This is a genomic window from Streptomyces hirsutus, from assembly GCF_001418415.1.
Taxonomy (GTDB): domain Bacteria; phylum Actinomycetota; class Actinomycetes; order Streptomycetales; family Streptomycetaceae; genus Streptomyces; species Streptomyces hirsutus.
Genome location: NZ_LIQT01000093.1, coordinates 1 through 43,878 on the forward strand (window position 1 = coordinate 1; position 43,878 = coordinate 43,878).

Here is a 43,878-nt window from a genome sequence, read left to right on the forward strand (position 1 = left end):
GCCGTCCACCTCGCGGGCCTCGAGCGGTGGCCGCGTTCCACGCGGTGAAGGCCCGCCGTCCGCACCGTGAGCGGGCGGCCCTCCCGGGCGGCCCTGCCGGACGGCTCGGATCGACACGGGGTGTTTCCCGGCGCCTGCCGGGGCAGTGTTGGGGCATTCCCCCTGCGAGGGGGCTGCGGACGCTCCCCCCTGCACGCCGTAAGGTTGGGGCGTACGCGAGGGCACGTCGGAAGGAGGCACTGGGTGATCGAGCTCGAGGGGGTTCCCGAGCTGATCGACCCGGTCATGGTGGCCGCGTTCGAGGGCTGGAACGATGCCGGTGACGCCGCCTCCACCGCGGTCGCGCATCTGGACAGGGAATGGAAGGGCGAGGTGTTCGCGGCGCTGGACGCCGAGGACTACTACGACTTCCAGGTCAACCGGCCCACGGTGTTCATGGACGGCGGCGTGCGGAAGATCACGTGGCCGACGACGCGGTTGTCGGTGGTCCGGGTCGGTGGCGACAAGCCGCGCGATCTGGTGCTGGTCCGCGGGATCGAACCGTCCATGCGCTGGCGCTCGTTCTGCAACGAGCTGCTGGGCTTCGCCCATGAACTCGGGGTGGAGCTGGTGGTCGTCCTGGGCGCTCTGCTGGGTGATACTCCGCACACCCGTCCGGTCCCGATCAGCGGGACCACGTCCGATCCGGACCTGGCCCGCCGCATGGACCTGGAGGAGACCAAGTACGAGGGTCCCACGGGGATCGTCGGCATTCTCCAGGAGGCGTGCACGCACGCGGGCGTCCCGGCGGTGTCGCTGTGGGCGGCGGTCCCGCACTACGTGTCGCAGCCGCCCAACCCGAAGGCGACGCTGGCCCTCCTGAACCGGCTGGAGGACCTGATCGACGTGCGCATCCCGCTGGGCGAACTGTCCGAGGACGCGCGCGCCTGGCAGGTGGGCGTGGACCAACTGGCCGCGGAGGACAGCGAGGTCGCGGAGTACGTCCAGTCGCTGGAGGAGGCCCGGGACACGGCCGAGCTGCCGGAGGCGTCGGGCGAGGCGATCGCCCGCGAGTTCGAGCGCTATCTGCGGCGCCGTGACGGTTCGTCCGGCCCGCCGCAGCCCGGTGGCCACGCCACGGCCGACGGCGGGGACGGCCCGTCGTTCCGGCGGGACGCCCCGGGCAGTCGGCCCCGCCCGCCGAAACCGACGAAACCGGACACGGACGGCGAGGACTCCTCGGAGGACTGACCGCGGACGGACGCGAAGGACCGAACGCGGCGGGCCGAGGCAGGCGGACCCGGACGAACGCAGTGGGGCGCCCCACTGCGTTCCCTATCGTTTACAACGCCACGCCGAGCAGGGCGTCCACGGCGCGGGAGACGATCCCGGGCGCGCCCATGTCCGTGCCTCCCTGCTGCTCCTGGGCCACGGCCCAGCGGTCGACGGCGGCCAGCGCCGCCGGAGCGTCCAGGTCGTTGGCCAGGGCTTCGCGGATCTCGTCCACCAGAGTCTCGGCGGACGGGCCGTCGGGGCGGGAGACGGCGGCCCGCCAGTGCCCGAGCCGCGTCACGGCGTCCTGGAGGACCTGGTCGGTCCATTCCCAGTCCGCGCGGTAGTGGTGGGCGAGCAGCGCCAGCCGGATCGCCGCCGGGTCCACGCCGTCACGCCGCAGCCGGGACACGAAGACCAGGTTGCCCTTGGACTTGGACATCTTCTCGCCGTGCAGGGCGACCATCCCGGCGTGGACGTACGCCTTGGCCATGGGGAACTCGCCGGTGAGCACCTGGGCGTGCGAGGCGCCCATCTCGTGGTGCGGGAAGACCAGGTCGGAGCCTCCGCCCTGGATGTCGAAGCCCATGCCCAGGTGGTCCAGGGCGATGGCGACGCACTCGATGTGCCAGCCCGGACGGCCCCTGCCGAGCGATCCGCCGTCCCAGCTGGGCTCGCCCTCGCGGGCGGCCGACCAGAGCATCGGATCGAGGGGGTTCTTCTTGCCCGGACGGTCCGGGTCGCCGCCGCGTTCGGCGGACAGCAGCCGCATGGCGGCCGCGTCGAGGTGCGAGACCTGCCCGAAATGCGGGTCGGCCTCGACCGAGAAGTAGGTGTCGCCCTCGAGTTCGTACGCGGCGCCGAGATCGCGCAGCCGTTCGACGAGCGGGACGATGCCGGGTATCGCCTCCACGGCGCCTATGTACTGACGCGGCGGCAGCATCCGCAGGGCCGTCATGTCCTCGCGGAAGAGCTGGGTCTCCTGCTCGGCGAGGGCGGCCCAGTCGACGCCGTCCCGCTCGGCCCGCTCCAGCAGCGGGTCGTCGACGTCGGTGACGTTCTGGACGTAGTGAACCTGCCGCTTGGTGTCGAGCCACACGCGCTGCACGAGGTCGAACGCGTTGTACGTCGCCGCGTGTCCGATGTGGGTGGCGTCGTACGGGGTGATGCCGCAGACGTAGATACGGGCTACGGGGCCGGGGTCGAGTGTGATCGGGCCCCCGGTCGCGGTGTCGTGAATCCTCAGGTCGCGTCCCTGACCGGGCAGGGCGGGGACCTCGGAAGCGGGCCAGGCATGCATGCCCTGAGCGTAACCGGACCATGGTCCAGGACACGAACCGGAGCGGGCCGGACGACCGGGAAGGCACTCTTGCGCATCACCGCCGAACGTGCGGGTGGCGCGCGGGCGAAGGGTGTACGGAGCTGTCCCGCCCGGCCCGGACGCGGGCCGGACGCGGGCCGGAGCACCATGCTCGGGCCGTGCCACCGGGCGTGAGCCGGACCCGCGTGAGCCGGACCCGCGTGAGCCGGACCGGCGTAGGTCAGACCGGCGGCCAGGGGACCGCCGGCCAGTCCCCGCCGGGCTCGGGATGGGTGCCGGAGGCGAGGAGGGAGGTCACACGGGCGCGCGTGGCGTCGATCTCGGCGGGGGTGATCAGCGGGGCCAGCGAGGCGGCCAGCGGGCCGCCCTCGGCGAGTGCCTTCCCGAGGGTCTCGAGGACCTCGCGCGCCTCCCCGGGCAGGGGCTCCCCCGCCCAGCCCCACAGCAGGGTGCGCAGCTTGTCCTCGACGTTGAAGGTGACGCCGTGGTCGATGCCGTAGAGCCGGCCGTCCCGGGTGGGCAGGAGGTGCCCGCCCTTGCGGTCGGCGTTGTTGATCACCGCGTCGAGCACGGCCATCCGCCGCAGCCGCGCGTCATCGGCGTGCACGAGCAGTGCGGTGCGTCCCTCGCCCACCTCGGCGAATCCGATCGCCTTCCAGCCGGGTGCGGGTTCCTCCCGGTCGACCAGGGCGAGGAGTTCCGTGCCCGGGGCGGTCTCGATCCACAGCTGGCACATGCCCTCGCCATGCGGGCCGTCCCGCAGCACGGTGGGCGGCACCAGTCCCCAGCCGGTCGCCTCGGAGACCAGGTACGCCGCGACCTCGCGCCCGGCGAGCGTCCCGTCCGGGAAGTCCCACAGGGGCCGCTCCCCCGCGACGGGCTTGTAGACACAGGCGGCCTCGCGGCCCTCGTGGGCCACGGTGCAGTACAGCACCGCGTTCGACGCCTCACGGATGCGCCCGCGCACGGTCAGCTCGCCCTGGGCGAGCAGCACCGCGGCGGTGGGGTCTGCGGTGGTCACGCTCCGCGTCGGTATCCGTTCTGGCGCGGACACACATGTCCTTCCGGGTCGAGGGGGAGGCTGCACAGCGGACACGGCGGCCGGCCCGCGTTGACGACGTCGAGGGCGCGCTTGGCGAAGGCACGGGCCTGGATGCCGGTGAGCCGGACCCTGAGCATCGGGGGCCCGTTCTCCTCGTCCTGGAGCAGCCGCTCCTCCGCCTCGGCGAGGTCCTCCTCGGATTCGGCGTCCAGTTCGACGAGCGCCTGCGCCTCGACGATCATGCACTCCTCCTCGCCGTCCCAGGCGAGCGCCATGGTGCCGACGCGGAACTCCTCCTCCACCGGGGCGTCCAGCGGAGCGGTGTCGGCGATCTCGGTCGGTGCCACGGCGGGCACGGCGGCGCTGCCGCCACTACGGCGTACGACCTCGTCGAGCAGTTCGTCCATGCGTTCGGCGAGTGCGGCGACCTGGGTCTTCTCCAGGGCCACGCTGGTCACCCGGGAGCCGGCTGAGGCCTGGAGGAAGAACGTACGGCGCCCTGGCAGTCCGACCGTACCGGCCACGAAACGTTCCGGCTGGTCGTAGAGGAACACCTGACGGGACACGTCCTGACTCCATCGAGAGTTGTGGGTACCTGTATCCACGGCGCTGCCGCGTCGGCTTCACCCTACTGCGGCCGACGATCACGGTGCGCCCGCGCCGCCCCCCACCGGGGCGTCGTCGGAGGGCGTCTCGTCGCGCGGTGCCAGGGCGGCGAGGTCACCGGTGTCGCCGAGCCGCACGAGGTAGGGGCGCAGCCGCGTGTACCGGATCGCGGTGACGGAACACGGATCGACGGAAATCCTCTGGAAGAGGTCCAGATGAAGTCCGAGTGCTTCGGCGACGAGGGACTTGATGATGTCCCCGTGCGAACACATGAGATAGACGGCGTCGGCGCCGTGATCGCGCTCCACGCGCGCGTTCCACTCGCGCACCGCTTCGGCGGCGCGTGTCTGCATCGCGCGCATGGACTCCCCGCCGGGGAAGGCGGCGGCCGACGGATGGGCCTGGACGACCTCCATGAGGGGCTCGTCCTTCAGCTCGGCGAGCTTGCGGCCCGTCCAGTCGCCGTAGTGGCACTCCCCGATGCGGTCGTCGGTGTGGGCGGTGAGGCCGGGCCGGGCGTCCAGGAGCGGCCGGATCGTCTCCTGGCAGCGCTGGAGGGGGCTGGCGACGACCTCGGAGAGGGGCAGGGCGGCGAGCCGTCCGGGCAGGGCGGCGGCCTGCGCGGCCCCGCGTTCGTCGAGGGCGACGCCGGGCGTCCAGCCGGCGAGCAGTCCCTCGGTGTTGGCGGTGGATCGTCCGTGCCGGACCAGGAGCAACGTGGGCATGCGGCCCAGGGTAGGCGCACGCGCGGGTGTGCGGCCGGGTGCGTCGCAAGGTGTGCCGTCCGGCGCGCTGCCGGATGTGTTCTCCGGCCGGTGGGGGGAAGGTTCGCTGCGTGATCATCGACTGCGCCGTCTACCGGGAAGGACACCGGACGGAGGGGCCCGACGACTTCTCCGACGCGCTGGAACAGGCACGGGCGTCGGGGGGATTCGTCTGGATCGGGCTGCACGAGCCGACGGCGGACGAGTTCGATCTGGTCTCCCAGGAGTTCGGACTGCACCCGCTGGCGGTCGAGGACGCCCTCAAGGCGCATCAGCGGCCCAAGCTGGAGGTGTACGACGACTCGCTGTTCATGGTCCTCAAGCCGGTCGCCTACGAGCCTCACAGCGACACCGTCTCCACCGGCGAGGTCATGATCTTCCTGGGGGACGCGTTCGTGGTGACCGTCCGGCACGGCGAGGGCTCCCCGCTGAACGCCGTACAGAGCCGTCTGGAGCACGAACCGGAACTGCTGGGCAAGGGGCCGACGTCGGTGGTGTACGCGATCGCCGACGCCGCCGTCGACCACTATCTCGACGTGGCGACCGAGTTGCAGACCGACCTGGAGGAGCTGGAGGCGGAGGTCTTCTCCCCGGACGCCGCCGGTACGCGGCACACCGCGTCCCGGGTCTACACGTTCAAGCGGCAGATCCTGGAGTTCCGCCGGGCGACCGGGCCGCTGACGCAGCCGGTGGCACGGCTCATGGGGGCGGGCGCCTCCGGTGCGGCGGTGCCCTTCGTGTCCGAGAAGGCGCGGCCCTTCTTCCGTGACGTGCACGACCACCTCACGCGCGTGAACGAGTCCGTGGAGAGCCTGGACCGGCTGGTCTCGGACATCCTCTCGGCGCATCTGGCCCAGGTGAGCGTCCGGCAGAACGACGACATGCGGAAGATCTCCGCATGGGCGGCCATGGCGGCGGTCCCCACGATGCTCGCGGGGATCTACGGCATGAACTTCGAGCACATGCCGGAGCTGCGGTGGGAGTGGTCCTATCCGGCGGTGATCCTGGCGATGGCCGTGCTGGAGGTGCTGCTGTACCGGCTGTTCAAGCAGCGCGGCTGGATGTAGCGGGCGGCGGACCGAAGGGGCGGACGTCCGGCCCGGTGCGGCCTGCGGGCCGGTCCCCTCCGGCAGCACGGCCTCTCCGGCTCCATCCGTGGCTCAGGCGAACTCGGGGGCCGTGCTCTCCGGGCCGCCCAGGGCGTTGTGGCGGTCCGGCATCCTCAGCGAGACCATGCGGCGCCAGCCGCCCAGGCGCTCGTAGGCGTACACCGCGTGGATACCGGCCGCCAGGAGGGCCGCCCTGGCCCTGGACCAGCCGAGGATGCGGCCCATCCGGTCCATCACCGCGAGGCTGACGTCCCGGTACACGCGGATCTCGGCGAGCGCGCTCGCGCGCAGGGTGCGTTGGATGGCGCGGCCGTGTCCGGCGTAGGCGAAGCGCAGGAGTTCCTCGTGGCAGTAGGCGAGGTGGTTGTCCTCGTCGGCGGAGATCATCCTGACCGCGCGGCCGAGTTCGGGGTGGTCGGAGAAGTGCTTGCGGAGCAGTTCCATCTGCTCGGAGGCGCGCTGTTCGGTGACCCGGCTGTGGGCGAGGTAGGTGACGATGTCCTCGACGGTGAGCGGCTCGTCGTGCTTGAGCCTGTCGTGCGCCAGACCGATGCCGCCGCGCTCGAGGAGCATCGTGTAGTCGGTCTCGGGCGGGACGGGGACGGGCCGCACACCGCGCTTCTTCATCAGTGCGTTGAAGATGCGACCGTGCTTGTCCTCGTCGGCGCCGTGCCTGGTGATCTTGGGAGCGAGCGCGCGCTGGGACTCGGGGACCAGAGCGGCGATCCGGGCGTTCTCCCAGCCGCCCTGGGCCTCCCCGCCGGCAGCGATGGAACAGAACAGCGCGAAGGACTCGTCGTCGTCGAGGATCTCCTGGAACAGACTCCTGGCCGAAAGCATCATGGGCCCCTCTCCGCGAGGATTCCGCACGTCCGCAGTCCTGCGGTCCGCGGTGGTCCGAAGTGGTCCGCAGAGAAGGAGTCAAATGCGGGGAGGGGCGCACGGCAACAGGGACGGCCGACAACTGCGCCGAACGGAGGACGGGCGAGGGGGCACCGGGGCGTAACCGCGGGAGCCGCCGGGCGTTGTGGTGGGTGACGGCCGTGGCGGGGAAGACCCCCGAGCCCCCGCCACGGCCGTGGAACTCCTCGCGGGCGGCCCCGCGGACGGTCCTATGCGAGACCGGCGCGTTCCAGGGCCTCGGTGCCGGCGCGCAGCGACGCGAGCCGCTCGTCGAGGGTGAAACCGGCCGGGGCGAGGGTGAGGGTGGTGACCCCGGCCGCCGCGTAGGCCTTCATCCCGTCCGCGATGCGGTCCACGGAGCCGAGGAGCGTCGTGGAGTCGATCAGGTCGTGCGGTACGGCCGCGGCGGCGCCCTGCTTGTCGCCGGACAGGTACTTGTCCTGGATCTCGGCGGCCTCCCGCTCGTAGCCCATGCGCCCGGCGAGCTGGTTGTAGAAGTTCTGCTCGCGGCTTCCCATGCCGCCGACGTACAGCGCGGTGTAGGGACGGAAGGTGTCGGCGAGGGCGGTGACGTCCTTGTCGTCCCCGACGGCGAGGGGCACGGTGGGGCAGATGTCGAAGCCGTCGAGGGTCTTGCCCGCCTTCTCCCGGCCCGCCCTCAGGTACGTGACGGCGGTGTCCTCCAAGTGGTCGGCGGAGGGGAAGATCAGCAGGGCGCCGTCGGCGATCTCGCCGGTCTGCTCGAGGTTCTTCGGTCCGATCGCGGCGATGTAGAGGGGGATGTGCTCGCGCTGCGGGTGCACGGTGAGCTTGATGGGCTTGCCGGGGCCGCCGGGGAGGGGCAGCGTCCAGTGCTCGCCGTCGTGGGTGAGGCGCTCGCGCGTCATGGCCTTGCGGATGATCTCGACGTACTCGCGGGTCCGGGCGAGCGGCTTGTCGAACTTGACGCCGTACCAGCCCTCGGAGACCTGCGGGCCGGAGACGCCGAGGCCGAGGCGGAACCGGCCGCCGGAGAGGGAGTCGAGGGTGGCGGCCGTCATCGCGGTCATCGCGGGCTGGCGGGCCGGGATCTGGAAGATGGCCGAGCCCACGTCGATGCGTTCGGTCTGGGCGGCGACCCAGGTGAGCACGGTGGCGGCGTCGGAGCCGTAGGCCTCGGCCGCCCAGCAGACCGCGTACCCGAGGCGGTCGGCCTCCTGCGCCACGGCGAGGTTGTCCGCGTCCATTCCGGCGCCCCAGTAGCCGAGGTTGATCCCGAGCTGCATGGCCGTCTCCCCTTACCCATCAGTAACGTCGTGTGTGCGGAGACCCTATACCGCGAGGGCCCTGCGGGGGTGCGGTGCCGCTCGCGGTCTTCGTGCCGGGCGGGGCCGGGCCGCCCGGTGCCTGGGGAAATACGTTGTCCACAGGTACCCACACCACAAGGTCTGGCCAGTAATCTCGGCGTTCATGGAGCAGAGGCATCTCGGCCGTACCGGCCTGCGCGTGTCCCGGATCGGCCTCGGGACCCTGACCTGGGGTCGGGACACCGACGAGCACGACGCCGCGGACCTCTTGAAGACCTTCTGGGAGGCGGGCGGCAACCTCGTCGACACCGCCGACGTGTACGGCGACGGGGAGGCCGAGTACCTGCTCGGGCAGCTCATGGACGGGCTGGTGCCGCGCCGGGACCTCGTCATCTCGACCAAGGCCGGCAGCGTGCCGGACCCGGACCGCAGGGTCGACGGTTCGCGCGGTCATCTGCTCTCCGCGCTGGACGCCTCGCTCGCACGTCTGGGCACCGACCACGTCGACGTGTGGCACCTCCACTCCTACGATCCCGCCACCCCGCTGGAGGAGACGCTCCAGGCCCTGGACATCGCCGTCGCCAGCGGGCGGGCCCGCTATGCCGGCGTGTCCAACTTCTGCGGCTGGCAGCTGGCCAGGGCGGCGACCTGGCAGCTCGCCGCGCCCGGCTCGCGGGCCCGGCTCGCGAGCACCCAGATGGAGTACTCGCTGCTCCAGCGGGGCGTGGAGCGGGAGGTGCTGCCGGCCGCCGTCGACACGGGGATCGGGCTGCTTCCCTCGTCCCCGCTCGGGCGGGGCGTGCTGACGGGCAAGTACCGGGGCGACGCCATGCCGCCGGACTCGCGGGGCGCCTCCGCGCATCTGGCGCCGTTCGTGGAGCCTTATCTGGACGACACGGCGAGCAGGATCGTGGACGCGGTGACGACGGCGGCGGACGGGCTCGCCGTGACCACGCTCCAGGTGGCTCTCGCGTGGGTGCGGGACCGGCCGGGCGTGACCGCCCCCGTCGTCGGCGCGCGCAACGCGCGGCAGCTCACGGCGGCGTTGTCGGTGGAGGCCCTTAGTCTTCCTGACGAGATCTGCCGGGCGCTCGACGATGTGTCGGCGCCCGTGCACCGCTATCCCGATCACGACTGGAGCACGCTGTGAGCACGGAGCCGCCCGAGGAGACCACGGAGAACGCCGGGCCGGGGACACCGGACGAGGCGGCGGACACCTCGGAGCCCGCGGCGACGCCGGAGGCCTCGCCCGGGGCCGTCCCGGATGCCCCCGCGGAGGCGGAGGGCACGGAGGCGGAGGGCGGGCAGACGGCCGGGGCCGGGCAGGTGTCCGAGGCCGAGGCCGAGTTGCTGGCGCAGCGGGCCGAGCGGGACCGGATCGAGCGGCGGAAGGCGGAGCGGCAGGGGTCGATCGAGGCCGGCGGCAAGCTGAGCGGCACGGCAGCCGATCTGCTCGCCGCCGTACGGGCTGTGGAGAGCGGCGAGAAGCCGGCGACCGCGGTGTTCGAGGAGGCCCGGCCCGCTCCGCTGCGGCCCGCCCCCGAACCGGTGCGGCCGGCGCCGCCGGTGACCGCCGGGCAGACCCCCGCCGACGGCGTGGTCGTGGCCGTGCGTGAGGTGCTCGCCCAGGGCGGCGCGCCCGAAGCGCTCGCCGTGCAGGCTGCCGGTGTGCTGGGCGAGGGGGCCGCACAGGCGTTGCGGGCCGATCCCTGGCAGCTGTTGCGGGTGGCGGGTGTGCGGCCCGAGCAGGCGGACGGTTTCGCACGGGCGCTGCTCGGCGGTGAGGCCGGGCCGGACGACGGGCGGCGGGAGCGGGCGGTCACCGGATGGCTGCTGGAGCAGGCCGCGGCGGCCGGGCACACCGCCCTGGAGATGTCCGCGCTGACCACCGCGCTGGCGCGGCAGGGGGTACCGGATCCCGAGGAGGCCGTGCAGGCCGCGATCTCCGACGGTGACGTCCTGGTCTTCCAGGACCCGCTGCCGGAGACGGGCACCCCGGCACCCCAGCGGGACGACGCCGGGGACGACGCGGACGGGGCCGAGGAGGAACGGCCCGTCAGGGTGCTCGTGGCGCTCGAGCGGTACGCGATGGCCGAGGAGAGCCTCGCCGACGGGCTGGCCCGGCTCGTCAACTCCGTTTTCCAGCAGGACGGTTCGGATGCGGAGTGGGAGCGGGCCGCCGCCTCGGCGGGCGGGTCCTCGGGGGAACTGATCCGCGCGGTCGCCGGTCACGGACTGGTGCTGCACACGGGCGGGGAGGCGTCCCTCGCCGAGCCGGCGGCTCTGCTCCGGGCGGCACGCGGTCTCGGACTGCGCGCCTGGGCCGCCGTCCACACCCCGGTCGGGCGTACCCGGTTCGCGGCCCTGCTGGAGGCCGTCCCGGCCGGGGGCACGGGACCCGGGGAGACGAACGCCGGCGTCACCGCAGCGGGGGACGAGAAGGCCGAGGACCCCGGAGTCGCCACCGTCGCCGGGCTGCTGTCCGGTGCCGAGGGACCGGGGCGGGACGCCGACGGGGCGCTGCTGCTGGACCTGCTCGTCGTGCTGGACGCTCCCCTGCTGGACGTCGAGACGGCCGCGCTGGTCACGGAGTCGCTGCCGGACGGCTCCCGGCTGCTGCTGGCCGGGGACCCGGGCGTGCTGTGGTCCGTCGGTCCGGGGCGGGTGTTCGCCGATCTGCTGGCCGCGCGCGTGTGCCCGCAGATCGCCTCCCGACGGCCGGATCCCGGGCCGTTGGGCGAACTGGTCTCCGGTATCGGGGTCGGTGAGCTGAACCAGGTGGCGGCACCCGGCAGGGAGGTCGTCATCGTGCCGGTGCGGGACCCGGGCGAGGCCGTGCACCGGACGGTGCAGCTCGTGATCGACTCGGTGCCGCGCGCGATCGGGGTACCGGCGGAGGAGACGCAGGTGATCACGCCGGGGCACGGGGGCGCGGTGGGCACGCGGGCACTGAACGCGGCGTTGAAGGAGCGGTTGAATCCGGGGCCGGGGCGCTTCGGCGGGTTCGACCCGGGCGACCGGATCGTCCACTCCCCCGTCCGGGGGCGTACGGCGCCGGGCCGGGTGGTGAAGGCCGGCGCCGACGGGCTGCACCTGTCCTGCGCGGGCGAGGCCGTCGTCGTACCTCAGGAGCGAGTGGAGCAATCGGTACGGCACGGCTGGGCGCTGACGGCACACCAGGCGATGGGGAACCGGTGGCCGGCCGTGGTCGTGGTCCTGCCCGGCGATGCCGTGCAGGCGTTGAGCCGGCCCTGGGTGTACACGGCGTTCAGCAGGGCGGACCGCCATCTGTCCGTGGTGCACGGGGTGGAGCAGGCGCTGCCGCGTGCCGTGGCGGAGGTTCCGGCGAAGCCCCGGACGACCCGGCTGCCGGTACTGCTGGCGCCGCAGGTTCCGGCAGCGGCCGGCTGACTCCGGGCACCACCCGTAACGGTGACGGTGACCGCGGTGGCGGTGGCACCCCCGGTGCCACCGCCGGTGTCGCTCTCGCCGCCACCGTCACCCATGCCGACGGCGCGCCCCCGGGTGTGATCAGCGATCGGTGTCCAGGGCCGGAACCGGCTCGTCCTCGAGGCCGTCGTCGAGGTCGTCCACATCGTCGTCGGGGTCCTCGTCGAAGACGGCGCTGACGTCGAAGCGGCACACGACCTGCGCCGGGTCCACCTCCTCGAACGGGGCCTCCAGCCATTCACCGGGTTCCGCCGGTTCGTCCGATGCCGTCACCCAGAGCGTGGAGTCGCCCTCCTCCAGGCCGAACTCCTTGTGCCGGGAGGCGATCTCGTCCGGTTCGTACTCGCCGAACAGGAGGCCGAGCGCGCCGTGGACGGTGCCCGAGGTGTCGGAGGTGTCGGAGGCGTCGGAGATGTCGTCGTCCGCCGCCTCGATCCGCTGCGCGTGCGCCAGCAGCCGCTGCGGCTCCGCGACGGCGTAGTCGCGGCGGATCAGCACGCTGAGCGCGCTGGGCTCCTCGGGCCCGGTGTAGGGCGGCAGTGCGTCCTCGGCCGCGGGGATCTCGAAGGGGGTCACCTCGTCGTAGCGGTCGTAGAGCAGTTCGTCGTACGACTCGGCGGCCACGGCCAGCTCGTTGAACGCCTCGTAGACGGCCGGGTCGTCCTCCCCCGACCGGCGTTCGACCGCGGCCAGGTGGCGGTCGAGCGCGGTCTTGACCGCCTCGGCGGCGGCGCGTACCTCGGCAGCGGTGGGCTGCGCAGCATCAGACATAGTGCAGACGCTATCCGTACCGGGGCCCAGACCGCACAATAGATGCGATGCCGGAATACGAATTTGTCGACGTGCACGTACCGCGCGGGGTCTCCCGCAAGGAAGCGGCCCGTCTGCTGACGGATCACGCGGAGTACGGTCACTGGGAGCTGGACCGACTGCGTCTGCTGCGCGACGGGAGCCGCAAGGTGCGGCTGCGGCGGCGGATCATCCGCCAGGTGCGCGCGACCTGGTGAGTTCGGACACACCGCCGGCCGGTACTCCTTCACCCACGGAGCGGGCCCGGCTGAGCCGGGCCCGCTCCGCACGACCGGTGGGGGCCGCTGTCGCGGCCGGTGTCACGCGGCGGCTCGTGCCTTGCGGTAGAGGACCACGCCGGCGAGCAGCGCGCCCGCGCCGACCGGCAGGGCGAGACCGACCGGCAGCTCACTGCCGGTCGCGGCGAGCTCCACGTCGCCCTGGGGCCGGGCGGCGGTGTGGGTGACCGGCTGATGACCGGGGGCGGAGCCACCAGGGGTGGCCTCGCCCGGGGTGGACGGCGGGCCCGGCTCGGCCTCGCCCGGTTCGCCCGGCAGGCCGGGCGCCTCCTGCTCGCCGGATCCGCCGCTCGCGCAGTCATTGCCCAGAGCAACGTTGCCGAGACCGATGACGTCGACGCTGTTGCCGCAGACGTTCACCGGAACGTGGACCGGCGCCTCGATGCGGTTGCCGGACGCCACGCCGGGTGAGTCGGTGGTGTGCCCGTCGGCCTGCGCGCCACCGTGACCGCTCGACGGCGAGCCGCCGTGGTGGGCGCAGGAGTTGCCCACGGACGGGTTGAGGACGCCGACGGCGTCGACCGTGTTTCCGCAGACGTTGACCGGCACGTGCACCGGCGCTTGGAGCGAGTTCCCGGAGAGCACTCCGGGCGACCCCTTGGCCACACCCTGTGCGCCGGAGTCGGCGTGCGCGATACCGCCCGCGGCGGCGATCACGCCGGACGCGGCTGCCACGGTCATCAGGCCCTTACGGGTGACCTGTCGCATGTACTGATTCCCTGCCTTCGACCAAGTACCGGGGAGGGTGTCCACGGATTCCTGGGATTCCCCCGACTTCTCGGACTCCACGAAATCCACGGATTCTCTTCCCGGTGTTCGGGACGTACTGGAAAACCGGTCGGCCCCGGAGCGCATGGCGCGCACTCCGGGGCCGACAAGCTCAAACCCTGAAAGGGCGTGCCCTAATGGGCGAGGCACAATGTCACTGGTTGACGCAGGTGTTGCCGAACGCGGGGTTCAGCAGCCCGATCACGGAGACCGTGTTGCCGCAGGCGTTCACCGGGACGTGCACCGGAACCTGAACGGCGTTGCCCGAGGCGACACCCGGGGAGTTCACGGCAGCACCCTGGGCACCGGAATCGGCGGCGGCCATACCCGCACCCGCGAGAACCAGTCCACCGGTGGCGGCAGCGACAGCGACGATCTTCTTGAGCATTATTCCTCCTCGTTGGCAATGCGATCCAAATCCGCGGATCACATCACGGGTAACGAGGAGGGAGTAATGAGGCTACGAGCTTATCGTCGGATTCACTCTTCCCGGTTACCTCCGCACGTCTGCACGAATAGTGACGGACCGTTCAGGACGCGTCCAGGAACCGGTCGAGCACCCGCACACCGAACTTCAGACCGTCCACCGGAACCCGCTCGTCGACCCCGTGGAACATGCCGGCGAAGTCCAGCTCCGGCGGCAGCTTCAGCGGGGCGAAGCCGAAGCAGCGGATACCGAGGTCGTCGAAGGACTTGGCGTCGGTGCCACCGGAGAGCATGTACGGCACCGCCCGTGCGATCGGGTCCTCGGCGCCGAGCGCCAGCTGCATGGCGTCGACGAGCCGGCCGTCGAAACCGGTCTCCAGCGCCTTGTCCGCGTGCACGTCCTCACGCTTCACGCGCGGGCCGAGGATCCGGTCGAGGTCGGCCAGGAACTCCTCCTCGTATCCGGGCAGGAAGCGGCCGTCGACATGGGCGGTGGCCTGGCCCGGGATGACGTTGACCTTGTAGCCGGCGCCGAGCATGGTGGGCGCCGCCGAGTTGCGCAGCGTGGTGCCGATCATGCGGGCGATGCCGCCGAGCTTGGCGAGGGTCTCGTCCATGTTCTCCGGGTCGAGCTCGGTGCCCAGTGCGTCGGAGAGCTCGTCCAGGAAGGCCCGTACCGTCTTGGTGACCCGTACCGGCCACTGGTGCCGGCCGAGCCGGGCGACCGCCTCGGAGAGTTCGGTGATCGCGTTGTCGTCGTTGGTCATCGAGCCGTGGCCGGCCGTGCCCTCGACGGTGAGCCGCATCCAGTGCATGCCCTTCTCGGCGGTCTCGACGAGGTAGAGGCGCAGCTTCTCGTTCACGGTGAAGGAGAACCCGCCGACCTCGCCGATCGCCTCGGTGACGCCCTCGAACAGCTCGGGGTGCTCGCGGACCAGGTGCTTGGCGCCGTAGGTGCCGCCGGCCTCCTCGTCGGCGAGGAAGGCGAGGACGACGTCGCGCGGGGGCTTGCGCCCACTGCGCAGGCGGTCGCGGACGACCGCCAGTGTCATCGCGTCCATGTTCTTCATGTCGACGGCGCCGCGCCCCCACACGCATCCGTCGGCGATCTCGCCGGAGAAGGGGTGGTGGGTCCAGTCGTCGGCGTTGGCCGGTACGACGTCGGTGTGGCCGTGGATCAGCAGGGCCGGCCGGGAGGGGTCCTCCCCCTCGATACGGGCCACGGTGGAGGCGCGGCCCTTGTGCGACTCGAAGATCTGCGGTTCGAGCCCCACTTCGGCGAGCTTCTCGGCGACGTACTCGGCCGCCTTGCGCTCGCCGGGGCCCGAGTGGTCGCCGTAGTTGCTGGTGTCGATCCGGATCAGGTCGCGGCAGAGGTCCACGACCTCGTCCTCACCGGTGACGCCCTTGGCCGTGTCCGTCGCGCTCACGTGGTTCCTCCCGCTGTCACTGCACGCTGTCCCTGCTCGTGGGTCTCCCCCTCATCCTCTCCCCTGCGCGGCCCCGCCCCAAGGCGGGACCCGGCCCGTCACGCGGCGTTCACGCCGGGACGGAGCACAGCCCGGGCGGGAGCCGGACGGAAGCCGGGACGGGAACACCGCCGGACACGAGCGCAGCCGGGCCGCGCGCCCACCGGAGGTGATCGGCCACCCCGGAAAGCCTGGTAATGTTTACGTCGTCGCCGCGGGGGAAACCCGCGCGTCAGACACCTTGTCCGGGTGGCGGAATGGCAGACGCGCTAGCTTGAGGTGCTAGTGCCCTTTAACGGGCGTGGGGGTTCAAGTCCCCCCTCGGACACCAGTAGGCGAAGGGCCCTTGTCGAGCAAGGGCCCTTCGCCTTTTCCCGGCTCACTGAGGGTTCCTGCTCGGACAGAAATGGTCAGAGCCCAGGCAGGAGCGCTGCGCGAACATCGTGGTCGCGCAGCAGTGTGAGGGCTTCGGAGTCGTCCATGAAGATGTCGTCGGCGCCCGGCGCGAGCGCCTGGTGAAACATGGCGTGGACGACATCGGCGGTCGGTTGCTCCCAGATGGCGGCGGCGCAGTCCGCGGCATCCTCCAGATCGCCCTTGTCGACGGCGTTGCGCCAGTCCTTCAGGAGGAGCGGTGTGACCCGGTACGCACGTCGGCGTCCTCGGATGAGGATGCCGCGGTTGAGACGGAAGACGTTGATCGTTTCCTTGCCCCGGTCCGTGAGGTCCAGGTACTCGCCGGTGGCAAGCGAGAGGTGCAGATGCGCCGCGGGGTCCTCACTGCTCGGGTCGATGAGGAGGGGCGTGCCGTCAACGGCGAGCGGGAAGACATCGCGCTTCAAGTGACTGTTGCACAAGGAGCACGCCAGCAGATGGTTGCTCCAGTCGAAGGTCCGGAGCGGGTTTTCGCGGATGGGCTCGAAGTGATCGATGTCCGTGCCCTGGTTGTCCCCGCAGTACATGCAGCGTTCCAGACCTGGCGCCATCTCCGCCAGAGCGCTGCGCAGAATCGGATGTACGTGTCTCCGCACGGTCGTGTGCTTCCATAACCCACTTTGCCCGCTGCCTCGGGACGGGAGCCTGCCCGATGTCATCCGTGTGCCCGGACATCGCAGTCCGGGTCTGTTGCGGGAGGGACCCCCGAGTGATGCGAATCACGATTCCCCCCGCGGGCGGCCCGAGTGGCGCCGGGACGCGATTTCGTCGACACGGGTCGCCGGGGAGCTGGTCAGCTTGCGCTTCAGTGCCCGGTACTGGGCCTTCTCCTCCTCGCTGGCGCGGCCTCGCACGACGTCCAGCTCCAGGGCGATGAGCTCGTCCCGCTTCTGCTCGGCCTTCTCCGAGTAGGGCGTGTCGAGCCCGAAAAGGTCGGACAGTACAGCGTCGTCCCCGCTGCCGAAGATGATGCGGTCGTAGAGATGCTGAGGCACGACTTCCACAGGGCTGTCCTCGTCCGGGCCGGGGAGTCGGATCAGCCCACCCGGGTCGGCCGCCTGGCAGATGTAGGGGCTGTGCGTGGTGACGATGAACTGGATGTTCGGGAAGTGCGCCTTCAGCCAGCCGCCGATCCGCTTCTGCCAGGAGACGTGCAGGTGGGCGTCGATCTCGTCGATGATGACGACCCCGGTGCTCGGCACGTTCGGGACACCGTCCGTCATGTCGAGAACGAGTTCGCCGTAGGCGTCGTGGAGCTGCTTGAGGATGTCCACAACCAGGGCGGCCACCGTTCGGTAGCCGTCGCTCATCTCCCGCAGCGGGAATCTGTGGCCCCGGTTCATGACCCACAGGCCCTCGGAGTCGACGCCGTTGATGCGGTAGTCGTCGGGAAGCAGGTCGTCGCCGAGGATCGCCAGTGCGGCGGCCTTGAGGTCCCGGGCGCCCTCACGGTCCTCGAAGGCGCGCAGATGCTGCTCGACGAGCCAGCTCACGCCTTCCGCCAGGGAGGCGTCTTCGTGGAAGAGGCTGGTCAGTCGGGCGACCGCGCCCGAGGTGGACATCAGCCGCTGGATGTCGCTGGAGCCGCCGGCCAGTCGGCGGAAGGGGCCGTACCCGGCACAGAACCACCCCACAGGATTGTCGGCCCACGGACCGCGCAACGCGACGGGTCGTTCCTTCTGGTAGCCGATGGCCATCAGCGACGGCTGGCCGGTCCTACTGGACCCCGGCTTGCCGGACAGCGATCCCTCGCTCGACGCGGCCCACCGCAGGCCGGCCCAGACTGGCAGGGCCGACCGCCTCCCCCCGGTGAATTCGTCCTGCCCCGGCTCGTGGACCAGGCACACCTCCGCCTTCGCCACCCGCTCGTCCCGGGAGACCCAGGTCTCGAACCCGGGGACGAGACTCCGGGCGACCGCCGGCCCGCTGACCGCCAGGGCGAGCGCGCGCAGCAGCGTCGTCTTCCCCGAGCCGTTGCGGCCGGCCAGGACCGTCCAGCCGGCGTACGAGCCGTCGGGCCTGGTCAGGTCCAGGTCGACCGTGCGCCCACCGTGGAACGACCTGATGTTCCGTAGGCGCAGATTCTTGAGGTACATGTCTCGTCCGCCCGCATCCCGTTCTGAGGTGAGAGCCGTACAGCGGCCGGCTCCGCGGTGACTCTAACGCGCCACTCCGTCGAATCGCCGCAGGTCAGTGGCTTCCTTCCAGGAAGGGGCTGTGCTTTACCGCCCACGTGACGGCCAACTGTTCGCGGGCCCTGGTGGCTGCGACGAACAGCAGGGAGCGCTCACGCTGCAGGTCACGCTCGTGCTGCAGACGGTCTTCGGACACCGGGGTGACGGCATGGGGCTGGGGCACGTGGTCGGCGCCGACGCCGATGATCGCGACCGCCCGGTATTCCAGTCCCTTGATCCGGTGCATCGTCATCACGTGTACTCCGGAACCGGGCGCCGAGGTCTGCCGCGGCTTCACCTTGACGGCCTTGATCCCCGCACCCCCAACGCCTCCACCGTCGCCTCGACGAGCTTGTTGGTGCGGGCGGTGACGACGATCTCGTCCTCCTTCAGCCCTTCCCCCAGCCAGCCCTCGACCCGTGCGGCCAGGCCGGTGAGCTCGGCAGCCGTGGAGGGGTATTCGACGAACTCCGGTCCGGCTCCCCCGCCCTAATCGACTGCACAGCGCATTCGATGCACTTCGGGATTCGCGCGCAGATCGGATCAAGTCTTACTGCTGTGGGGCGCAGCGAAGCCAGTGAAGTCCGCCCACGTGGTGGGGGTCACCGTGAGCGCCGGGCCGGTGACGGCCTTCGAGTCACGAATGTGGACGGCCTGCCGCGAAGTGGCCACCTCTACACACTGGCCACCCTCCGCACCGCTGTAACTGCTCTTGAACCACCGCAGATCCTGGGCCATGGTCGTGATCCCTCGGGCGTTCATAACTCCCTCAGCAACTTCTCGATGTAGGCCAGAGACTCACACGGGGTGAGGGCCTGCGCACGGATGATCCCATAGCGCGCGGCGAGTGCACGGACCTCTTCGCGATCAGTCACCAGTGTGCTACGTCCTTGCGCTTCTGTGTAGCCGATCTGCTCTCCTCCCTCAAGGGTGAACACCGTGAAGCCGCCGTCCACACCAGCGTTGTCCTCCCGGTCGAGCGGCATCACCTGCACTTCAACATTGCGCTTCTCTCCGACCAGAAGGATCTGCTCCAACTGACCTCTCACTACCGAGGCCCCTCCGAGTCGCCGTAGCAGTACATGCTCTTCCATGACAAAACTGAACAAAGAAGCGGGCCACTTGTCGAGGATCTCCTGGCGAGCCAGACGCGCCGCCATCCGCTCCTCAATCGTCTCTTCCTTCAGGAGCGGCCGGCGCATACGCAAAACCCCTCGCGTGTACTCCTCCGTCTGCAACAGGCCGTTGACCATGTGGGTGTCGTACATCTGCAGCTCGACCGCCTCGGCCTCCAGGCGCGCCGCATCGCGGAAGAATGCCGGGTACCGCGCCCGCGCGACCTCCTCCTTCATCGCCCGCAGGACGCCTCCCGCGTCCAGCACCTCATCCGCCCTGTCGATCAGCTCGGGCTTGGGGATGCGGCGACCGAGCTCGACCGACGTGATCTGGTCCTCCCCGTAACCGAGCCGGGACCCCAACTCCCCTCGCGTCAGCCCGGCCCGCTCCCTCAGCAGCTTCATCTGCCGTCCGAAGCACCGCAGGAAGTTCGTCCCGTCGTCCTGTTCCACCATGCCCGCCGCCTCCGGTAACCCCGTAGCCCACAGTTCTGCCGCGCAGCCGTACACACTGAAGCCGTACACGCAGCGCGAGGCGTCACGCTACGCGCCGTGACGAGGCACTTGTCCCCGGACGCCCGCAAGTTCCCTCGTACCAGCATCCGCCGCCGCGTGTACGCACTCGGAAACCACCTGTACAGACCGGGCACGTACAGGCGTTTCTGCTGGTCAGCGCCGTGCCGTCTTCGGCAGGCTCACGGCCATGGACACCTCTGGTATCACCACCACGCAGGCGGATCAACCCCTCGCCGCCCCGCACGAGTTCGCCATGCAGTTCACCTCCACCCCACGCGGCGCCCGTCTTGCCCGGCGTCTCGTCTCGCACCGGCTCGACCAGTGGGGATACCCGTACGACTCCCCCGTCAACGAGACCCTGACCCTGATCGCGGCCGAGCTCACCGCGAACGCCGTGCGGCACGGTCACGTCCCCGGCCGGGACTTCCACCTCCGGCTGACCGCGGCCCCGGACCTGCTCCGCATCGAGGTGGCGGACACCCGCACCGAGCGGATGCCACCCCTGTCCGTTCACGAGGCGTCCGACGACGCGGAGTCGGGCCGGGGGCTGCTGCTGGTGACCCGACTGGCCACCCGATGGGGCGCCGACCCACGGCCCGTCGCGCCCGGCAAGACCGTCTGGGCGGAGCTCACCCCGGGAACCTTCAGGGCCGCACACCCCTGAGCCTCCATGCCGCGCGGTCTACTGCTGTGACCGGCATTGTTCACCGGGTCGCTGAACTGCGAGCAGTAGTCTCATCAGATGATCGACCACGGATTTTTCGACCGGACCGGACGGCGCGTCACCTTACGGGAGGTGGGCGACGAGAACTGGCGCGCAGTCGCTGACATCGTGCCTCTCGACGAGCAGCGAAGTCATGTCCCCGCCATGGCAGCCCGCTACCTCTTGCTGTCGATGCGTGAGGACAGCTGGAACTCGCTGGCGGTCTACGCCGACGACGTGGTCGTCGGACACGTCATGTGGGGTCTGGACGAGGACGGCTCGCACTGGATCGGGGGAATGCTGATCGATGGCGCCGAGCAGGGCAAGGGCCTCGGCCGCGCCCTTCTGCTGACCATGACGGGCTGGTTGGCGGCGCAGGAGGGTTGCCGGACGATCCGGCTGGCATATCAGCCGGACAACGCCGCTGCCGGACGGCTCTACAAATCGCTGGGTTTCGTGCCTACGGGAGCAGTTGATGGTGACGAGGTCATCGCCGAGTTGACACCAAGCCGGGTCGGTAATCGCTGAGAGATGACGGGGACGGCTCACCGGGCCCGGTCATGCTGCGGCTGAGCGGGGGCGTCCGCCCCAGCGGATGCCCTTCTCACTGCGGATACGAGCACGCTCGCGGCGTTGGGCGGCCAGGACGTCGGGGTGGCGGGCGTTGGCGTTGCGCCAGTGCAGGTAAGCGTGCAGAGCACGGGTCTGAACCGTGTGGTTCGGATGGTGGGAGTTGGCCAGGGTGAACTGCCGCAGCGGTCCGAAGTGGGCCTCGATGGGGTTGGCCCAGGAGGCGTTGGTCGGGGTGAAGCACAGCTCCACCTTGTTTTTCTTCGCCCAGGCGCGGATCTTGGTGCCCTTGTGTGCGGAGAGGTTGTCCATGATCACGTAGATCGGGACGCCGTCCGGACGCGCGGCGCGGATCGACTTCAGCACGGTCAGGGAGTTCACGGCTCCCTTGCGGCGGCGGTTGATGCCCCACAGGGTGTCGTCGCCGACCGAGTAGCAGCTATGGAAGTAGGTCACCCCATGAGTGTGGTGGTACGTCGCCGGGACCCGGTCGGGGCGGCCCCGCCTGGCCCAGCAGGACCCACCGGTGGGGCGGATACCCAGCGGGCCGAACTCGTCGAACGCGAAAACGCGGTCGGGGAAGTGCTCCAGAACGTGCTCGATGCGGTCCAGTTTGGCGTCGCGCTCGGGGTCGGTGGAATCCTTCCAGGTCTTGGTCCGCTGGAAGGTGATACCGCGGCGGGCGAGAAGGCAGCGCAGGGCTTCGCGGCCGATACGGATCACCCGGCCGTGGGCCTTGCGCAGATAGGCGACGAGTTTGCGGAGCGACCAGCGGCTGAAGGGCTGGCCGAGCTTGGCCGGGCGAGTGGTGGCCGTCGCCACGACGAAGTTCTCCTCGTCAGGACTGAGCAGGCGGGGACGGCCTCCCGCCCACTGAGGGTCCAGGCAGGCAAGCCTGATCTCGTTAAACCGGTGGATCACGTCGCGGACCGTGTCCTCGTCGGCTTGGACCAGTTGGGCGATGACCGGCACACGGTTCCCGCCGGCCGAGGCCAACAGCATCATCGCCCGCCGGTAGCGCACCGAGTTGGTGCTGCCTCAGCGCACGATCTGCTGCAGCCGCTGCCCCTCCTGATCGGTCAGCCTGCGGATTCGAACGGGCTCTGCCACCAAGCCTCCACCTGTTGGACGGCCTGTCGGCTCACATCCAACCGGCCCCGCACCCACCAACGCGAACCGCAACCCGGTGAACCATCGCGGTCAGAGCACTACCAGAAGCCGTACCGCCGGTCTTCGTGCTCCGAAAGGATGTCACTCCCTCCTGCCCACTTCACCCCGCAGACATGACACTGCACATGCCATTCGTCACTTGGCTCCAGGAAGATGATTCTTCCCCGCTGTCCTACGCCCGGGCACTCTCGTCCCACGTCCGAGTCAAGGCCCACTCCCAAGGACGAGAGCCCGTAGAGCATCTGCTGCACCAAATCCTCGGACTCCTTCAACTCTTTTGGACCATCTGCCCGATACAGACTCTCGTCGACATCGCCGCGTCTCTGGTGGAGGGTGACCGCGAAGTCGGTTGCCCGACTGTCCGGATCGATCGGACGGGAGAGCACAGTGAAGGTCCACTGCTGTGCCTGCACCGACGAAGCACGGCTGTCCTGGGTCAGGACGAGCGCCTCATGATGCCGAAGGCGTCGGCGCAGGCGCAGGCGCACGGCGATCGTACCGTTCCGAAGAGTGCGCCACGGAGGCTCGTCCTCGGTCTGCCTGTTGTCCCGCAGCAAGGACTGCCGCAGCTCGCCGTAGTCGACAGCGATACGAGACATCACCGACGCGCTCTCCGCGACTTGCGTCTCCGTTTCCGCGGCGTCGCTCAGATCGCAGAAAGTGGTCAACTGCCGACGGACAGCGGGCCCCAGAAAGGGGTCCAATGCTCCCAGCCTCCAAGCTTTCTCCGCTGCCTCCACGGTGAACAGCGCACCACGGTGCAGGTCGCGTCGGCCGACCGGCCGACCTTCCTCCTCATGATGTCCGCAGTCTTCTGCCGCGAGGTCTCCCCCGCGTTCCCCGAGGCCATGAAAATCGACCATTTCCCACCCTCTCGTAATCAATGATCCGGCGACATGGCGATCGTCACTCCGCCATCCGCCTGTCCAAAATCACAGACCGCTCTGTCCCCTCCGAGCCGCCAACGTCCCAACCGCACCAGTCAGTTCCACGTCAGTTCCGCATGAGACACAGAGCCGTTCATGCGGATGAAACCGCCAGTCACCATCCGACGGACCGGCAGGGACAGGACATCCCAAGAGCTCGGCCCCGCACCACCTCGCGGACCGCCGTCAAGACTCGGAACCGACCGGGCAAAATAGCCGCCATGACCACTCGCTCCTGCCCCTGCGGGCTCCCCGAGACCTACGAGGCGTGCTGCGGCCGCTTCCACGCGGGGACGGCCGCCGCGCCGACCGCCGAGCGGCTGATGCGGTCGCGGTACTGCGCCTTCGTCCGGCTGGACGCCGGTTATCTGCTGCGGACCTGGCATCCGCGGACGCGGCCGGAGCGGGTCGACCTCGATCCCGGGATGCGGTGGAGCGGGCTGGAGATCCTGGAGACGGCCGGCGGCTCCGCCTTCCACTCCACCGGGACGGTGACCTTCCGGGCGTCCTACCGAGGCGGCTCGCTGCACGAGCGGAGCCGCTTCGAGCGGGTGGACGGGGCGTGGGTGTACGTCGACGGGGAGTTCCTGAGCTGAGCCCGTCGGCGGGCTCCCACCCGCCGGGCGCATCCAGCCCTCGCTTCGGGCCGCCGCCGACAGAGCGGAACACTGTTCCGCTTAGCAACCAGGACAACGCTCCGTTCGCCGGCGCGGCCGGAGCCGGACGCTTCCGGCTCCGGCCGCCCTGGTCTCCGTCGGCCGGACGAGGCGACGCCCCGACGCGGCCCGGCCGGTCACGGCGCCAGGATATCCAGTTCCTGGAGGGCACCCACGGTGATCTCGCGGGTCAGCTTCTCCGCGCGGGCGGCGTCGCGCTCGCGGACCGCTTCGGCGACCTGGACGTGCAGGGTGACCGCGGCCGGGTCGGGGTCGTCGAACATCACGTCGTGATGGGTGCGGCCGGCCAGGACCTCGGCGACGACGTCGCCGAGGCGGGCGAACATGTCGTTGCCGGACGCGGTGAGGATCACCCGGTGGAAGGCCATGTCGTGGAAGAGGTACCCCTCCAGCCGGTGGCCGCGCGAGTTGGCGACCATGCCGAGGGCGCACTCGGTGAGTTCGGCGCACTGCTCGGCGGTGGCGTTGCGGGCGGCGAGCCCCGCCGCGACCGGTTCGACGGCCGAGCGCAGCACCGTGAGCGAGCGCAGTTGCCGGGGGCGGTCCGCACCGGCCAGTCGCCAGCGGATGACCTGGGGGTCGTACACGTTCCAGTCGCAGGCCGGGCGGACCGTGACGCCCACGCGGCGCCGGGACTCGACCAGGCGCATGGACTCCAGGACGCGCACCACTTCACGCATCACGGAGCGCGACACCTCGAAACGCTGGGCGAGTTCGTCGGTGCGCAGGACGCTCCCGGGCGGGTATGCGCCCGCCGTGATCTCGGGGCCGAGGGTGTCCAGTACGTGGCCGTGCAGTCCCCGGCCCGTGTTGCTCATGCACTCAGAGTACGGGGCGGATCACCGGAACCAAAGGTCAGACTTATTCATCACAAGGTCTTGTTTTTGTCGTACCTTTAGGTTTCAGTTGCCTCGACATCAGGTTGTCGACGACGACAGCAGACAGTGAGGCAGCGATGAACACCCCCCATGTCGTAGTGGTCATGGGCGTCGCGGGCACCGGCAAGACCACCATCGGTCCCCTGCTCGCGGCCCGGTACGGCGTCCCGTACGCCGAGGGCGACGACTTCCACCCGCCGGCCAACATCGCCAAGATGTCGGCGGGCACCCCGCTCGACGACGAGGACCGTTGGCCCTGGCTGGACGCCATCGGCGAGTGGGCGCACGGACGTGCCGGACTCGGCGGGGTGGTCAGCTCCTCGGCGCTGAAGCGGTCGTACCGCGACCGGCTGCGGGCTGCGGCACCCGGCGTGGTCTTCGTCCACCTCACCGGTGACCGCGCGCTCATCGAGGACCGGATGTCGCACCGCGAGGGGCACTTCATGCCCACGGCCCTGCTCGACTCCCAATTCGCCACGCTCCAGCCGCTGGAGCCGGACGAGGCCGGGGTCGCCGTGGAGGTCTCGGGCAGCCCCGAGGAGATCACCGAGCAGGCGGTCGCCGCCCTCGCGAACCTCTCCGGGGCGACCTCGTAGCTGCCGGCCGAAGTCGCCTTCGCCGGTCGGCCCCCTTCCGTCCGAGCCGACTCCGCCTGCCGCTGCCGGACCCCATGAACCCCGGGACGCCCCCATCGCCCCGGTCCTCTCCCTGATTTTCTTCCTCCCCGTACTCACAAGGAATTCACCGTGACCAGTCTCAGTGTCGAGATGCTGGCAGCGGACGTACCCGAGTCCATCACCTCGGCCGGCCACGCACAGCTGGGCATCGCAGTCCTGGCGGGTATCGCCGTCATCGTTCTGCTCATCACCAAATTCAAGCTGCACGCCTTCCTGGCGCTGACCATCGGTTCGCTGGCGCTCGGCGCGTTCGCCGGGGCGCCGCTGGACAAGGTCATCACCAGTTTCAGCACGGGCCTCGGTTCCACCGTCGCCGGTGTCGGCGTGCTCATCGCCCTCGGAGCGATCCTCGGCAAGATGCTCGCCGACTCGGGCGGCGCCGACCAGATCGTCGACACGATCCTCGCCAGGGCCAAGGGCCGCACCATGCCGTGGGCGATGGTGCTGATCGCCTCGGTGATCGGTCTGCCGCTGTTCTTCGAGGTCGGCGTCGTCCTGCTGATCCCGGTCGTGCTGATCGTCGCCAAGCGCGGCAACTACTCGCTGATGCGGATCGGCATCCCGGCGCTCGCCGGTCTGTCCGTGATGCACGGCCTGGTGCCTCCGCACCCCGGCCCGCTGGTCGCGATCGACGCGCTCGACGCCAACCTCGGCGTGACGCTCGCGCTGGGTGTGCTCATCGCCATCCCGACGGTGATCATCGCCGGTCCGGTCTTCTCCAAGTACGCCGCCCGCTGGGTGGACGTCCCCGCCCCGGACCGGATGATCCCGCAGCGCCCCTCCGAGGACCTGGAGAAGCGTCCCGGGTTCGGTCCGACGCTGGCGACCATTCTGCTGCCGGTCGTGCTGATGCTGGGCAGGGCCCTGGTCGAGATCGTCGTCGACAACCCGGAGAACGGCGTTCAGCGCGTGTTCAACGTCATCGGCTCCCCGATGATCGCCCTGCTCGCGTCCGTGCTCCTCGGCATCTTCACGCTGGTCCTGCCCGCCGGATTCAGCAAGGAGCGGATCTCGGGACTGGTCGAGAAGGGACTCGCCCCGATCGCGGGCATCCTGCTCATCGTCGGCGCCGGCGGCGGCTTCAAGCAGACGCTGATCGACTCGGGCGTCGGCCAGATGATCCTCGACATCTCCGCGGACTGGGCGATACCGGCCCTGCTGCTCGGCTGGCTGATCGCGGTGGCGATCCGGCTGGCGACCGGTTCCGCGACCGTGGCGACCATCTCGGCGGCCGGCCTGGTGGCACCGCTGGCGGCCGACCTGTCGACCACGCACGCCGCCCTGCTGGTGCTGGCCATCGGCGCCGGCTCGGTCTTCTTCAGCCATGTCAACGACGCCGGCTTCTGGCTGGTGAAGGAGTACTTCGGACTGAGCGTCGGCCAGACCATCAAGACCTGGTCGGTGATGGAGACGATCATCTCGGTGGTCGCCGGAGCGCTGGTGCTGCTGCTGTCGTTGGTCATTTAGCTGATCACCGAAGCGGGTCACCGAGGCCGGTCACCACAGCCGGTCGTCCGGCTGATCACCTGACCGACCGTCCGATACGGCCGCGACCGCGGCACCGCCCACGCGGTGCCGCGGTCGCGGCCGTTCGCCCTGTGCTCAGGGCCGCCACAGCGGGTGCTCGCGCCGCGCCCAGTCCCGGCCGACGGTTCCGGTGCGCATGCCCCGGCGGGCCTCCGGGTCGGCCAGGGCCATGCCGACATGGCCGGCGAGGACGATGCCGAGGGTGAGCGCCAGCCAGTCGTGGACGAAGGTCGCGCTGGTGCGCCACACCAGCGGGGTGAGGTGGGTGAACCACATCATCAGGCCGGTGCCGAGCATCACCAGCGTGGCACCGGCGATCCAGGCCGTGTAGATCTTCTGTCCGGCGTTGAACTTGCCGGCCGGCCGCCGCGAGGGGCTTTTGTCGCGGCGCAGCGCGGCCCGCAGCCACGTGCGGTCGTGCGGGCCGAAACGGTTCAGGCGGCCCAGGTCGGCACGGAAGGCCCGGGAGAGCAGTCCGGCCAGGGCCGGCCCCGGCAGCGCGAGCCCGGACCACTGGTGGACGGTGACCACCAGGGCGCGGCGCCCGACCGACTGGGCGAGCTGGGGGACGTACAGGCAGGCGGCGGTGAACACGCAGAGGCCCATCAGCACGGCCGTGGTGCGGTGCACCCACCGCACGGTGCGGGTGAAGCGCGGGACGCCGGTGGCACCGGTGGCGGTGGGCGGCAGGTCAGTTCGTGGGCTCATCGTCGCGTCCGTTCGAGCGGCCGACCCAGGCGTCGATGTCGTAGCCGCGCTCCTCCCAGTAGCCGGGTTCGACGTCCTCGGTGACGGTGATGCCGGAGAGCCACTTGGCCGACTTGTAGAAGTACATGGGGGCGACGTAGAGGCGGACCGGGCCACCGTGGGCGTGGCCCAGATCCTCGTCCTGCATGCGCAGGGCGACCAGGACGTCCGCCCGGCGGGCCTGGGCGAGGGTGAGGCTCTCCGAGTAGGCGCCGTCGAAGCAGGTGAAGCGCACCGCCCCGGCCGTGGCGCGCACGCCCGCCGCGTCCAGGAGCCGGGACAGGCGCACCCCCTCGAACGGGGTGCGGGGCACCCGCCAGCCGGTGACGCACTGGACGTCGCGGACCATGCGGGTCTGCGGCAGGGCCCTGAGGTCGGCGAGGGTGTAGGCGCGGGGACGGTCGACCAGGCCGTCGACGGTGAGGCGGTAGGTCCCGGCGCTCTTCCGCGGGACGGACGAGGTGACGGAGTAGTAGCGGAAGCCGCCGCCGTTCGGGAGCAGTCCGGTCAGGCCGGTGGGGTCCTTGTCGGACGCTCCGGCGAGGAAGGACTCCAGGCCGCGCTGGAGTCCGGGGGCGGCGGCCACGCCGAGGGCGCCGAGTCCGAGGGTGCCCAGGAAGACACGGCGGCCGATGGGCCTGCCCCGGCCGTCGGGCGCCGCCTCGTCCGGCTGTTCGCGTGCTTCCGGCCGTTCCCGGCTTTCCGGTCGTTCGGAGTTCACTGTTCCATTCGAGCACCCGCGTCCCGTGGGGACCAGGGTTCGCGGGTGCCCGTCGGACTTCCGTAAGCTTCCCGGCCGCGCGGCGGGCTGCCCCGTCCGCACTCCGGTGCGGGCTACGGCGTGCGCTCGGCTTCCTTGTCCAGTTGGAACGCCTCGTTGCCGAGCCCGATCCGGGCGTGCGTCCCGGGGGCGCGGGAGCGCAGGACCAGGCCCTGGACCAGGCCGGCGACGAGGGCCAGCCCGATGATGCCGGGCAGCAGCAGGCTCAGGACGGAGCCGGGGCCGGCGCCGACGAGCACGTCGAAGTCCTTGACGGTGTAGCCGGCGATCACGGCCAGGGCGAGGCCCGCCAGCGCCGAGGTGACCAGCCGCCAGGCCTGGGCGCCCGCGGCACCGCGGCGGACGAAGAAGACCACGACGGACAGCGAGGCGATCGCCATCAGGACGATCACGCCGAGCGCGCCGATGTTGCCGAACCAGGTGAACAGGTGCAGGACGGGTGCGGTCGGGTCGCCGGCCGGCTTGTCGTCGGTGACCGCGAAGGCGAGGACGAGCACCGCGGCGATGCCCGTCTGGAGCAGCGACCCGGTGCCGGGGGCTCCGCTGGTGCCGGTGGTGCGGCCGAAGGCGGAGGGCAGCAGGCCCTCGCGGCCCATGGCGAAGGCGTACCGGGCGACGACGTTGTGGAAGCTGAGCATGGCGGCGAACATGCCGGTGACGAAGAGGATGTGCAGGACGTCCGTGAAGGTGCCGCCGAGCCGGGACTCGGTGAGGAAGAACAGCAGTCCCGCGCTCTGCTCCTGCGAGGTGGCGACGATGCCCGCGGGACCGGTGGCGACGGTGAGGGCCCAGCTGCTGATCGCGAAGAACACGGCGACGCCCGTGACGGCCAGGAACATCACGCGCGGCACCAGGACGTGCGGCCTGCTGGTCTCCTCGGCGTACACCGGGGCCTGTTCGAAGCCGAGGAAGGCCGCGATGCAGAAGCACAGGGCGGTGCCGACGCCGGCGCCGGTGAGGGTGTCCGGGTTGAAGGCGTGCAGCGACAGCCCTTCCTTGCCCGGGTCGGCGATGGCGGCGATGTCGAAGACGACGACCAGGAGCACCTCGATGACCAGCAGGACGCCGAGCACGCGCGCGTTCACGTCGATCTTCAGCCAGCCCAGCGCGCCGACGGCGGCGAGGGCCACCAGCGACGGTATCCACCAGGCGACCTCGAGGTCGGCGTAGGTGGCGAAGAGTCCCGACACCTCGAAGCCGAAGATGCCGTAGATGCCGACCTGGAGGGCGTTGTAGGCGACCAGCGCGACCATCGCGGCGCCCGCGCCGGCGGTGCCGCCGAGGCCGCGGGAGATGTACGCGTAGAAGGCTCCGGCGTTGTGGACGTGCCGGCTCATCTCGGCGTATCCGAGGCTGAACAGCACCAGCACGACGCCGAGGACGACGAAGAGCAGCGGCTGGCCCACGATGCCCATCACCGCGAATGTGGTGGGCATGACACCCGCGACCACCATGAGGGGAGCGGTCGCGGCGAGCACGGAGAGCAGCAGACCGCCCGTGCCGAGACGGTCGGCACGCAGGGCGCGCTCCTGCCCCTTGAAGGTGCTGATGCCGTCCGCTGCGGATCTGCTCGTGCGCGCACTGCGCGAACTGTCCGTCGTCATCGGGAGAACCGTCCTTGGGTCGGGAGTGGGAGCTGCGCGGTGGGTGGAGCGTGGCGGGTGGAGCGGGCCGGGTTCCGCGGGGTCGCGGGGGTCACCCGGTGCCGAGGGCGGCGATCCGCGCGGTGCGGAAAGCGGTGAGCGGGTCGCGGTCCGGGTACGACCAGGGGACCGGGGTGACCTTGTCGCCGATCCGGTGGAACAGGGCGGCGGCCTCGGCGCCCCGGCCCTCGCAGACCTTGGCGTGGGCGAGGAAGTTCAGGTCGATCAGGCGGCGCGGATGCTCTTCGTGCTCCCACTCCAGCCACCAGTCGAAGGCGGCCTTCATCACCTGCCGGGCACGGCGGCCCGCCCAGTGGCCGGATGCGGCCGGGTCGGCGCGCTCGTGACCGGCGGCGGCGAGGGCGCGGTAGCGCTCGGCGTGCGCGATGACCGGCAGGATCGCCAGGGGCGAGTCCGCGGGCGCCTGCTCCGCGGACCAGTTGGCGAAGTCGTAGACCTCGTGCAGCGGGTCCGGGCCCGCCTCCAACCGGCGTTCGGCGAGCCAGGCGACCACCAGATGGTGGGCGTGGTGGTGGTCCGCGTACCGGGAGCGGATCTGCTCGAAGACGCGGACCGCGTCGCCGTCGGCCCCCTGGGCGCACTCCAGCAGGAGCAGGCCGAGCCAGGGGGTGGGGTCGGCGGGCAGCACGGTGGCGGCCCGGTGGCAGGCCTCGCGCGCGCGGTCGGGCTTGTCCTTGCCGCGCAGGGCGCGCCGCACCTGGGCCAGGGCGAGCAGGACGGCCCCGTCCCCGGAGTCGGGTTCGGCGAGCAGCCAGTCGCGGGCCCAGGCGGCGCAGGTGGACTCCCGGGCGAGCACCGTGATCCGGTGGCCGCGGCGGTCCCAGTCGTCCCCCGTGCGCACCAACAACGAGCGGCTGTTCTGCCACCGGCCCTGTGCCAGCGCGGCTCGCGCGGCGACGAGTTCTTCGTCGTCGAGGGCCTCGTCGAAGGCCTGTGCCGCCCGTCTGCGGACACGGCCGAGGGGAGGCGGGGGTGGGGGCACCGCGGACTTCCTCACGCGCTCTTCTTGTGGTCGTCGGCTCACGACGGGTGGTCGGTACGGCAGTGGTCGGCTGCCGATTGCCATGAGCCGATCACTCACAGCAAACCGTCAGCCAACAGATCACGTCAAGGGCGCCCCATGCATTACACGCGTCAACTGCGTTCACAAACAGGCGACTTGTGAAGCCCCGAGCCGAAAGGTCACGCAGGCGGCGTGAGGCGGCCGGTATTCCCCGCGCCCCGGACGGAGGCGTCGCGGGCGAGTGGTGGCCAGTGCCCCGGCAGGCGATGTTCGCCCGTCAAGGAGCGGCGTCCGGTGCGTGCTCTCGGCGTGCCGGCCGGAAGTCCTCGTACTGGACGTACTTGGACTTTCGGCCGGTGCGGCGAAGGGGGTACCTCCCTGCTCGAGCGAAGCCGAGAGCTCGGGGGCGCGTGCCGGGCGTCGCGACGGGGCGAACATCGCCTGTTGGGGCACTAGAGTCGGCCTCACGCGTCCGTCACCCCGCACGATCATCGAGGTACGCAGCGTGTCGGTTCCGGTACTGGTACTCGCCGTGAGTGCCGCGTGCTGCCTGGGCTTCGGTTTCGTCCTCCAGCAGAACGCGGCGCAGCGGGCACCGCTCGGTGATTTCCTCTCCCCCCGGCTCCTTCTCGACCTGATGAAGGTGCCCCGCTGGCTGGGCGGCATGGCCCTCATGGTGGCCGGCATGGCACTCGGCGCGGCGGCCCTGGGCCACGGCGAGCTGTCGCTGGTGGAGCCGCTGCTGGCGACGAACCTGCTGTTCGCGCTGACGCTCTCCCGGCACCAGACGGGCCAGTCCCTGGGCCTCCAGGGCTGGGCGGGCCTCGCGCTGCTCGCCGGCGGGGTGACCGCGTTCGTCGTCGCGGGACAGCCGACGGGCGGCCGTGCGCTCACGGATCCGCTGCGGCACTGGCTGATCATCGGCGGCACGGTCGGGCTGGCCATGCTGCTCACGGGGTGCGCCAAGCGGTCCCGGCTCACCGTGGGTCCGGCACTGCTGGCGCTGGCCGCGGGCCTGCTCTACGGCGTGCAGGACGCGCTGACCCGGGTGAGCGGGCAGCGCTTCACCGACGGGGGCCTCGCGGGGCTGCTGAGCGGATGGCAGCCGTACGCGGTGCTGGCGCTGGGTGTGACGGGGCTGGTGCTCGTGCAGAGCGCCTTCGAGACCGCGCCCCTGCGGATGTCCCTGCCGGCCCTGACCGCGGCCCAGCCGCTGGCCGGGATCGCCTGCGGCGTCGGCTTCCTCGGGGACCGGTTGCGCACCGACACGGGGGCGCTGGCCTGGGAGGCGTGCGGGCTCGCGGCGATCGTCGTGGGCATCGTGCTGCTGGGACTGCATCCCGCGATGCCGCCGGGGGTGGCCAAGACCGCGCACATGGGCGATGTGCGGATGGGATGAGCGGTCGGGCCCGCGCCGGGCGAGGACCGGCGCCACTGCTTGGATGGCCGTATGAATGCTGACGAGATCCTCGACATCGTCGACGAGAACGACCGGGTGGTCGGGCGGTCCCCTCGCGGTGAGGCCTACGCGCGGGGACTGCGGAACCGTTGCGCCTTCATCCTGGTCAGGGATGCCGAGGACCGGATCTTCGTGCACCGGCGCACGGCGACCAAGCTCGTCCACCCCTCCCTGTACGACATGTTCGTCGGCGGGGTCGTGGGCACCGGCGAGAGCTACGCCGAGGCGGCCCTGCGGGAGGCCGAGGAGGAACTGGGCGTGTCCGGGCTGCCGCAGCCCGTGTTCCTCTTCAAGTTCCTCTACGACGGCGACAGGGGGAGCTGGTGGTCGGCGGTCCACGAGGTCCGCTGCGACCTGCCGGTGAAGCCCCAGGTCGAGGAGGTGGCCTGGCACACCTTCCTGACCGAGCAGGAGCTGGAGCGCCGTCTGGGCGCATGGGCGTGGGCTCCGGACGGTCTGGAGGCGTACGAGCGCCTCAGGGCCCACCGCGGGCAGTTGGACGGCCCGAGCCTGTGAGCCGCACCGGCCGTGCCCGCGTCCGGGCCCCCGGATAGGGTCGCAAAGTGATCGACTTCATGCGGAACGTCCGGTTGTGGTTCGCGCCCCAGGACGTGCGGCAGGAGGGGGACACGCCCGACTACCGGTTCTCGCTGGCGAACGAACGCACGTTCCTGGCCTGGCTGCGGACCGCGCTCGCACTGGTCGGCGGCGGCTTCGCGGTGGACCAGTTCCTGCCGGACCTGCGCTGGGGCTGGCGGGTCGGGCTCGCGCTGGCGCTGCTCGCCGCGGGGGTGCTGTGCGCGCTGCGCGCGGTCAACCACTGGGTGCGCTGCGAGCGGGCCATGCGGCGCGGGGAAGATCTGCCGGTGTCCCGGTTCCCGGTGCTGCTGAGCCTCGTCGTCGCCGTCGTCGCGGTGGCGATGGTCGTCGTGGTGCTCGTCGGGTGGGGCGGATGACCGGGCCGACCGGGGTACGGGAGGGCCGGGACCCGGGGCTGCAGCCCGAGCGGACCCGGCTCGCGTGGCGCCGTACGACCCTGGCGGCCACGGTCGCCACCGTGCTGGCGGTCCGGACCGCGCTGCACGGCGGGGTCTCGGCCCCCACCGTGGTCCTGTGCGCGCTGTGCTGCGCCTGCTGGCTGGGGTTCCTCCTGATCGCCCACCGCCGGATCCGCACCCTCTCGGCCACCGGCACCCCGGCCGCCCCCGCCCCGCGGCACCTCACCGCCGCGGTGCTGTGCACCGCGGCCCTGGCCGTGTGCGGGGCGACCCTCGTCCTTCAGGGCTGACGTACGAGCGTCCTTCAGGGCCGACGTACGGCCGGCCTACCGGCCGTCGCCCGCCCCTCCGCTCCTTCGTCCACCGCCTACCCGTCCACCGTCACCACGATCTTCCCCCTGGTCCGGCCCTCCTGGTTGAGGCGGTGGGCGTCCGCCGCGCGTTCCAGCGGGAACGCCTCGGAGACGTGCACGCTCACCACGCCCTGTTCCGCCAGTTCGGACAGGTGCCCGAGATCCTGCGGGTCCGGGCGGACGAACCAGTAACTGCCGCCGTACTCCACGACGGCGGGGTCGGCGATCGACGCGAGCCGGCCCTCGGAGGCCAGGGCGGTGGCGGAGGCCTTCAGGGCGTCACCGCCGACCGAGTCGAACACGGCGTCCACGCCGGCCGGGGCCGACCCCCGCAGCCGTTCGGCGAGGCCGTCGCCGTAGGCCACCGGCTCCCCGCCCAGGCTTCGGACGAAGTCGTGGTTGCGCTCGCTCGCCGTGCCGAGGACGCGGGCGCCGAGATGTGCGGCGAGCTGGACGGCGATGGAGCCGACGCCGCCGGCCGCGGCGTGCACCAGGACGGTCTCGCCCCGCTTCACCCGCAGGGCCCTGTGCAGCACCTGGTAGGCGGTGAGTCCCGCGAGGGGCAGTCCCGCGGCCTCCTCGAAGGACAGGTTGCGCGGCTTGCGCGCGAGGGCCCGTACCGGGGCGGCCACGTACTCGGCGAAGGTGCCACGGGAGAGGAAGTCCTCGCGCACATAGCCGATGACCTCGTCGCCGGCGGCGAACTCGGGGACGGCGGCGCCCGGCCGTACCACCACGCCCGAGACGTCCCAGCCCGGGACCACGGGGAAGACGGGGGCCAGGATCTGGTCGAGGTAGCCTTCGCGGCACTTCCAGTCGACCGGGTTGACGGCGGCCGCCCGCACCTTCACGAGCACCGTGTCGGGGCCGACCCGGGGCTCCGGCATCTCCGTGAGTTCGAGTACCTCGGGGCCGCCGTACCGCGCATAGCTGATCGCCTTCATGGGGTAGAGCCTTCGCCGCCGTCTCCCGCCGCGCAAGTGGAATGCCGGAGCCGGAGGACCGGGCCGGGCCGTTCACGCCACGGCGGCCCTGCGGCACGCCGGCGGGAGGCGGACTTTCCCCGTGGCCCCGATCACGTTTCCCCCTCACTCTGGACGGCATACCGACTGGTCGGCATCATATGTCGAGTACTGTCACCGGCCCGTAGGAGCGAGTATGAGCCCCGACCACCCGCCCGGACTGGATCTCGACCGGCTGGGCGCGCTGCTCGGCCGGGAGCGGCCCGGTCTGGTGAACGGCCCGCTCTCCGGCCGGCTGATCGAGGGCGGCAGGTCGAACCTCACCTACGCGGTCTCCGACGGCACCGCGAAGTGGGTGGTACGGCGTCCCCCGCTCGGGCACGTCCTGGCCACCGCGCACGACATGAGGCGCGAGCACCGCGTGATCAGCGCGCTGCACCCCACTCCCGTCCCGGTGCCCCGCACCGTGCTGCTGTGCGAGGACGAGGAGGTGCTCGGGGCGCCCTTCTACGTCATGGAGTTCGTCGAGGGCACCCCGTACCGGACGGCGGACCAGCTGGCGCCGCTCGGCGCGGAGCGCACCCGGCAGGCGGTGCTCGCCCTGGTGGACACGCTGGTCGACCTGCACGCGGTGGACCCCGGTGAGGTGGGCCTGGCCGACTTCGGCCGCCCCGAGGGCTTCCTGGACCGGCAGCTGCGGCGCTGGGGCAAGCAGCTGGACGCCTCCCGCAACCGGGAGCTGGCCGGGATCGACGAACTGCACGCCGCGCTCGGCCGGGAGCTGCCCCGCTCCCCCGCGCCGGCCGTGGTGCACGGCGACTACCGCCTGGACAACGTCCTGATCGCGAGCACCGACGAGGGCGTCGACTCGATCCGGGCGGTCCTCGACTGGGAGATGTCCACCCTCGGCGACCCGCTGACCGACCTCGGCCTGCTGGTGATGTACGGCATGCCGCTGGGCACGCCCGACTCCCCGGTCTCCACGACCGCCGAGGCCCCGGGGCATCCGTCGCCCGCCGAGCTGATCGAGCGGTACGCCGCCCGTTCGGGCCGCGACGTCTCCGGGGTCGCCTGGTACACGGCGTTCGCCTGGTTCAAGCTCGCGGTGATCCTCGAGGGCATCCACTACCGCTACACGCTGGGGCAGACCGTCGGCCCCGGCTTCGACCGCATCGGCGATCTCGTCCCCGTCTTCATCGAGCACGGTCTGACCACGCTTCGCGAAGGCCTCCGGAAGGACTGAACCATGGACTTCACGTTCGACGCGCGCACCGAGGAACTGCGGGCCGCGCTCCTCGCCTTCATGGACGAGCACGTCCACCCCGCCGAGCGGGTCGCCGACGAGCAGCGCGCCGCGCTGGACTCCCCGTGGGCGAACCCTCCGGTCGTGGAGGAGCTCAAGGCCGAGGCGCGCAGGCAGGGCCTGTGGAACCTGTTCCTGCCCGACTCCGCGTACGGCGCCGGGCTCACCAACCTCCAGTACGCCCCGCTCGCCGAGATCATGGGCCGCTCCCCGCAGCTGGCGCCCACGGCGACGAACTGCGCGGCGCCCGACACCGGCAACATGGAGGTGCTGACGCAGTTCGGCGACGAGCAGCAGCAGAAGCAGTGGCTGGAGCCGCTGCTGGCGGGTGAGATCCGCTCGGCGTTCGCGATGACCGAGCCGGACGTGGCCTCCTCGGACGCCACCAACATCACCACGCGGATCGAGCGGGACGGCGACGAGTACGTCATCACCGGCCGCAAGTGGTACATCTCCGGGGCGATGCACCCGGACTGCAGGATCTTCATCGTGATGGGCAAGACCGACCCGGGCGGGGCGGACGTCCGCCGCCAGCAGTCCATGGTCCTGGTGCCGCGCGACACCCCGGGCGTCACGATCACGCGTGCCATGCGGGTGTTCGGCTACGAGGACCACTACCACGGCGGCCATGCCGAGGTGGTCTTCGACCAGGCGCGCGTGCCGGTGTCGCACCTGATCGGCGAGGAGGGCGGCGGCTTCGCCATCGCGCAGGCCCGGCTCGGTCCCGGCCGGATCCACCACTGCATGCGGCTGATCGGCATGGCCGAGCGGGCGATCGAGCTGATGTGCCGGCGGGCCGTGTCCCGTGACGCCTTCGGCAAGTCGCTGGCCCAGCAGGGCGTCGTGCAGAACTGGATCGCGGACGCGCGGGTCGCCGTCGAGCAGCTGCGGCTGCTGGTGCTGAAGACGGCCTGGATGATGGACACGGTCGGCAACCGGGGCGCGCACACCGAGATCCAGGCCATCAAGATCGCGACCCCGCGCACGGTCGTCGGCATCCTCGACCGGGCCATCCAGCTGTACGGGGCGGGCGGGGTCAGCCAGGACCACCCGCTGGCCGAGCTGTACGCGGCCGCCCGGACGCTGATGATCGCCGACGGACCGGACGAGGTGCACCAGCGGTCGCTGGCCCGGCGGGAGATCAAGAAGTACCGCTAGCCCTCGGCGCCCGGGCCCCGGTCCTGCGGGGCCTGCGGCCCCGGCGCCTCAGGGCCGCAGGGCTCGCAGCAGCAGGTCGGCGAGGTGGTCGGCGACCTGCTGCGGGGTGAGGGGGCCGTCGGGGCGGTACCAGGTCGACAGGTGGTGGACGGAGCCGAAGTGGTAGTCCACCACCAGGTCGGCCGGGGTCGCCGTGGAGAACACGCCCGCCGCCTGGCCTTCCTCGACCAGCGCGCGGAAGCGCTCGTGGTAGCGGCGGCGCTCGGCCCGTACCTGCTTGTTCTTCTCCGGGCTCAGATGGTGCATGGAGCGGAAGAAGATCGACGCGTCGTCGAGGTTCTCGATCGTCGTGACGACGACGTCGGCCGCCGCGCCCCGCAGGCGCTCCTCGATCGGCTCGTCGGCGTTCGCGTAGGCGTCCAGACGCTCCTGCTGGACGCGCAGCACGCGCGCGTAGACCTCGTGCAGCAGGTCGTCCTTGGAGCCGAAGTAGTGGTAGAGCGCACCCTTGGTGACTCCGGCCGCCTCGACGATCTCCTGCACCGAAGTGCGGTCGTAGCCCTGCTCGGCGAAGAGCCGGGTGGCGGCGGCCAGGAGCCGCTGCGGCACCGGGGGCCCGTCGCCGTCCGTCGTCCTGGGCACTTCCGCCACCTGCCTTCCGTGTCATTACCTGTCGTCGTCGGACCCTGCCGGTACCGCCGGCCGTCCTCGGCCGGGGCCCGCGGTCCGTCCCCCTGACGGGGATCTTCCCACCCCGCGGCCCCGGCGCGTCGGGCAGGACCGCATCGCGGTGTGCGGGACCTCCCCGCGTACCGGTTTCACCGGGTGGACTCCCAGTGCCGCTGGATGCGGTTCATGCCGCCGAGCCAGCGCTCCGGGTCGGCGGCGCGGGCCTGGTAGTACTCGGCGACCTCGGGGTGCGGCAGGATCAGGAAGCGGTCCTCGTCGATGCCGCGGAACAGCGCGTCGGCCACGTCGTCCGGCTCGATCGCGGTCGGTGCGAGGACCAGGTCGCCCGCGCTGCCGCTGGCGGTGAGCATGTCGGTGCGTACGCCCTGAGGACAGATCGTGTGGACCTTCACCCCTCGGTGGCGGTACGTCAGCGACAGCCACTCGGCGAAGGCGTAGGCGCCGTGCTTGGTGACGCTGTAGGGGGCCGTGCCGATCATGGTGAGCAGTCCGGCGGCGGAGACGGTGGAGACGAAGCGGCCGCTGCCGCGCTCCAGCCAGTGAGGGAGCAGCGCGTGCGCCGCGCGGACGTGGGCCATGACGTTGACGTCCCAGGAGAGCGCCCAGCCCTGCTCGTCGAGCGGTTCGCCGGGTTCCCCGCCACCGCGGCCGACACCGGCGTTGGCGCAGTAGACGTCGACCGTGCCGCCGAGCGCGTCGCGGGCGTCGGGGACGACGGACGAGGCGTCGCCCGGGACCGCGATGCCGCCGATCTCGTCGGCGACGGCCTTGGCCCGGTCGGCGTCCAGGTCGTTGACGACGACCTGGGCCCCCTGGCCGGCGAAGCGGCGGGCGAGTGCCGCCCCGATGCCGCCCCCGGCCCCCGTGACGACCACCTTCGCACCCTGTACGGCTTCCACCATCGGCTCCTTCGGCACGGCTGCCCGGTTGCTTCTCGGTCACGTGACGGCATGACCACGTGGCCGCCTCGGCCGCACGGCCACGTGGCCGTGCGACGCGTCATGTCGCGCCAGACTAACCGGTCGGTATGCAGGGTGGAAGAGAAGTGCCGAACGGCGGCGGTCCGGCTCGTTCCCCGAGCGGTTCACGCGCGTTAACGTGCGTGAGCATGACACCGGCAGCGATCACGGAGGTCACGGTATGAGACTGTCCAGACGGAGCCTGTTCGCCACCACCACAGCCACCCTCGCGGCCGCCGCCGCGACCCCGGCGGCCTTCGCCCAGGGCCGTACGGGTCACCCGGAAGGGCACACGGAGTCCGGGCGGGCGGCCCCGGCGGCCGGGCGCCGGGGCCTGCGCACCGGCTTCGAGCAGCTCGCCGCGGACGGTTACGCGGCGCTCGACGGGGAGCGGGTCGGCGTGGTCACCAACCCGACGGGCATCACCCGGGACGTGCGGCACATCGTCGACGTCATGCACGCCGACGACCGCGTGGACCTGACCGCCGTGTTCGGCCCCGAGCACGGTTTCCGGGGCACCGCGCAGGCGGGCGGCTCGGAGGGCCGCTACGACGACCCGGTGACCGGACTGCCCGTCTACGACACGTACCTGAAGAGCGGCCGGCCGCTCGCCGACATCTTCACCGCGTCGGGCGTCGACACGGTCGTCTTCGACATCCAGGACGCGGGCGCCCGCTTCTACACGTACATCTGGACGCTGTACGACTGCATGGAGGCGGCGCAGCTCGCGGGCAAACGGTTCGTGGTCCTCGACCGGCCGAACCCGGTGACCGGGCGGGCGGCCCTGGGGCCCGTGCTGCACCCGGAGTTCGCGACGTTCGTCGGGCGGCAGCCGATCGCGCAGGCGCACGGGATGACGGTGGCGGAGCTGGCGCGGCTGTTCAACGCCGAGTTCCTGGCCGAGCCGGTGCGGCTGGAGACGGTACGGATGTCGGGCTGGCGGCGGTCCGACTTCTACGACGCCTCGGGGCTGCCCTGGGTGCCGCCCAGCCCGAACATGCCGACGCCCGAGACGGCCCTGGTGTACGCGGGGACGTGTCTGTTCGAGGGCACCAACCTGTCCGAGGGGCGCGGGACGACCCGACCGTTCGAGCTCCTGGGCGCGGAGGGGATCGACGGGCGCTGGGCGGCCGAGGCGAACGGTCTGGGCCTGGCGGGCGTGCGGCTGCGCGAGGCGTACTTCGCTCCCACGTTCTCCAAGTTCCAGGGGAGGACGGTCGGAGGTGTGCAGCTCCACGTGCACGACCGGGAGGCGTTCGATCCGGTGCGTACGGGTGTGGGGCTCCTGGTGAGCGCGAAACGGACGTGGAGCGGGTTCGCCTGGCGCCCGGACCACTGGATCGACAAGCTCACCGGCTCCGAGCGGGTGCGCACGATGATCGACGCGGGCGCGGACACGGACGAGGTGGTGGCCGGCTGGCGGGAGGAACTGGCGGCGTTCCGGCGGACGCGGCGGGAGTACCTGCTGTACCGCTGAGCGCGCCTCGGACACCGGCGCCCCGGACGACGGCCGACCGCCGCCGTCCGGGGCGCTCGGCGCATGCCTGCCCTCCCACCGCCGTCACCTGCACGGACACCGCTCCGGCGACGCTCTCGGGGACGGCGGTGCGACCGGGGACGCGATCGGCGCGCATAACCCCGCGGCCTTCAGGAACCCGTGGAGGCCGCGGGGAGTTCTCTGTCTGTCGAGGGTGCTGCGCGCAGCACGGCGTCTCCCCGGCGGGGCCGCGGTGCCGGGATGTCCCCGCCGGGCATGCGCACGGGCCGTTCCGGGCAACCGCCGAGGACCGGGACGGTGAGCGGGACCGCCGGGGAGGTGACCATGGACATGACCGTGGAGTGGACCACGGAGACGCTGTGGGGGACCACAACTGAAGCACGGGTCACGGGAGTTGCCCCAAGTCCCCGCGCGACCGGCCGAGGGAGGCCGCCGGAAAAAGGATGGAGCCGATTCGCTTGTCGATACGTCTATTCGACGACGTCCGTTCGACGACGCCGAAGTGACCGGATTACAGGTGCAGGTGTGACGGAGGTGCAGGACGATGGCCGGTTTCCGAAGTCTGGCGAGACAGGTCCGAGATCCGCGGTGCGACCTGGCACTGCGGCGCTATTCGCTGCGCAAGTGCCTTGAGCGGTTCGCTCCGTACGGGCACAGGGCGACCTGGGACCATTTGTGCGCGCGTGCGGGATTCGACCCCGAGGACCGCTCCGTCGACCCGGCGCGGCTCGTGGCCGCACTGGACGAGCTGGAGGAGGCCCGCGCGGTCTGGCTGGGCTACGAGGTGGAGTTCGCCGAGCGCCGCAGGAAGGAGAAGCACGGCGGCCTGCGCAGGCCGGGCAGTGTGGACGACTGGCACCGGCTGACCTGGGGCGGTTTCGGTGTGGCCTGGTGCGACGACCCGGGAGTGCATCCGCGGGAGCCGCTGGCCGAGGTGCTGCGGCGGCTGATCGCCGCGCTGGAGCGCGAGCCGGGTACGGCCTGCCCCGTGTGCCGGGGGGAACGGCTCAGGTGGCGGTACGGCCTGGACCACGAGCCGTCGGCGGGACCGGTCTGCGCGAACTGCGGGATCCTGGTGCCGCGCCCCGTCCTGACCACCGAGGCGCTGGCGGACGCCAGGCGGTCGAAGGTGCTGGTGTCGGCCTGAGGAGTGTGGGGGTGCGCCGGGGATGCCGCGCCCCCACTGTCACGCGGCGCCGGTGTCGGTGCCGGCCTGCGGGGCGCCCGGCCCGGGGGACCCCTTCTCGGCCAGCAGCCGGGAACCCGTCAGACGGTCGCCGGAGACGTCGTCCGGGTTGGACAGGACGCAGGTGTCCAGCGAGAGGCAGCCGCAGCCGATGCAGTCGGTGAGGTGGTCGCGCAGCCTGTTGAGCTGCCTGATGCGCTCGTCCAGCTCCGCGCGCCACGCCTCGGAGAGGTGGGCCCAGTCGTCCCGGGTGGGGGTGCGTTCCTGGGGCAGTTCGGCGAGCGCCCCGCGGATCGTGGCGAGCGGGATGCCGACCCGCTGGGCGGCCCGGATGAAGGCGACCCGGCGCAGGGTGTCACGGGTGTAGCGGCGCTGGTTGCCCGAGGTGCGCCGGCTGCTGATCAGGCCCTTGGACTCGTAGAAGTGCAGGGCCGAGACGGCGGCGCCGCTGCGCGCGGCCAGCTGGCCGACCGTGAGCTCGTGGATCTTCTCCGGAATCTGAGGCACGCCTCGAAGGCTACCCACCCCGACGCGGTCGCCGGTCCGTTGACAAGGACCGTGCGGCCAACCATGCTAAGCAGTCGCTTAGGCATGCGCGCGGGTGGCGCGTGCGATCACATGACGCGGGAGGCCGGGACATGGCAGAGCCGAGAATCTTCACGTCCGTCGACGACCTGAAGGCGGCGGTGGGCGAGCAGCTGGGGTACACGGACTGGCTGGAGGTCGACCAGAAGCGGATCGACCTGTTCGCCGAGGCCACCGGCGACCACCAGTGGATCCACGTCGATCCGGAGCGGGCCGCGGCGGGCCCGTTCGGCACGACCATCGCGCACGGCTATCTGACGCTGTCGCTGCTGCCGCTGTTCGGCCCGCAGCTGCTCTCCGTCGAGGGCGTGAAGATGGGCGTCAACTACGGTACGAACAAGGTGCGTTTCCCCGCGCCCGTCCCCGTCGGGTCGCGGGTGCGTGCCACCGCGAAGGTCACCGCCGTCGACGAGGTGGCGGGCGGCGTCCAGGTGACCACGGCCTTCACCGTGGAGCGCGAGGGCGGCGACAAGCCGGTGTGCGTGGCCGAGTCGGTGGCCCGGTACTACCTCTGAGGCCCGGCGGGTCGTGCGCTACTCCGCCCGGGCGGCGTCCGTGCGCTCGGCGCCGACCATGCGCAGGACGAGGTCGGCGTAGAGGGCGCCGACCTCCTCGGGGGTGCGGGAGCCGTTGACGTTGAACCAGCGCGCCACGTCGATGCAGAGGGAGAGCACGGCGAGGGTGGTCCCCCGCACGTCGGGGACGTCGAACTCGCCCGAGCGCACCCCTTCCTCGATGATCCCGCGCACCTCGGCGTCGACCAGCCGGCGCAGGGCGATGATCTCGGCGCGGGCATCGGGGCCGAGCGAGTCGAGTTCGTACTGCACGACCCGTGCGGTGGTGCGCCCGCCGGCGTGCCAGCGGACGAAGGAGCTCACGGCCTCGGCGAGGCGCCGGGTCGGGCTGCCCTCGGCGCGGGCCGCGGTGCGCAGGATGTCCAGGGCCTTCTCGTGGCCGATCCTGCTGATGCGGTGGAGCAGCTCTTCCTTGGTCTTGTAGTGGATGTAGAGCGCGGCCGGGCTCATGCCGGCGCGGCCCGCGATGTCGCGGGTCGTCGTGGCGTGGTAGCCACGCTCCGCGAACGCCTCGACGGCGGCGAGCAGCAGCCGTCGGGCCGCGTCGGGCGTGACCTCACCCCACGGCTGCGCCTCGGCGCCGGCCGTCTCCTCCGCCGTACTCATCGCTCACCTCATTCACTGGCAGGGGTAACACCATACCGGCAAGGGTGAGCGATCGCTTAGGAGCGGTCCCCGCCCACTCGTCCGAGCGGGCGGGGACCGTGCCGCAGAGCGCTCAAAGCTTCTCGAACGGGTCGTGTTCCGCGAGGAGCTTCTCCAGTCGCGCCTGGTCCACCCGGCTCACGATCTGCCCGGCCTCCTGACGGTCACGGATGACCTTGGCCAGGGTGAAGGCGGAGGTGACGAGGTACAGGACGGCTATCGCCATGAAGCCGCGCACCCAGGCGTTGGCGTCGAGCCGGACGATGCCGAAGGCGGTCGCCCCCAGGGCGATGGCGAACGATGCGACGGCCTGACCGTAGAAGGCCGCCGTGTTCTGCTGCTTGAGGGGTGTGTCGCTCATGGGAACAGGGTCGGCGTCCGCGGCGCTCCGCACATCCGTCGGGATACTCAGATCCGCCACGGACCGGCTACTCAGACCGGCCGGTCCGTGGCGGATCTGA

46 protein-coding genes, 1 tRNA gene and 1 pseudogene are annotated in these 43,878 nt (G+C 71.3%); 20 read left to right on the forward strand and 28 right to left on the reverse strand.

The features are described from left to right. The first annotated feature begins 243 nt into the window (after nucleotides 1–243). Nucleotides 244–1,230 carry a PAC2 family protein gene (locus AOK11_RS08110; RefSeq protein WP_055592966.1) on the forward strand — a complete coding sequence of 329 codons (987 nt, stop codon included), beginning with the start codon at nucleotides 244–246 and terminating at the stop codon, nucleotides 1,228–1,230. Nucleotides 1,231–1,321: 91 nt separating this feature from the next. Here the strand turns inward: AOK11_RS08110 and mshC are convergent, their stop codons facing one another. From mshC to AOK11_RS08130, 4 genes are all read right to left on the reverse strand, one after another. After that, a complete protein-coding gene (mshC, locus tag AOK11_RS08115) occupies nucleotides 1,322–2,551 on the reverse strand; it encodes a cysteine--1-D-myo-inosityl 2-amino-2-deoxy-alpha-D-glucopyranoside ligase (RefSeq protein WP_055592967.1) in 1,230 nt (409 codons plus the stop codon). Between the two features lie 241 nt (nucleotides 2,552–2,792). Further along, nucleotides 2,793–3,593 (reverse strand): SCO1664 family protein, encoded by an 801-nt coding sequence (locus tag AOK11_RS08120; RefSeq protein WP_055592968.1) that lies wholly within the window; start codon nucleotides 3,591–3,593, stop codon nucleotides 2,793–2,795. Beyond that, complete coding sequence (locus tag AOK11_RS08125; protein ID WP_055592969.1) at nucleotides 3,590–4,180, reverse strand: DUF3090 domain-containing protein; 591 nt, start codon at nucleotides 4,178–4,180, stop codon at nucleotides 3,590–3,592. The genes AOK11_RS08120 and AOK11_RS08125 overlap by 4 nt, the downstream gene beginning before the upstream one ends. A gap of 78 nt (nucleotides 4,181–4,258) precedes the next feature. Beyond that, on the reverse strand, nucleotides 4,259–4,945 hold the full coding sequence (locus AOK11_RS08130) for a histidine phosphatase family protein (protein ID WP_055592970.1): 687 nt from the start codon (nucleotides 4,943–4,945) through the stop codon (nucleotides 4,259–4,261). A gap of 110 nt (nucleotides 4,946–5,055) precedes the next feature. Between AOK11_RS08130 and corA the strand changes: the two genes are divergently transcribed. Beyond that, nucleotides 5,056–6,051: a magnesium/cobalt transporter CorA gene (corA, locus tag AOK11_RS08135; RefSeq protein WP_055592971.1), complete on the forward strand. Its 996-nt coding sequence runs from the start codon at nucleotides 5,056–5,058 to the stop codon at nucleotides 6,049–6,051. A 93-nt stretch (nucleotides 6,052–6,144) separates the two neighbouring features. Here corA and AOK11_RS08140 read toward each other — a convergent pair whose 3' ends face one another. Both AOK11_RS08140 and AOK11_RS08145 read right to left on the reverse strand, forming a co-directional pair. Beyond that, nucleotides 6,145–6,933: a ferritin-like domain-containing protein gene (locus AOK11_RS08140; protein ID WP_055593009.1), complete on the reverse strand. Its 789-nt coding sequence runs from the start codon at nucleotides 6,931–6,933 to the stop codon at nucleotides 6,145–6,147. A gap of 272 nt (nucleotides 6,934–7,205) precedes the next feature. Continuing rightward, entirely contained in the window at nucleotides 7,206–8,261 is a 1,056-nt protein-coding gene (locus AOK11_RS08145) for an LLM class F420-dependent oxidoreductase (RefSeq protein WP_055592972.1), read from the reverse strand. Between the two features lie 184 nt (nucleotides 8,262–8,445). On the opposite strand from AOK11_RS08145, the gene AOK11_RS08150 reads away from it, so the two are divergent. Continuing rightward, the gene (locus AOK11_RS08150) at nucleotides 8,446–9,432 is read left to right on the forward strand and encodes an aldo/keto reductase (protein ID WP_055592973.1); all 987 of its coding nucleotides are present in this window, start codon (nucleotides 8,446–8,448) and stop codon (nucleotides 9,430–9,432) included. Then, nucleotides 9,429–11,693 (forward strand): helix-hairpin-helix domain-containing protein, encoded by a 2,265-nt coding sequence (locus AOK11_RS08155; protein ID WP_055592974.1) that lies wholly within the window; start codon nucleotides 9,429–9,431, stop codon nucleotides 11,691–11,693. The genes AOK11_RS08150 and AOK11_RS08155 overlap by 4 nt, the downstream gene beginning before the upstream one ends. Before the next feature lie 120 nt (nucleotides 11,694–11,813). Here the strand turns inward: AOK11_RS08155 and AOK11_RS08160 are convergent, their stop codons facing one another. Next, the gene (locus AOK11_RS08160; protein WP_107098525.1) at nucleotides 11,814–12,503 is read right to left on the reverse strand and encodes a hypothetical protein; all 690 of its coding nucleotides are present in this window, start codon (nucleotides 12,501–12,503) and stop codon (nucleotides 11,814–11,816) included. Between the two features lie 47 nt (nucleotides 12,504–12,550). Between AOK11_RS08160 and AOK11_RS08165 the strand changes: the two genes are divergently transcribed. Further along, nucleotides 12,551–12,739, forward strand: coding sequence for a DUF5703 family protein (locus AOK11_RS08165; protein ID WP_055592975.1), 189 nt, complete (start codon nucleotides 12,551–12,553; stop codon nucleotides 12,737–12,739). Nucleotides 12,740–12,841: 102 nt separating this feature from the next. Here the strand turns inward: AOK11_RS08165 and AOK11_RS08170 are convergent, their stop codons facing one another. The 3 genes from AOK11_RS08170 to AOK11_RS08180 form a co-directional block, all read right to left on the reverse strand. Continuing rightward, a complete protein-coding gene (locus AOK11_RS08170) occupies nucleotides 12,842–13,528 on the reverse strand; it encodes a chaplin (RefSeq protein ID WP_055592976.1) in 687 nt (228 codons plus the stop codon). 214 nt (nucleotides 13,529–13,742) lie between these two features. After that, nucleotides 13,743–13,976, reverse strand: coding sequence for a chaplin ChpH (chpH, locus tag AOK11_RS08175; protein ID WP_055592977.1), 234 nt, complete (start codon nucleotides 13,974–13,976; stop codon nucleotides 13,743–13,745). Between the two features lie 142 nt (nucleotides 13,977–14,118). Continuing rightward, nucleotides 14,119–15,444, reverse strand: coding sequence for a M20/M25/M40 family metallo-hydrolase (locus AOK11_RS08180; RefSeq protein WP_055592978.1), 1,326 nt, complete (start codon nucleotides 15,442–15,444; stop codon nucleotides 14,119–14,121). A gap of 282 nt (nucleotides 15,445–15,726) precedes the next feature. Between AOK11_RS08180 and AOK11_RS08185 the strand changes: the two genes are divergently transcribed. Beyond that, a tRNA-Leu gene (locus AOK11_RS08185) sits at nucleotides 15,727–15,814 on the forward strand. Nucleotides 15,815–15,893: 79 nt separating this feature from the next. On the opposite strand, the gene AOK11_RS08190 is transcribed toward AOK11_RS08185, so the two are convergent. From AOK11_RS08190 to AOK11_RS08210, 5 genes are all read right to left on the reverse strand, one after another. Beyond that, nucleotides 15,894–16,514, reverse strand: a complete 621-nt coding sequence (locus AOK11_RS08190; protein ID WP_240497260.1) for an HNH endonuclease — start codon at nucleotides 16,512–16,514, stop codon at nucleotides 15,894–15,896. A gap of 123 nt (nucleotides 16,515–16,637) precedes the next feature. Next, on the reverse strand, nucleotides 16,638–18,014 hold the full coding sequence (locus AOK11_RS08195) for an AAA family ATPase (RefSeq protein WP_055592980.1): 1,377 nt from the start codon (nucleotides 18,012–18,014) through the stop codon (nucleotides 16,638–16,640). A 94-nt stretch (nucleotides 18,015–18,108) separates the two neighbouring features. Next, complete coding sequence (locus AOK11_RS08200) at nucleotides 18,109–18,345, reverse strand: 3'-5' exonuclease (RefSeq protein WP_055592981.1); 237 nt, start codon at nucleotides 18,343–18,345, stop codon at nucleotides 18,109–18,111. Between the two features lie 290 nt (nucleotides 18,346–18,635). Continuing rightward, nucleotides 18,636–18,854, reverse strand: coding sequence for a DUF397 domain-containing protein (locus AOK11_RS08205; protein WP_055592982.1), 219 nt, complete (start codon nucleotides 18,852–18,854; stop codon nucleotides 18,636–18,638). Continuing rightward, nucleotides 18,851–19,663: a helix-turn-helix domain-containing protein gene (locus AOK11_RS08210; RefSeq protein WP_055592983.1), complete on the reverse strand. Its 813-nt coding sequence runs from the start codon at nucleotides 19,661–19,663 to the stop codon at nucleotides 18,851–18,853. Before AOK11_RS08210 ends, AOK11_RS08205 begins: the two co-directional genes overlap by 4 nt. Before the next feature lie 247 nt (nucleotides 19,664–19,910). On the opposite strand from AOK11_RS08210, the gene AOK11_RS08215 reads away from it, so the two are divergent. Then, nucleotides 19,911–20,387 carry an ATP-binding protein gene (locus tag AOK11_RS08215; RefSeq protein ID WP_240497261.1) on the forward strand — a complete coding sequence of 159 codons (477 nt, stop codon included), beginning with the start codon at nucleotides 19,911–19,913 and terminating at the stop codon, nucleotides 20,385–20,387. A 78-nt stretch (nucleotides 20,388–20,465) separates the two neighbouring features. Further along, nucleotides 20,466–20,954, forward strand: a complete 489-nt coding sequence (locus AOK11_RS08220) for a GNAT family N-acetyltransferase (protein ID WP_055592984.1) — start codon at nucleotides 20,466–20,468, stop codon at nucleotides 20,952–20,954. A gap of 30 nt (nucleotides 20,955–20,984) precedes the next feature. Here AOK11_RS08220 and AOK11_RS08225 read toward each other — a convergent pair. Together AOK11_RS08225 and AOK11_RS08230 are read right to left on the reverse strand one after the other, a co-directional pair. Continuing rightward, nucleotides 20,985–22,106: pseudogene (locus AOK11_RS08225) on the reverse strand (IS630 family transposase). Between the two features lie 98 nt (nucleotides 22,107–22,204). After that, nucleotides 22,205–23,029, reverse strand: a complete 825-nt coding sequence (locus tag AOK11_RS08230) for a hypothetical protein (protein WP_157869302.1) — start codon at nucleotides 23,027–23,029, stop codon at nucleotides 22,205–22,207. Between the two features lie 284 nt (nucleotides 23,030–23,313). Between AOK11_RS08230 and AOK11_RS08235 the strand changes: the two genes are divergently transcribed. Next, nucleotides 23,314–23,688, forward strand: a complete 375-nt coding sequence (locus tag AOK11_RS08235) for a YchJ family protein (RefSeq protein WP_055592986.1) — start codon at nucleotides 23,314–23,316, stop codon at nucleotides 23,686–23,688. A gap of 197 nt (nucleotides 23,689–23,885) precedes the next feature. Here the strand turns inward: AOK11_RS08235 and AOK11_RS08240 are convergent, their stop codons facing one another. Further along, nucleotides 23,886–24,587 (reverse strand): FadR/GntR family transcriptional regulator, encoded by a 702-nt coding sequence (locus AOK11_RS08240; protein WP_055592987.1) that lies wholly within the window; start codon nucleotides 24,585–24,587, stop codon nucleotides 23,886–23,888. Nucleotides 24,588–24,724: 137 nt separating this feature from the next. Between AOK11_RS08240 and AOK11_RS08245 the strand changes: the two genes are divergently transcribed. Together AOK11_RS08245 and AOK11_RS08250 are read left to right on the forward strand one after the other, a co-directional pair. Next, on the forward strand, nucleotides 24,725–25,243 hold the full coding sequence (locus AOK11_RS08245; RefSeq protein WP_055592988.1) for a gluconokinase: 519 nt from the start codon (nucleotides 24,725–24,727) through the stop codon (nucleotides 25,241–25,243). A gap of 150 nt (nucleotides 25,244–25,393) precedes the next feature. After that, entirely contained in the window at nucleotides 25,394–26,791 is a 1,398-nt protein-coding gene (locus AOK11_RS08250; protein WP_055592989.1) for a GntT/GntP/DsdX family permease, read from the forward strand. A 135-nt stretch (nucleotides 26,792–26,926) separates the two neighbouring features. Here the strand turns inward: AOK11_RS08250 and AOK11_RS08255 are convergent, their stop codons facing one another. The 4 genes from AOK11_RS08255 to AOK11_RS08270 all read right to left on the reverse strand — a co-directional run bounded on the left by AOK11_RS08255 (nucleotide 26,927) and on the right by AOK11_RS08270 (nucleotide 31,025). Then, entirely contained in the window at nucleotides 26,927–27,559 is a 633-nt protein-coding gene (locus AOK11_RS08255) for a cytochrome b/b6 domain-containing protein (protein ID WP_055592990.1), read from the reverse strand. Continuing rightward, complete coding sequence (locus AOK11_RS08260) at nucleotides 27,543–28,319, reverse strand: molybdopterin-dependent oxidoreductase (protein WP_055592991.1); 777 nt, start codon at nucleotides 28,317–28,319, stop codon at nucleotides 27,543–27,545. The genes AOK11_RS08255 and AOK11_RS08260 overlap by 17 nt, the downstream gene beginning before the upstream one ends. Nucleotides 28,320–28,432: 113 nt before the next feature. Further along, entirely contained in the window at nucleotides 28,433–29,983 is a 1,551-nt protein-coding gene (locus AOK11_RS08265) for an APC family permease (protein WP_055592992.1), read from the reverse strand. A gap of 91 nt (nucleotides 29,984–30,074) precedes the next feature. Further along, the gene (locus AOK11_RS08270) at nucleotides 30,075–31,025 is read right to left on the reverse strand and encodes a hypothetical protein (RefSeq protein ID WP_055592993.1); all 951 of its coding nucleotides are present in this window, start codon (nucleotides 31,023–31,025) and stop codon (nucleotides 30,075–30,077) included. A gap of 526 nt (nucleotides 31,026–31,551) precedes the next feature. Here AOK11_RS08270 and AOK11_RS08275 point away from each other — a divergent pair. From AOK11_RS08275 to AOK11_RS08290, 4 genes are read left to right on the forward strand one after another with little or no spacing between them, the layout of a single operon-like run. Then, nucleotides 31,552–32,445, forward strand: a complete 894-nt coding sequence (locus tag AOK11_RS08275; RefSeq protein WP_055592994.1) for a DMT family transporter — start codon at nucleotides 31,552–31,554, stop codon at nucleotides 32,443–32,445. Nucleotides 32,446–32,496: 51 nt separating this feature from the next. Continuing rightward, a complete protein-coding gene (locus tag AOK11_RS08280) occupies nucleotides 32,497–33,021 on the forward strand; it encodes an NUDIX hydrolase (RefSeq protein WP_055592995.1) in 525 nt (174 codons plus the stop codon). A 47-nt stretch (nucleotides 33,022–33,068) separates the two neighbouring features. Continuing rightward, nucleotides 33,069–33,461: a YidH family protein gene (locus AOK11_RS08285; RefSeq protein ID WP_055592996.1), complete on the forward strand. Its 393-nt coding sequence runs from the start codon at nucleotides 33,069–33,071 to the stop codon at nucleotides 33,459–33,461. Next, a complete protein-coding gene (locus AOK11_RS08290; RefSeq protein WP_055592997.1) occupies nucleotides 33,458–33,793 on the forward strand; it encodes a DUF202 domain-containing protein in 336 nt (111 codons plus the stop codon). The genes AOK11_RS08285 and AOK11_RS08290 overlap by 4 nt, the downstream gene beginning before the upstream one ends. Before the next feature lie 77 nt (nucleotides 33,794–33,870). Here the strand turns inward: AOK11_RS08290 and AOK11_RS08295 are convergent, their stop codons facing one another. After that, nucleotides 33,871–34,800: an NADP-dependent oxidoreductase gene (locus AOK11_RS08295; RefSeq protein WP_055592998.1), complete on the reverse strand. Its 930-nt coding sequence runs from the start codon at nucleotides 34,798–34,800 to the stop codon at nucleotides 33,871–33,873. A 214-nt stretch (nucleotides 34,801–35,014) separates the two neighbouring features. On the opposite strand from AOK11_RS08295, the gene AOK11_RS08300 reads away from it, so the two are divergent. Together AOK11_RS08300 and AOK11_RS08305 are read left to right on the forward strand one after the other, a co-directional pair. Next, on the forward strand, nucleotides 35,015–36,061 hold the full coding sequence (locus AOK11_RS08300; protein WP_055592999.1) for a phosphotransferase family protein: 1,047 nt from the start codon (nucleotides 35,015–35,017) through the stop codon (nucleotides 36,059–36,061). A gap of 3 nt (nucleotides 36,062–36,064) precedes the next feature. Beyond that, nucleotides 36,065–37,279, forward strand: a complete 1,215-nt coding sequence (locus tag AOK11_RS08305) for an acyl-CoA dehydrogenase family protein (protein WP_055593000.1) — start codon at nucleotides 36,065–36,067, stop codon at nucleotides 37,277–37,279. A gap of 48 nt (nucleotides 37,280–37,327) precedes the next feature. Here the strand turns inward: AOK11_RS08305 and AOK11_RS08310 are convergent, their stop codons facing one another. Together AOK11_RS08310 and AOK11_RS08315 are read right to left on the reverse strand one after the other, a co-directional pair. After that, complete coding sequence (locus tag AOK11_RS08310; protein WP_055593011.1) at nucleotides 37,328–37,921, reverse strand: TetR/AcrR family transcriptional regulator; 594 nt, start codon at nucleotides 37,919–37,921, stop codon at nucleotides 37,328–37,330. A 176-nt stretch (nucleotides 37,922–38,097) separates the two neighbouring features. Continuing rightward, nucleotides 38,098–38,871 (reverse strand): SDR family oxidoreductase, encoded by a 774-nt coding sequence (locus AOK11_RS08315; RefSeq protein ID WP_055593001.1) that lies wholly within the window; start codon nucleotides 38,869–38,871, stop codon nucleotides 38,098–38,100. Between the two features lie 238 nt (nucleotides 38,872–39,109). Between AOK11_RS08315 and AOK11_RS08320 the strand changes: the two genes are divergently transcribed. Continuing rightward, nucleotides 39,110–40,405 carry an exo-beta-N-acetylmuramidase NamZ family protein gene (locus AOK11_RS08320; protein ID WP_206188801.1) on the forward strand — a complete coding sequence of 432 codons (1,296 nt, stop codon included), beginning with the start codon at nucleotides 39,110–39,112 and terminating at the stop codon, nucleotides 40,403–40,405. Nucleotides 40,406–40,970: 565 nt separating this feature from the next. After that, the gene (locus tag AOK11_RS08330) at nucleotides 40,971–41,573 is read left to right on the forward strand and encodes a hypothetical protein (RefSeq protein WP_055593004.1); all 603 of its coding nucleotides are present in this window, start codon (nucleotides 40,971–40,973) and stop codon (nucleotides 41,571–41,573) included. Between the two features lie 39 nt (nucleotides 41,574–41,612). On the opposite strand, the gene soxR is transcribed toward AOK11_RS08330, so the two are convergent. Then, nucleotides 41,613–42,119, reverse strand: coding sequence for a redox-sensitive transcriptional activator SoxR (soxR, locus tag AOK11_RS08335; protein ID WP_055593005.1), 507 nt, complete (start codon nucleotides 42,117–42,119; stop codon nucleotides 41,613–41,615). Nucleotides 42,120–42,250: 131 nt separating this feature from the next. Here soxR and AOK11_RS08340 point away from each other — a divergent pair, with 131 nt between their 5' ends. Continuing rightward, the gene (locus tag AOK11_RS08340) at nucleotides 42,251–42,712 is read left to right on the forward strand and encodes a MaoC family dehydratase (protein ID WP_055593006.1); all 462 of its coding nucleotides are present in this window, start codon (nucleotides 42,251–42,253) and stop codon (nucleotides 42,710–42,712) included. 18 nt (nucleotides 42,713–42,730) lie between these two features. Here the strand turns inward: AOK11_RS08340 and AOK11_RS08345 are convergent, their stop codons facing one another. Both AOK11_RS08345 and AOK11_RS08350 read right to left on the reverse strand, forming a co-directional pair. Then, nucleotides 42,731–43,378 (reverse strand): TetR/AcrR family transcriptional regulator, encoded by a 648-nt coding sequence (locus tag AOK11_RS08345; RefSeq protein ID WP_055593007.1) that lies wholly within the window; start codon nucleotides 43,376–43,378, stop codon nucleotides 42,731–42,733. 112 nt (nucleotides 43,379–43,490) lie between these two features. Continuing rightward, the gene (locus tag AOK11_RS08350; protein WP_055593008.1) at nucleotides 43,491–43,778 is read right to left on the reverse strand and encodes a YiaA/YiaB family inner membrane protein; all 288 of its coding nucleotides are present in this window, start codon (nucleotides 43,776–43,778) and stop codon (nucleotides 43,491–43,493) included. Nucleotides 43,779–43,878 lie beyond the last annotated feature (100 nt).

Coding starts and splice junctions, on each gene's coding strand:
- mshC (WP_055592967.1), bottom strand. CDS start 2,551: ATGCATGCCTGGCCCGCTTCCGAGGTCCCCGCCCTGCCCGGTCAGGGA.
- AOK11_RS08130 (WP_055592970.1), bottom strand. CDS start 4,945: ATGCCCACGTTGCTCCTGGTCCGGCACGGACGATCCACCGCCAACACC.
- AOK11_RS08140 (WP_055593009.1), bottom strand. CDS start 6,933: ATGCTTTCGGCCAGGAGTCTGTTCCAGGAGATCCTCGACGACGACGAG.
- AOK11_RS08145 (WP_055592972.1), bottom strand. CDS start 8,261: ATGCAGCTCGGGATCAACCTCGGCTACTGGGGCGCCGGAATGGACGCG.
- AOK11_RS08150 (WP_055592973.1), top strand. CDS start 8,446: ATGGAGCAGAGGCATCTCGGCCGTACCGGCCTGCGCGTGTCCCGGATC.
- AOK11_RS08160 (WP_107098525.1), bottom strand. CDS start 12,503: ATGTCTGATGCTGCGCAGCCCACCGCTGCCGAGGTACGCGCCGCCGCC.
- AOK11_RS08165 (WP_055592975.1), top strand. CDS start 12,551: ATGCCGGAATACGAATTTGTCGACGTGCACGTACCGCGCGGGGTCTCC.
- AOK11_RS08170 (WP_055592976.1), bottom strand. CDS start 13,528: ATGCGACAGGTCACCCGTAAGGGCCTGATGACCGTGGCAGCCGCGTCC.
- chpH (WP_055592977.1), bottom strand. CDS start 13,976: ATGCTCAAGAAGATCGTCGCTGTCGCTGCCGCCACCGGTGGACTGGTT.
- AOK11_RS08195 (WP_055592980.1), bottom strand. CDS start 18,014: ATGTACCTCAAGAATCTGCGCCTACGGAACATCAGGTCGTTCCACGGT.
- AOK11_RS08200 (WP_055592981.1), bottom strand. CDS start 18,345: ATGACGATGCACCGGATCAAGGGACTGGAATACCGGGCGGTCGCGATC.
- AOK11_RS08205 (WP_055592982.1), bottom strand. CDS start 18,854: ATGAACGCCCGAGGGATCACGACCATGGCCCAGGATCTGCGGTGGTTC.
- AOK11_RS08210 (WP_055592983.1), bottom strand. CDS start 19,663: ATGGTGGAACAGGACGACGGGACGAACTTCCTGCGGTGCTTCGGACGG.
- AOK11_RS08215 (WP_240497261.1), top strand. CDS start 19,911: ATGGACACCTCTGGTATCACCACCACGCAGGCGGATCAACCCCTCGCC.
- AOK11_RS08220 (WP_055592984.1), top strand. CDS start 20,466: ATGATCGACCACGGATTTTTCGACCGGACCGGACGGCGCGTCACCTTA.
- AOK11_RS08230 (WP_157869302.1), bottom strand. CDS start 23,029: ATGGTCGATTTTCATGGCCTCGGGGAACGCGGGGGAGACCTCGCGGCA.
- AOK11_RS08235 (WP_055592986.1), top strand. CDS start 23,314: ATGACCACTCGCTCCTGCCCCTGCGGGCTCCCCGAGACCTACGAGGCG.
- AOK11_RS08240 (WP_055592987.1), bottom strand. CDS start 24,587: ATGAGCAACACGGGCCGGGGACTGCACGGCCACGTACTGGACACCCTC.
- AOK11_RS08245 (WP_055592988.1), top strand. CDS start 24,725: ATGAACACCCCCCATGTCGTAGTGGTCATGGGCGTCGCGGGCACCGGC.
- AOK11_RS08255 (WP_055592990.1), bottom strand. CDS start 27,559: ATGAGCCCACGAACTGACCTGCCGCCCACCGCCACCGGTGCCACCGGC.
- AOK11_RS08265 (WP_055592992.1), bottom strand. CDS start 29,983: ATGACGACGGACAGTTCGCGCAGTGCGCGCACGAGCAGATCCGCAGCG.
- AOK11_RS08280 (WP_055592995.1), top strand. CDS start 32,497: ATGAATGCTGACGAGATCCTCGACATCGTCGACGAGAACGACCGGGTG.
- AOK11_RS08290 (WP_055592997.1), top strand. CDS start 33,458: ATGACCGGGCCGACCGGGGTACGGGAGGGCCGGGACCCGGGGCTGCAG.
- AOK11_RS08295 (WP_055592998.1), bottom strand. CDS start 34,800: ATGAAGGCGATCAGCTATGCGCGGTACGGCGGCCCCGAGGTACTCGAA.
- AOK11_RS08300 (WP_055592999.1), top strand. CDS start 35,015: ATGAGCCCCGACCACCCGCCCGGACTGGATCTCGACCGGCTGGGCGCG.
- AOK11_RS08305 (WP_055593000.1), top strand. CDS start 36,065: ATGGACTTCACGTTCGACGCGCGCACCGAGGAACTGCGGGCCGCGCTC.
- AOK11_RS08315 (WP_055593001.1), bottom strand. CDS start 38,871: ATGGTGGAAGCCGTACAGGGTGCGAAGGTGGTCGTCACGGGGGCCGGG.
- AOK11_RS08320 (WP_206188801.1), top strand. CDS start 39,110: ATGAGACTGTCCAGACGGAGCCTGTTCGCCACCACCACAGCCACCCTC.
- AOK11_RS08330 (WP_055593004.1), top strand. CDS start 40,971: ATGGCCGGTTTCCGAAGTCTGGCGAGACAGGTCCGAGATCCGCGGTGC.
- AOK11_RS08340 (WP_055593006.1), top strand. CDS start 42,251: ATGGCAGAGCCGAGAATCTTCACGTCCGTCGACGACCTGAAGGCGGCG.
- AOK11_RS08345 (WP_055593007.1), bottom strand. CDS start 43,378: ATGAGTACGGCGGAGGAGACGGCCGGCGCCGAGGCGCAGCCGTGGGGT.
- AOK11_RS08350 (WP_055593008.1), bottom strand. CDS start 43,778: ATGAGCGACACACCCCTCAAGCAGCAGAACACGGCGGCCTTCTACGGT.